General features: G+C 37.3%; 53 protein-coding genes and 1 riboswitch (2 of these 54 cut by a window edge). Of the genes, 26 read left to right on the forward strand and 27 right to left on the reverse strand.

The features are described 5' to 3' along the window. From ACLI50_RS12805 to ACLI50_RS12815, 3 genes are all read right to left on the reverse strand, one after another. Window positions 1–272, reverse strand: the 5' portion of a protein-coding gene (locus ACLI50_RS12805) for a 1-acyl-sn-glycerol-3-phosphate acyltransferase (RefSeq protein ID WP_110010128.1). It extends 325 nt beyond the left edge of the window; the window shows 272 of its 597 coding nt (coding positions 1–272); its start codon is at window positions 270–272; its stop codon lies off the left edge, out of view. 315 nt (window positions 273–587) lie between these two features. Continuing rightward, window positions 588–2309: a PspC domain-containing protein gene (locus ACLI50_RS12810; RefSeq protein ID WP_411413933.1), complete on the reverse strand. Its 1722-nt coding sequence runs from the start codon at window positions 2307–2309 to the stop codon at window positions 588–590. 11 nt (window positions 2310–2320) lie between these two features. Then, window positions 2321–2650, reverse strand: coding sequence for a PadR family transcriptional regulator (locus ACLI50_RS12815; RefSeq protein ID WP_002977573.1), 330 nt, complete (start codon window positions 2648–2650; stop codon window positions 2321–2323). A 529-nt stretch (window positions 2651–3179) separates the two neighbouring features. Between ACLI50_RS12815 and ACLI50_RS12820 the strand changes: the two genes are divergently transcribed. Both ACLI50_RS12820 and ACLI50_RS12825 read left to right on the forward strand, forming a co-directional pair. Then, entirely contained in the window at window positions 3180–3878 is a 699-nt protein-coding gene (locus ACLI50_RS12820; protein ID WP_227942926.1) for an XAC2610-related protein, read from the forward strand. Between the two features lies 1 nt (window position 3879). Continuing rightward, a complete protein-coding gene (locus tag ACLI50_RS12825; RefSeq protein ID WP_137905730.1) occupies window positions 3880–4470 on the forward strand; it encodes an HD domain-containing protein in 591 nt (196 codons plus the stop codon). 57 nt (window positions 4471–4527) lie between these two features. Here the strand turns inward: ACLI50_RS12825 and ACLI50_RS12830 are convergent, their stop codons facing one another. From ACLI50_RS12830 to ACLI50_RS12840, 3 genes are all read right to left on the reverse strand, one after another. After that, window positions 4528–4911 (reverse strand): acyl-CoA thioesterase, encoded by a 384-nt coding sequence (locus ACLI50_RS12830; RefSeq protein ID WP_002977578.1) that lies wholly within the window; start codon window positions 4909–4911, stop codon window positions 4528–4530. Window positions 4912–5027: 116 nt separating this feature from the next. Next, window positions 5028–5208, reverse strand: a riboswitch (cobalamin riboswitch). Between the two features lie 34 nt (window positions 5209–5242). Continuing rightward, window positions 5243–6043: a hypothetical protein gene (locus ACLI50_RS12835; protein ID WP_411413934.1), complete on the reverse strand. Its 801-nt coding sequence runs from the start codon at window positions 6041–6043 to the stop codon at window positions 5243–5245. Window positions 6044–6073: 30 nt separating this feature from the next. Next, window positions 6074–6736 (reverse strand): ATP-binding cassette domain-containing protein, encoded by a 663-nt coding sequence (locus ACLI50_RS12840; protein WP_411413935.1) that lies wholly within the window; start codon window positions 6734–6736, stop codon window positions 6074–6076. A 412-nt stretch (window positions 6737–7148) separates the two neighbouring features. Between ACLI50_RS12840 and ACLI50_RS12845 the strand changes: the two genes are divergently transcribed. Beyond that, entirely contained in the window at window positions 7149–8237 is a 1089-nt protein-coding gene (locus tag ACLI50_RS12845; protein ID WP_411413936.1) for a GEVED domain-containing protein, read from the forward strand. A 68-nt stretch (window positions 8238–8305) separates the two neighbouring features. Here the strand turns inward: ACLI50_RS12845 and ACLI50_RS12850 are convergent, their stop codons facing one another. Then, window positions 8306–10453 (reverse strand): endonuclease MutS2, encoded by a 2148-nt coding sequence (locus ACLI50_RS12850; protein WP_227942922.1) that lies wholly within the window; start codon window positions 10451–10453, stop codon window positions 8306–8308. Window positions 10454–10579: 126 nt separating this feature from the next. Between ACLI50_RS12850 and ACLI50_RS12855 the strand changes: the two genes are divergently transcribed. From ACLI50_RS12855 to ACLI50_RS12865, 3 genes are read left to right on the forward strand one after another with little or no spacing between them, the layout of a single operon-like run. Continuing rightward, a complete protein-coding gene (locus ACLI50_RS12855) occupies window positions 10580–11107 on the forward strand; it encodes a GNAT family N-acetyltransferase (protein WP_411413937.1) in 528 nt (175 codons plus the stop codon). 39 nt (window positions 11108–11146) lie between these two features. Beyond that, on the forward strand, window positions 11147–12151 hold the full coding sequence (locus ACLI50_RS12860; RefSeq protein ID WP_411413938.1) for an acyltransferase family protein: 1005 nt from the start codon (window positions 11147–11149) through the stop codon (window positions 12149–12151). Between the two features lie 36 nt (window positions 12152–12187). Next, window positions 12188–12829 carry a uracil-DNA glycosylase gene (locus ACLI50_RS12865; RefSeq protein WP_227942919.1) on the forward strand — a complete coding sequence of 214 codons (642 nt, stop codon included), beginning with the start codon at window positions 12188–12190 and terminating at the stop codon, window positions 12827–12829. On the opposite strand, the gene ACLI50_RS12870 is transcribed toward ACLI50_RS12865, so the two are convergent. From ACLI50_RS12870 to ACLI50_RS12880, 3 genes are all read right to left on the reverse strand, one after another. Beyond that, entirely contained in the window at window positions 12816–13325 is a 510-nt protein-coding gene (locus ACLI50_RS12870; protein ID WP_411413939.1) for a hypothetical protein, read from the reverse strand. The two genes, ACLI50_RS12865 and ACLI50_RS12870, sit on opposite strands and share 14 nt — an antisense overlap. Window positions 13326–13341: 16 nt before the next feature. Then, the gene (locus ACLI50_RS12875) at window positions 13342–13833 is read right to left on the reverse strand and encodes a DUF456 domain-containing protein (RefSeq protein ID WP_110010116.1); all 492 of its coding nucleotides are present in this window, start codon (window positions 13831–13833) and stop codon (window positions 13342–13344) included. Window positions 13834–13912: 79 nt separating this feature from the next. Next, a complete protein-coding gene (locus ACLI50_RS12880) occupies window positions 13913–15100 on the reverse strand; it encodes a carboxypeptidase-like regulatory domain-containing protein (protein ID WP_411413940.1) in 1188 nt (395 codons plus the stop codon). Between the two features lie 248 nt (window positions 15101–15348). On the opposite strand from ACLI50_RS12880, the gene ACLI50_RS12885 reads away from it, so the two are divergent. The 10 genes from ACLI50_RS12885 (at window position 15349) to ACLI50_RS12930 (ending at window position 25286) form a co-directional block, all read left to right on the forward strand. Further along, window positions 15349–16617, forward strand: coding sequence for a mechanosensitive ion channel family protein (locus ACLI50_RS12885; RefSeq protein ID WP_343640114.1), 1269 nt, complete (start codon window positions 15349–15351; stop codon window positions 16615–16617). Between the two features lie 175 nt (window positions 16618–16792). Further along, entirely contained in the window at window positions 16793–17512 is a 720-nt protein-coding gene (locus tag ACLI50_RS12890) for a pyridoxine 5'-phosphate synthase (protein WP_202844327.1), read from the forward strand. Between the two features lie 123 nt (window positions 17513–17635). Beyond that, window positions 17636–18415, forward strand: coding sequence for an alpha/beta fold hydrolase (locus ACLI50_RS12895; RefSeq protein ID WP_411413941.1), 780 nt, complete (start codon window positions 17636–17638; stop codon window positions 18413–18415). Between the two features lie 116 nt (window positions 18416–18531). Next, window positions 18532–18768, forward strand: coding sequence for a microviridin/marinostatin family tricyclic proteinase inhibitor (locus tag ACLI50_RS12900; RefSeq protein WP_202838953.1), 237 nt, complete (start codon window positions 18532–18534; stop codon window positions 18766–18768). A 49-nt stretch (window positions 18769–18817) separates the two neighbouring features. Further along, window positions 18818–19042, forward strand: a complete 225-nt coding sequence (locus ACLI50_RS12905) for a microviridin/marinostatin family tricyclic proteinase inhibitor (protein WP_110010111.1) — start codon at window positions 18818–18820, stop codon at window positions 19040–19042. A gap of 72 nt (window positions 19043–19114) precedes the next feature. Continuing rightward, window positions 19115–20071: an MvdC family ATP-grasp ribosomal peptide maturase gene (locus ACLI50_RS12910; protein ID WP_411413942.1), complete on the forward strand. Its 957-nt coding sequence runs from the start codon at window positions 19115–19117 to the stop codon at window positions 20069–20071. Next, the gene (locus tag ACLI50_RS12915; protein WP_411413943.1) at window positions 20064–21068 is read left to right on the forward strand and encodes an MvdD family ATP-grasp ribosomal peptide maturase; all 1005 of its coding nucleotides are present in this window, start codon (window positions 20064–20066) and stop codon (window positions 21066–21068) included. The genes ACLI50_RS12910 and ACLI50_RS12915 overlap by 8 nt, the downstream gene beginning before the upstream one ends. A gap of 258 nt (window positions 21069–21326) precedes the next feature. Then, a complete protein-coding gene (locus tag ACLI50_RS12920; RefSeq protein ID WP_411413944.1) occupies window positions 21327–22340 on the forward strand; it encodes an NAD-dependent epimerase/dehydratase family protein in 1014 nt (337 codons plus the stop codon). Further along, window positions 22337–24103, forward strand: coding sequence for an AMP-dependent synthetase/ligase (locus ACLI50_RS12925; RefSeq protein ID WP_411413945.1), 1767 nt, complete (start codon window positions 22337–22339; stop codon window positions 24101–24103). The genes ACLI50_RS12920 and ACLI50_RS12925 overlap by 4 nt, the downstream gene beginning before the upstream one ends. Before the next feature lie 124 nt (window positions 24104–24227). Continuing rightward, a complete protein-coding gene (locus tag ACLI50_RS12930; RefSeq protein WP_411413946.1) occupies window positions 24228–25286 on the forward strand; it encodes a diphosphomevalonate decarboxylase in 1059 nt (352 codons plus the stop codon). Between the two features lie 41 nt (window positions 25287–25327). Here ACLI50_RS12930 and ACLI50_RS12935 read toward each other — a convergent pair whose 3' ends face one another. Further along, a complete protein-coding gene (locus ACLI50_RS12935; RefSeq protein WP_411413947.1) occupies window positions 25328–26368 on the reverse strand; it encodes an endonuclease/exonuclease/phosphatase family protein in 1041 nt (346 codons plus the stop codon). Between the two features lie 150 nt (window positions 26369–26518). Between ACLI50_RS12935 and ACLI50_RS12940 the strand changes: the two genes are divergently transcribed. Both ACLI50_RS12940 and gloA2 read left to right on the forward strand, forming a co-directional pair. Beyond that, entirely contained in the window at window positions 26519–26959 is a 441-nt protein-coding gene (locus ACLI50_RS12940) for a nuclear transport factor 2 family protein (protein WP_411413948.1), read from the forward strand. A gap of 33 nt (window positions 26960–26992) precedes the next feature. Further along, window positions 26993–27370: an SMU1112c/YaeR family gloxylase I-like metalloprotein gene (gene gloA2, locus ACLI50_RS12945; protein ID WP_120231915.1), complete on the forward strand. Its 378-nt coding sequence runs from the start codon at window positions 26993–26995 to the stop codon at window positions 27368–27370. A 3-nt stretch (window positions 27371–27373) separates the two neighbouring features. On the opposite strand, the gene ACLI50_RS12950 is transcribed toward gloA2, so the two are convergent. Both ACLI50_RS12950 and ACLI50_RS12955 read right to left on the reverse strand, forming a co-directional pair. Continuing rightward, complete coding sequence (locus tag ACLI50_RS12950) at window positions 27374–27757, reverse strand: DUF1634 domain-containing protein (RefSeq protein ID WP_034699869.1); 384 nt, start codon at window positions 27755–27757, stop codon at window positions 27374–27376. Further along, window positions 27757–28587, reverse strand: a complete 831-nt coding sequence (locus ACLI50_RS12955) for a sulfite exporter TauE/SafE family protein (RefSeq protein WP_076597404.1) — start codon at window positions 28585–28587, stop codon at window positions 27757–27759. The genes ACLI50_RS12950 and ACLI50_RS12955 overlap by 1 nt, the downstream gene beginning before the upstream one ends. A 97-nt stretch (window positions 28588–28684) precedes the next feature. Here ACLI50_RS12955 and ACLI50_RS12960 point away from each other — a divergent pair, with 97 nt between their 5' ends. Together ACLI50_RS12960 and ACLI50_RS12965 are read left to right on the forward strand one after the other, a co-directional pair. Continuing rightward, a complete protein-coding gene (locus ACLI50_RS12960) occupies window positions 28685–29236 on the forward strand; it encodes a DUF1543 domain-containing protein (RefSeq protein WP_411413949.1) in 552 nt (183 codons plus the stop codon). A 24-nt stretch (window positions 29237–29260) separates the two neighbouring features. After that, window positions 29261–30373: a 5-(carboxyamino)imidazole ribonucleotide synthase gene (locus ACLI50_RS12965; protein ID WP_123279428.1), complete on the forward strand. Its 1113-nt coding sequence runs from the start codon at window positions 29261–29263 to the stop codon at window positions 30371–30373. A gap of 227 nt (window positions 30374–30600) precedes the next feature. Here the strand turns inward: ACLI50_RS12965 and ACLI50_RS12970 are convergent, their stop codons facing one another. From ACLI50_RS12970 to ACLI50_RS12985, 4 genes are all read right to left on the reverse strand, one after another. Next, window positions 30601–31413 (reverse strand): hypothetical protein, encoded by an 813-nt coding sequence (locus ACLI50_RS12970; RefSeq protein WP_202838962.1) that lies wholly within the window; start codon window positions 31411–31413, stop codon window positions 30601–30603. Between the two features lie 233 nt (window positions 31414–31646). After that, the gene (locus tag ACLI50_RS12975) at window positions 31647–33770 is read right to left on the reverse strand and encodes a cation:proton antiporter (protein ID WP_062674491.1); all 2124 of its coding nucleotides are present in this window, start codon (window positions 33768–33770) and stop codon (window positions 31647–31649) included. A 6-nt stretch (window positions 33771–33776) separates the two neighbouring features. Then, window positions 33777–34343: a hypothetical protein gene (locus tag ACLI50_RS12980; protein WP_202838963.1), complete on the reverse strand. Its 567-nt coding sequence runs from the start codon at window positions 34341–34343 to the stop codon at window positions 33777–33779. A gap of 141 nt (window positions 34344–34484) precedes the next feature. After that, window positions 34485–35393, reverse strand: coding sequence for a DMT family transporter (locus ACLI50_RS12985; protein WP_343640086.1), 909 nt, complete (start codon window positions 35391–35393; stop codon window positions 34485–34487). Between the two features lie 256 nt (window positions 35394–35649). Between ACLI50_RS12985 and purE the strand changes: the two genes are divergently transcribed. After that, on the forward strand, window positions 35650–36153 hold the full coding sequence (gene purE, locus ACLI50_RS12990) for a 5-(carboxyamino)imidazole ribonucleotide mutase (protein ID WP_123279431.1): 504 nt from the start codon (window positions 35650–35652) through the stop codon (window positions 36151–36153). Window positions 36154–36205: 52 nt separating this feature from the next. On the opposite strand, the gene ACLI50_RS12995 is transcribed toward purE, so the two are convergent. The 6 genes from ACLI50_RS12995 to ahcY form a co-directional block, all read right to left on the reverse strand. Further along, on the reverse strand, window positions 36206–37765 hold the full coding sequence (locus tag ACLI50_RS12995; protein ID WP_343640081.1) for a BspA family leucine-rich repeat surface protein: 1560 nt from the start codon (window positions 37763–37765) through the stop codon (window positions 36206–36208). A 16-nt stretch (window positions 37766–37781) separates the two neighbouring features. Continuing rightward, the gene (locus ACLI50_RS13000) at window positions 37782–39341 is read right to left on the reverse strand and encodes a BspA family leucine-rich repeat surface protein (RefSeq protein WP_343640079.1); all 1560 of its coding nucleotides are present in this window, start codon (window positions 39339–39341) and stop codon (window positions 37782–37784) included. A gap of 333 nt (window positions 39342–39674) precedes the next feature. After that, window positions 39675–40067: an inner membrane protein YiaA gene (gene yiaA, locus ACLI50_RS13005; RefSeq protein ID WP_089790546.1), complete on the reverse strand. Its 393-nt coding sequence runs from the start codon at window positions 40065–40067 to the stop codon at window positions 39675–39677. Between the two features lie 369 nt (window positions 40068–40436). Further along, the gene (locus ACLI50_RS13010; protein WP_202838967.1) at window positions 40437–41234 is read right to left on the reverse strand and encodes a hypothetical protein; all 798 of its coding nucleotides are present in this window, start codon (window positions 41232–41234) and stop codon (window positions 40437–40439) included. Between the two features lie 120 nt (window positions 41235–41354). Next, entirely contained in the window at window positions 41355–42152 is a 798-nt protein-coding gene (locus tag ACLI50_RS13015; RefSeq protein ID WP_202838968.1) for a hypothetical protein, read from the reverse strand. 103 nt (window positions 42153–42255) lie between these two features. Beyond that, on the reverse strand, window positions 42256–43569 hold the full coding sequence (ahcY, locus tag ACLI50_RS13020) for an adenosylhomocysteinase (RefSeq protein WP_123843016.1): 1314 nt from the start codon (window positions 43567–43569) through the stop codon (window positions 42256–42258). A gap of 167 nt (window positions 43570–43736) precedes the next feature. Here ahcY and ACLI50_RS13025 point away from each other — a divergent pair, with 167 nt between their 5' ends. Then, complete coding sequence (locus tag ACLI50_RS13025) at window positions 43737–44255, forward strand: pyridoxamine 5'-phosphate oxidase family protein (protein ID WP_216444136.1); 519 nt, start codon at window positions 43737–43739, stop codon at window positions 44253–44255. 179 nt (window positions 44256–44434) lie between these two features. Further along, window positions 44435–45049, forward strand: coding sequence for a 4'-phosphopantetheinyl transferase family protein (locus ACLI50_RS13030; RefSeq protein ID WP_110011775.1), 615 nt, complete (start codon window positions 44435–44437; stop codon window positions 45047–45049). On the opposite strand, the gene ACLI50_RS13035 is transcribed toward ACLI50_RS13030, so the two are convergent. Next, window positions 45030–47294, reverse strand: coding sequence for an FUSC family protein (locus tag ACLI50_RS13035; protein WP_411413950.1), 2265 nt, complete (start codon window positions 47292–47294; stop codon window positions 45030–45032). The two genes, ACLI50_RS13030 and ACLI50_RS13035, sit on opposite strands and share 20 nt — an antisense overlap. 230 nt (window positions 47295–47524) lie before the next feature. On the opposite strand from ACLI50_RS13035, the gene blaCHM reads away from it, so the two are divergent. Beyond that, on the forward strand, window positions 47525–48283 hold the full coding sequence (gene blaCHM / locus ACLI50_RS13040; protein WP_202838972.1) for a CHM family subclass B1 metallo-beta-lactamase: 759 nt from the start codon (window positions 47525–47527) through the stop codon (window positions 48281–48283). 411 nt (window positions 48284–48694) lie between these two features. On the opposite strand, the gene porV is transcribed toward blaCHM, so the two are convergent. Both porV and porU read right to left on the reverse strand, forming a co-directional pair. After that, window positions 48695–49858, reverse strand: a complete 1164-nt coding sequence (gene porV, locus ACLI50_RS13045; RefSeq protein ID WP_062674515.1) for a type IX secretion system outer membrane channel protein PorV — start codon at window positions 49856–49858, stop codon at window positions 48695–48697. Window positions 49859–49918: 60 nt separating this feature from the next. After that, window positions 49919–53821, reverse strand: coding sequence for a type IX secretion system sortase PorU (gene porU / locus ACLI50_RS13050; RefSeq protein ID WP_202838973.1), 3903 nt, complete (start codon window positions 53819–53821; stop codon window positions 49919–49921). Between the two features lie 164 nt (window positions 53822–53985). Between porU and gldJ the strand changes: the two genes are divergently transcribed. Then, the gene (gene gldJ, locus ACLI50_RS13055) at window positions 53986–55587 is read left to right on the forward strand and encodes a gliding motility lipoprotein GldJ (RefSeq protein ID WP_110011788.1); all 1602 of its coding nucleotides are present in this window, start codon (window positions 53986–53988) and stop codon (window positions 55585–55587) included. A 152-nt stretch (window positions 55588–55739) separates the two neighbouring features. Next, window positions 55740–57011 (forward strand): UDP-N-acetylmuramoyl-tripeptide--D-alanyl-D-alanine ligase, encoded by a 1272-nt coding sequence (locus ACLI50_RS13060; RefSeq protein WP_411413951.1) that lies wholly within the window; start codon window positions 55740–55742, stop codon window positions 57009–57011. A 165-nt stretch (window positions 57012–57176) separates the two neighbouring features. On the opposite strand, the gene ACLI50_RS13065 is transcribed toward ACLI50_RS13060, so the two are convergent. Next, window positions 57177–57671 carry the 3' portion of an NUDIX hydrolase gene (locus ACLI50_RS13065; protein WP_202838975.1) on the reverse strand. 114 nt of this gene lie beyond the right edge of the window, so the window shows 495 of its 609 coding nt (coding positions 115–609); its start codon lies beyond the right edge, outside the window — the gene reads right to left on this strand; its stop codon occupies window positions 57177–57179.

A 57671-nucleotide genomic window follows, 5' to 3' on the forward strand; every position in this document is an offset into this window, starting at 1 on the left:
TTCACAAGGTCATTTTTCTGGCTTCTGTCGATTCCTATACCTCCAAGTCCTTTTACGATACTTCCATACCAGGCTTTGGTGTGTGCATCTTTGATGATAATTTTTAAAGGTTTTTCCAAGGACCAGTAGGCGAAATTTCCTAAAATGTACTCCATATTATGAGTATGTGGTGCAACCACAAGGATACACCTGTTCAGGTTGTTGACATCGCCCTGCAGGACGACCTTCCAACCTAATAATTTTAACATTGCTTTGCCTAATAGCTTTTTCATAGATTTCCCGGATTAAAAACAAAAAAGTATAACCAAACTTTGGTTATACTTTACAAATATATTGAAATATTATCGCTCTTAAAACAAACCGCTAATTAAATCTACGATTTTCATTACGAATTCCATTGCAAATTGTATCATGATAAGGCTGCGTTTTTGATTGGTTGGTTATTAAATTTTAGCTTTACGAAATTAAAACTTTTTTTTCACATAAGAAACTAAATGGAGCTTTATTTTCACTTTTCTGAGAGAAGAAGGGTGTGAATTTCAAACGGTTGCCATCCACCCACACCTTCTACCACTCTCTGAAGTTAATTATTTAGTTTGTATGGAAATTTCATTTTTCCCGTCTTTGATTTTGATGTCCATATCTTTATTTGATTTTTTAATATTGGACACTGCAGAATCAATTACTTTCTTTGCCTGGTTGTTCGGAACTTTTTTACCGTTTACAATGATGCTGTCTTTGTTATCAGAGTTGTACTCAATGCTGGAGCCGTTTACTGTGATTTTATTTTTTTCGATTCTGACACCGTTGTTGTCTTCATCACTGTCCTGATCATTATCATTGATTCCGTCTCCGTCTAAATCTCCATCCATGTTGATACGGTCTTTTTTCATCGATATAATCACCATTTTCTGAGGAACTACAAGTTCATAATCAAGTCTGTAATCTCTGAATCTGTGCTCATATGGATACTTGATGTAGTTTGGAAGTAATACTTTATTGTTGACCACTTCTACAGGAACTGTAAGCTGGATAGGGAAGTTATATCCTTTTCCTTCTTTTTTGATGATCAGATACGGTGTTTTGATGTCCGGTTTTCTGGTTACATCTACAGAAATATAATCTTCTTCATACACTGATTTTTTATCAGAATAAATATCATTGTCATACGCTTTGAAGCTCTGAGGAATGTTGATCTGTTTTACATCCACATAAACAGTATCTGAAGTAGTATTGATGGCAACATTTTCTACATCTTCCTTACTTCCTCTGTAGATCATATCTTTCTTAGCCATGCTGATACCGAAGTAAGTTCCAAGTCCGATCAGAAGAAGGAATAAACCTCCTACAACCCATCCGATATTTCTCAGTTTTGTTTTCGGAGAGAATATTTTGATGCTTAACAAGCTGAAAAGGATTGCCGGAATTAAACTTCCGATCACCATCATCGCAGCCAGTACTTTATCCAATCCCTGATCATCCATATAGAATCTGATCTCATTAGCTCCCGGGAAGTCTGTGTCCATTGCGAAAAGGGCAAATAATACAAACACTCCGATAATGCTGCTTACAGCCATCAATACGAAGAATCCTCCTACAATATACTTAAATACATTCCAGATTCCGCTTCCTGCATTGTTGATGTATGGCTTGTTTTCGTTATAGATTTCTCCGACCCTCTGAGTAGATTCATTGGCAAACTGTACCAATTTATTAGACTCATTCTTAAGATTGTCGAAGTTCATAGGCTTTCCCTGCATTTTCAGGAAATCTGCTGCTGTTTCAGCTTTTGGAAGTACGATCCAAAGGATTACATATAGAAGACCTATTAATGAAGAAGAAATGGCTGCTGTAAAAATTCCTAATACGAAGATTCCCAGCCAGATTGCTCTCATGGTAGTAATATCCATTCCTACGTACTGAGCTAAGCCTGCGCAGACTCCGGCAACTTTTTGTTTTTCCGGATCACGGAAAAGCTGCTTTTTATCGGTATAATGAGTTCCTGAATTATAGTTTCTGGCAGATGTTTTTTCAGAATAATAAGCTTCTTCCTGCTCTTCGATTTTTTCAGGGCTTCCGATCTGTGCGATTACCCTTTCTACATCGGTATCGTTGATCACTTCACGTTTTCCTAAAGAATCTTTGAAAATTTCCACCATTCTTATTTCTATGTCATGCATTACTTCATCAGCCTCAGAAGCATCCAGAGAGCTTCTCAGTGCGTTCAGGTAATCGCTGAGCTTTATATATGCGTGTTCTTCTATGGTAAAAGAAAAACCTGCGAGTCCTATTGAGAGTGTCTTGTTCATAGCTTTGTTTTTTAATTTTGTTGGGTGATTTGGTTTACTGAGGCTGTCAGTTCATTCCATGTATTGAGAAGTTCATCCAGGAAAAGTTTTCCTTTTTCTGTGATCTGATAATATTTTCTGGGTGGTCCTCCGGTAGATTCTTCCCATCTGTAAGAGAGAAATTCTCCATTTTTAAGTCTTGTAAGAAGAGGGTAGAGGGTCCCTTCCACTACATCCAGTTTTCCTTTTTTCAGTTCATCAATAAGATCAGAAACATACATTTCTCGGTTATTGATGAGACTTAGAATACAGAATTCCAGAATTCCTTTTCGCATTTGCGCTTTGGTATTTTCGGTATTCATCTTTGATAAGTTTTGTTAATTAGTTATATTTTTAGAAAAATGCCCCTAGCTAGCTGAGCCTATTCTAATTTTACATTACAAAGATATGTAAATAAAATGGTATTATGCAATACAAAGTAGTGAAATTTTTAAAATAAATAATTTAAAACATTGATAATCAGGTAAATAATTTTTATCATGATTTTTAAGTAAAATGAATTTTGGTTGAAAATGCCTGAAAAAATTAATTTTTTTTAATGAGATTGAGAGAAATCAAGAGAAAAAAATGAACTTTTATTAATTATTATTACTCATTACCCATTACTGATTACTCATATCATAGCCCCGATAGCAGCGGTTACCCCACAGCAGCCACGGCTTTAGGCAGGCGCGAGGAGTATGAGCGGATAGCGGGAGAAAGCTTCTTATCTGTAAATACTGTTTTATGGAAAGGGAAATTCTGACAGATAATGAGACATGGATTTTGAGATCGGTATTATGATTCGTATTTTTGTTAGAAATAAAAAACACCCAAATCATTACTATTACCATGAATATTTTAAATAAGTACAGGCACTTATCAGTATTTCTTTTGGGACCGCTCTGTTTCGGGCAATATCAGTTTGAAATTAAAAATGTATCAAAGAACTATGATGCAGTCATTCAGACAGAAAACTGTTACGATGACCGATGTGGAGGAAAAGGAACGGTGGAACTGTTTGACCATAAAAACAGCAAAGTACAGACTTTTGTTTCTGATGATCTTGTTGTATATGCGGAACAAGGCCAAAAACTGGTTCGCGGGAAATTGATTCCGCTTTCAAAGGATCAGCGTAGTGTAATTGTAGATGATTTTAATTTTGACGGCACCGAAGATGTAGCGATAAGAAACGGAAATATGGGAAATTACAGTTCGGCTTCTTATGATGTTTATGTATTCAATACTACAAGAATGGCATTTGTAAAAAGTGAAGAACTTACAGACCTGGGCTCAAACGGTTTTGATTTTTTTGAAACAGATGCTAAACGAAAGCGTCTTATTTCCTACGGTAAGTCCGGTTGTTGCAGGATTTTTACAACAGAATATGCCGTTATTCCGAACAAAGGGCTGGAGAGAGTGCTGGAAAAAGAGGAGGATATGACCAATGAGGATCAGGTAAAGGTCATAACGAAAGAAAAGATCAATAATAAATGGATTACCAGAACAAAGGTATATCCGTCAGATCAATATAACAGAAATAAAAAGTAAGATGAAAATTCAGAAAGAGATAGATTTTATTCTGGCAGTAGATGCGCTTAAAAATGTACAACGAAGAAATTATAATGCAGACGATTCCCGAAGAGAGAATACGGCTGAACATTCCTGGCAGATCATTATTCTTGCCCAGATCCTTTATCCATATGCTAAAAACCGAGCTGATATTGATTTGCTAAGAGTGATAAGAATGCTTTCCATTCATGATCTTGTGGAAATAGAAGCCGGAGACACTTTTATTTTTGATGAAAAAGCTATGGTCGGAAAGTTTGAAAGAGAGAAAGCTTCAGCCCAAAAGATCTTTGGAATTCTGGATGAGCCTTTACGTACAGAATTTTTTAACCTGTGGCTGGAGTTTGAGGAAGAGAAAACACCGGATGCTATTTTTGCCTGTGGAATCGATAGAATTATGCCGTTTATTTTAAATTCCCATACTACAGGAAAGAGCTGGACAGAAGCCGGAGTGACGGAAAGACAGATCCGGAATATGCTTGAAAATGCAATCAGCAGAGCATCAGACGAAATGGGAGAGGCTTTTGAACTTTTATTGAACAGAAGTCTGGAAACAGAAAAGGTATTGAAATAATGTCAATGAAAATATTTAAAGCTTCGGGCGGCCAAAGGCCGCCCGAAGCTTTATAATTTATAGTATCTGGATTGGTTTCTTGAATTCGTCGATGGCTACAAAAGTAAAATCACCTACAATAGCTTTTTCTCTTTCATAGGAGTACATCTGTTCAGTGTAAATTTCAACATTCACCTTCATACTGGTTTTTCCCACGTAGGAAACTTTGCCGATCAGTTCCACAATAGTTCCGGCAGGAATAGGTTTTTTGAAATCGATTTTATCACTGCTCACGGTTACCACTCTTTTTCTGGCAAAACGGGTTGCGGTGATAAAAGCTACTTCGTCCATCAGCTGCATGGCAGTACCTCCAAAAAGGGTATCGTAATGATTGGTTGTGTTTGGGAAAACCGCTTTAAAGATTCTGGTTTCGGATGCTTCAATTCTTTCTTCTGTAGTCATATATCATTATTAATTAAAGCGAAATGAAAGGATACTAAAACAACAGAATAATGACAGGAACTTATAGAATTCCTGAAACAATCCATCAGATCAATACAACTTCAAATCGCGAAAGTTACATGTTTAAGAAAAAGGCAGGTCTCCTGACTTGTAACATCATTTATCTCCTTCCCATGCCTCGCACAGTGGATCTTTGATAAAGACTTCAGTTACTTTACAGTTGCGCGACAGTCCGTGATTTTCACACGGTTCCCTTTTAATCTGCAGTGATGCAGAACCAATTTCTGTGATGAATAAGCGTAAAAACTTTTCGAATGCAAAAATAATGAATTTATTCCGGATTATGATAAATAATCTGGCTGATTACTCTTCCCTTCTTAATTGTCCAGAGTGTTGTATATCTGTTTTCCCCTGAACCATTGATCATATAAAGGAAAATATTATCATTGTCGAGAGAAGTTACTCCAATGTTCTCAAAATCCATGGTAGGCTGGAACATGTTTTTGATGGCTTCCCTTACAAAAACAGAGCCTCTTCCGGGCTGCTGCACTCTGATGGATTTGATTTCGGTCATTCCTTCCGGAAGGTCATTACCAATTCCCCATGGTTTTACTTTATCAATCGTAAGAATTTTTCCATCTGCATCTTTTTCCTTTTTACGGTAACCTGCATTGGAAGGGTAAATATCAATCACTACTTTGCTTCTTTGGGCAGTAGGGATTTTAGGATCGGAATTGTCGGTAAAAATCAAAGATCTTCCGTTTTTAGATTTGGATGGAGTATAGGCGGGAAGCTGGTCTACATAGGCAATACGTCCTTTATTCACCATTCCTTCTTTATCCAGAGTTTCATAACGCACAAAAGGTTTGTCGTCATCCTGTTTTTCGGGATATTTGATCCAGATCCATTCCGTTTCTCCCGGAGCCGGCTTTACATAAACAAATACATCACCTTTGCGCATACGGATCTTATCTACAATTTTTCGGTAGTCGTCTTTATGTACGCGTACGTTGGCATATCCTTCCTCAGCTTTTACCACTCCAAAAGGAACTTTAGTCTGTCCTTTTACAAAAGCAATAGATAAAATACTGAAAGCGGATAAATAGAATGCTTTATTTATGAAAGTCATCATGAAAATTTTTTAATCCCTCAAATATATAAATTAAATGCTTTTCGGAAGATAATTATACCGCTGCAGTTCTTTTAAATCTTGTATTTGTTTCAGGTAGCCTTCACGCAGAAGAAATATTTGGTGTGAAATATCAAGAACTTCCTGATAATTATGATCAGAAATAATGAATCCCTTATACGCAGACTGTTCAATGATTGCAGCTTTCAATGCTGCAGAAATTTTCGGAGAAAGACTATGGAAAGGTTCGTCCAGTAAAACAAAATCAGCTTCAGAATAAATTATCATTAAAGCTTCAATGATTCTCTGCTCACCTCTGGAAAGATTTTTAGGTTTTTCTGACAAAAAAGGACGGATCAGATCTGAAGTCAATAATAGATCTGTACTTTTCTTATTGCAAAAAAGAGGAATGAAGGTTTTAATGGTATTGTACTTCGGTAAGAAAATATCCTGTGGCAGGTAAGCAATTCTGTTTTTTCTATCGGAAATGCTTTTCAGAACTTTGTCATTGTATCTTATAAACTGGGTATCACTGCTGACAGTTCCAAAAATAATTTTTAATAATGTTGATTTTCCGGCACCATTTCTGCCCAGAATTCCAATAATCTTTCCGGTTTCACATCCTAAATAAATATCCCGCAGGATATTATTATCTTTAAAAGACTTGGTTATGCTGTCAATATGAAGCTTACTCATAAAATTCCTGTTATTATTTTGACAATCACACAGACAGATACTGTGAATCCCCAAAGGAAACTTCTGGAAAACCCTAAATTGGCATAAAAGTAATATTCGTTTTTAAACCTGAGTTCATATATAAAATAATGAAGGACAGGAGATATTAAAAGAAAACTCAATCCAAAGTTCTCAATATTGAAAGAGGATAAACAAGAAGCTAATAAAGAAAATATCAAGGTGGGAATTATTATTTTTTTATAAAAAATCCAGAGAGTAGAAATACTTTTGAACATATATTAAAGCATAGAGTTTCTGTGTGTTTTACACTTTATTGTCAAAAATATTAAAAAATACAATGCTATATGGAGAAAGTATAAGCTATATTTGAAAAAATACCCTATTTTTCAAGGAAATTTTAAAACTGATAAACATGACCAAAAAACTACTTTTTGTATTCTCTTTTATGTTGGGAATTTCAAGCCTTCAGGCAACCCACAAAATAGAAGAAGAACCTCAATCTTTATTGTACTGTGATACCAATGCTCCAACAGGAGTTCAGATGTCGAATATAACACTTACTTCTGGAACAGTTACCTGGACTGCAGATCCTAATAGTCCGGATAATATGATAAGATATAGAATACCAGGAACAACTTTCTGGATGACGGGTACACCCGTATCGGGTCAAAACTCTTTCACAATTACAGGTTTGCAACCTTGTACAACGTATGAAGTACAGGTAGTGAAAGTCTGTACAACACAGGGATTATGGTCTAATCCTATATTTTTTACCACTACCATTAATTATTGTGCAAGTGCTTCTACAGATACCACGATGATGCATATTTCCAATGTGACCGTAAATTCTACAGGAGTTAACACACCAATGGTAAGTGACTCCGGACCTTCTAATTATATAGATTACAGAAGTGATCTGAGTCGTAGAGTTAAGTTTTTTATAGGAACTACAGGAAATAAGCTTTCAGTAACCAATACGTGGATGGGGACACCCGGGACAACAACAGTAACGGCGTGGATTGATCTTAATGCCAACGGAATTTTTGAATCCAACGAAAGAGTGATGGTGGCCAATAATGTTACTCAGGCTGCTCCGGCTGTATCTGTGTTTACGATTCCAAGTCTGGCAGCAGTGACACTATGTGGCGTTACCATGAGGGTTATTTCCAGTCAAACAATACCTTTAGATGCCTGCAGTACATTTACCTATGGGGAAGTTGAAGATTATGGAGTAGATTTAATCAATCTCACCCTTGGATTGGAAGAATCAGGAAGGTCTGTAAAAACTGAAATTTATCCTAATCCCACATCTGATATTTTAAATATCTCCGGAATTTCAGAAGCTGCCGATTATGAAATTTATAATATAGCAGGACAGAAAATTGACGAAGGAAAAGTTTCAAATCACCATGTAAACCTTAACCATTTATCAAAAGGAGTTTATTTTATCCAGCTGAAAGATAAAGAAAAGGTAACCCGATTAAAATTCATTAAGAAGTAAAAATAAAAAAGAGAGAGTACCTTTGGGTGCTCTCTCTTTGTATTTGCGCTAATTTAATTTCTTATTTATTAAATTCTTTCAAGTTCATCTGCATCAATGGTTGTCTTGAAAGTTCCGTAATTGACAATCACTTTGTTTCTGGAAATTTTCTCAATGGTTCCTACACTGGTACTTCCTGTAATACGGACACGTTGTCCGATTTTCATCCATACGGCACGATCGGTTTTACGCTTTTCCTCAAGTTTTTCATTGGTTTCAGCAATTTTTTCAATCACTTCTTCTTTTTTCAGCTGTTGAGTGATTTTTCTCTTAACAACCTGAAGGCGCTTGGATTCATCCTTGTCTGTCCCCAGTTTTCGGAATTTTTCCTGTTCAAGAAGCTTTACAAAATCTTTTACCACATCCTTTCTGGATTTTCCTTTGGTATAGCTGTCGATGAATGCTTCAATCTTATTTCCGAACTGAAGTTTGCGGTGTTCCTCTTCATACAGTTTCTGGAAATTGAAAAGTTTCTGCTGAAGCTGGTCATTCAGTTTCTGAAGGTTATCACGTTTATCTTCTACGGATTCTTTTCTTTCGGCAAGATCGGATTTCAGTTTCTCAACCTCAAATTTTTCCTGCTGCAGTTTTACAATCGTCTTATCAAGATTCACAATATCATGCTCTACCTTTTTCTTGGCCGAATGGATGATAAATCTTGGAATTTTATTCTTTTCTGCAACTTCAAAAGTAAATGAACTTCCTGCCTGCCCCACTTCAAGCTTATACATCGGCTCCAGTGTTTCTTCATTGAAAAGCATGGCTGCATTCTGGGCGTTGGGAAGCTGTTCTATCACCAGTTTAATATTGGTATAGTGCGTTGTGATAATGGCAAAACTCTTTTTATCATAGAAAAACTCCATGAAACTTTCTGCCAGCGCACCTCCAAGCTCCGGATCAGAACCTGTACCGAACTCATCAATAAGCAATAGCGTATTGGCGTCTGCTTCACGGATGATTCCTGACATTTTCTTCAACCTCGATGAATAGGTTGATAAGTGGTTTTCAATAGATTGGTTATCACCAATATCCGTCATAATTTTCTCAAAGAAAAACATTTCAGATTTTGGATGAACCGGAACCAGAATACCACTCTGAATCATCAGCTGTAATAATCCTACCGTTTTCAGGGTAATTGACTTTCCACCGGCATTCGGACCGGAAATACAGATGATCCTGTTATGTTCTGTTAAGGTAAGTGTCTGAGGGTGAATGGTTTTGTTCTCGACTTTGTTTCTTAACCATAAAAGAGGATGATAAGCATCTTTTAATCTCAACGTTTTATGATGATTGATTTTTGGAAGAACTCCGTTAATCAGTTCACCAAATTTCGCTTTAGCTCTCGTAAGATCAAGGTCAAAAATATACACCTGATATCTCCACAGCTGAGGCTGAAATTCTGCCAGTTCTGCTGTAAGCTTACGGAGAACTTTATCAATTTCTTTTTTCTCTTCCTCTTCATTCTCACGGAGTTTGAAATAGTGCTTTACAACACTGTCCGGCTGAATATATGTGATGGAACCTGTTTTGGAAATTCCTAATGTTCTTCCGGCAACCCTTTTTTTGAATCCTGACTTTACTGCCAGAACCCTCTGGTCGTCAATAATCGTTTCCCGGATATCATCCAGAAAGTCACTCTGTCCGTACGTGGTAAGAGCGCGGTTGAAATTTTCCTGGATTGCTTTTTTAGCAAGCTGAATTTCGGTTCTTATCCCTTTCAGAGCTGGGGAAGCTTCGTTTTTTACTTCACCAAAACGGTTAAAAACCTTATCCACCTTCTCAATGATCTCTTTTCTGAATTCCAGTACAGAAACTTCTTCCAATAAAGTAGGAAACGTTTCCGGCATGGTTGGGAAGAATTTCTGAAGTCTTCCGATCTGTTCCGTGATGGTTTTTATTTTGATGAAAGCAGCATTTTCCAGACGGTAGTTCTCGATCAGCATCAATTTCAGCTCACTTTCAATATCTTCATACTCATCAAACGGAATCGCATTTGAACTTTCAAAACTCGACAGATATTCTGAGGTTTTTTTTAATGAAAGTTCCGCCTCGTCAATTTCCATCGGACGAAGTTGAAGAATTTTTTCTCTTGTTTTCGGAGAATACGCAAATGGGGAGATTTCCGCGAGCAATTGCGGAAACTCTAATTCGTCTAAATCTTCTTTATCTATATACACAGTGCAAATTTAGTGAGAATTTTGATTATTACGTATATCTGAGAGATTTACAGAATAAATTAACCGGGATTTAAAGTTTTAACACTAAAAAATAAACCAATGATATTCTTTTATTAAATTTGAAATATGAAACTGGAAACCCAAAGATTATTACTGAGAGATATCAACGAAAGTCATGTTGATGATATTTTGCGAATCCGAAGCAATGAGGTGATCAATCGGTTCGTTATAAGGAAATCTCCTGAAAATAACTACGATGCGCTCCAGTTTATTCTGACGATTAAAGAAAAAACTAAAAATAACCAAACCATCTATCTGGGAATTTCTTTAAAAGATCAGCCGAACCTTATCGGAACCATCTGTCTCTGGAATTTTTCTGAAGACCGTAAAACAGCGGAAGTCGGTTATGAATTACTGCCCGAATACCACAGGCAGGGAATCATGTCTGAAGCTTTGAAGTCCGTTCTGGATTTTGGATTTAACGAATTGCATTTACAGGAAATTGTGGCTGTTACCAACAAATTCAATGAAAGCTCAAAAGGACTTCTTTTAAAACATCATTTCATTTTGCAGGAAGGAAAGCAGGATGAAGGTTTTCCGGATAATATTATTTTCAGACTGCAAAAAGCCTCTCGCAGCCCTTATGAGATCTAGCAGGTTTTTCTCTATCTTTATTGCCGATTGAAAGTATATATGAAAAATGAAGTAAAATCTTTAACGGGGCTTAGAGGAGTTGTTGCATTATGGGTAGCTTTTTTTCATTTTAGTTTTTTCAGGAACGAATTTATTCAGGATATAGTAGGAAAGGGGTATGTAGCGGTTGATATCTTTTTTGTATTAAGCGCTTTTTTACTGACGGTTTCCTATTCCGGAAAGTTGAAAGATCTGAATTATAAAGGACTTGAGGTTTTTTATAAAAAAAGAATCAACAGGATTTATCCTGTGTATATTGTATCAGTTATTTTTATTGCATTGTTTTTAGTGAAGACTTCTGTAGCAGGATTTCTCATTAATGCTGCCTTATTACAATGCTTTTTTAATCCGGATTATCTGTTGAATGTTGTCTACTGGTCGCTGAGTACAGAATGGATTTGCTATCTGATATTCCCCTTTATGTTATGGTTTGTCCTGCAGTATAAAATACGCAGCGAGATTTTAATTATTACCAGTTTGGTTTTGAGGTTTGTGCTTCCGTACTTACCCGGCCATTTATATATAGGTTCTGAGCATCCCATGGAAGTAGGGGAATCACCAAGATACCTTGATCTTCCATACGGCCTTGTTTCTCTTCTGAGGACAATTTCTTCTTATTTTCTTGGTATTGGAGCTGCCCTTTTACCACAATTTAAAATGAAAAGAGAAAATCTGATCATGTATATCATTCTCATATTATTTGCATCCATGTTGTTTGTGGAAAAAGGATTATTGTTTATTCCTTTACTATCAGCATTGATGATCAAATACCTTTATGAAGGAAAGTCAAATCACCTAAAAGCATTTTTAGAAACCAAAGTCATCTATTTATTGGGAAATATCTCTTACTCATTATATATTATCCATTATATGGTGAAGAAACAGGATTTTGTTATTGTGAATAATTATCATCTTAATAATTTGTTGTTAATCTCTTTTTCATTATTGCTGTCTTACTTTTCCTATATGCTGATTGAAAGAAAAGTAAAGATATTTAAGGTATAATGTAAGCCCTTATTTTAATATTATTATTTTTGCACTATGACCTGGACAGAAATTTTAGCCCCGATAAAAAGTACGGAATACTTTACAACCCTTTGGGAGAAAGTGAAGAATGAATATGCAACAACCAAAGTTTTTCCACCAAAAAATCAGATCTTCAGAGCATTGGAACTTACTGCTTTTGATGATGTTGAAGTTGTGATTATTGGGCAGGATCCTTACCATAATGATTATCAGGCGAATGGTTTATGCTTTTCTGTTTCCGAACAGGTTGCCGCACCGCCATCCCTTAAAAATATTTTTATTGAGTTAAAAGATGATCTGGGCGTAGTAAGAACTTCCAAAGAACTTGATGATTGGGGAAGACAGGGCGTTTTACTGTTGAATGCTACCTTAACGGTTCGTGCTCATTCACCCAATTCCCATAAAGACCTTGGCTGGGAAAAATTCACCAACTTTATTATTAAGGAGATTTCAGATAAAAAAGAGAATGTAGTGTTTGTATTGTGGGGCGCTTTTGCACAAAAAAAAGCCGAACTCATAGATCCGGCTAAACATTTTATTCTGAAATCGGCACACCCTTCACCCTTTTCTGTGCACAGAGGTTTTTTTGGAAGCAAGCCTTTCTCAAAAATTAATGAATATCTTGTTTCCAAAGGGAAGAAGCCTATTTCGTGGTAGAATCAGCTGATGGTTCAGCTTTTTTTATTGTAATTCCGATTTTATATTTTCCGGCTAGTGCTTTTGTTCCGTCCTGTGATTTCGGATACGGAGCAATATCCTGTAATGTAATAGTGTAACCATTAAATTCTGTCGACTGGTGGTAATTTCTTGCCGGAAAATCTCCGCTGGCAAGGTTCAGAATCATCGGCCGGGTAGAAGTTCCCATGACCTCCACCTGAGCAAGAGCAACGCCCGCCCAGATACAATTGACTCCTTCAGGACAACGGCTGTCTTCAGAAACCCCTTTGAATGTCACATTCATCTGGTATTCTCTTAAAAACTTATTCTCTCCTTCACTCAGGTAGATAATACCATCTTTCTGATTATCAGGGCTTGTTGATTTTGTGCCTGCAGACATTTCAGGGGATTTTGTATTAATTCTGGATTTCTTTTGGGCATCGCATCCTGTTAATGCAAATATTCCCAGACTGAGTATGATAATTTTATGGAACATAGTTTCTTATATTTAATTAAATGACGTTGAACATATCAAGTAATACTACCAAAAACATTGCCACTCCTACCACAAAGCTGAATCCTGTTCCGTAAATGAATCCAATCAGTGCTCCTTTGGTAGATTGTAAAGCCTTATTCATATCCTTACTGTCGTGAAGTAATTCACCAATAAATACCCCTGCAAACATTCCTATCAGAAAACCTAATGGAATCGGAATAAATATTCCCACAATGGTTCCGATAACAGAACCAATACTTCCCCAACGAGTGCCCCCGTATTTTCTGTTGGTCTTTGCCGGAATCACATAGCTTAACACTACAGAAGCTGCCGTAAGAATTCCGAAGGCCCATATATAAATCATCGGAAGATCCGCATCTGTCCCGAATTTATAGATCAACAGTCCGCAGATACTCAGTAAAAGACCAGGTAATACAGGAAGAAAAGTTCCCAATATTCCTATAAATAATAAAATAAGGCAGAAAATATTAATAATCGTTGTATCCATTCTTTAAAAAAATATACATGCAATATAAAAAAAGTGGCCTTATAAAAAGCCACTTTGAGAACTGAGTTATAAAATTTTATTACAAATTTAAGATTACGTATTCCAGAATCGGTCCTGCTTTACCGATATTTCCGCTTGCGTGGTTATGGAAAGTGGTATAATAGATATTTCCGCTGGTAGAGTTTCCTGTGCAGGATCCCATGGTATCTCCATGTGCCTGATGGGCGTTCCAGGCATTCTGGTTGATGGTAATGGTGATGTTATTTCCACTGGCTGTGTGATGACAGATGGTGATGTGGTTGTTGTTTAAAGAAGTTCCTACAGGAGTTTGTGGGGCTGAGGGATTGGTATAATGTGCTGTTCTTATCATCAACGGTTCATTGCCTTTCTTTACGAGAACATCCCAGAATGAAGGATCATAGTTTTGAATTTTTTCCCATGCGCCCATATCATATTGAATGTCCAGGGTATTAAATCCTAATGCAGTTGCCAAAGCCGTGTTTGAAACGTTACAGCCCATATAAGTAGTGGCAGTGCCTGTATCCTGCAGACAAAGAAGGTTATCATTGATAAAACCTCCCGGTGCATTACAGTTTTCGGTATTAGTATTTCCTCCTACCAGATAAGCCGAAGCCCAGTCTGAGCTGTAAAGACTTCCGCCATTGGTTACAAAAGTGGAAAGATTGGTATAAACATTAACGTCATTGCTCGGCATTGAAGTTCCTGTTTGGGCGTAGGTACGGGATCCGCAGTTCAGAAAGATAATGTCATACTGGGAAATGGTGTTGATATTTTTTAAATCCTGATACGTAATTTCAGTGGCAGTATATCCGAGAGAGGTTATAATGGCTTCAATTTCATCATAGCTTCCTTTTATATAAGCCATTTTTGCTATCTGATCCAATTTTGAATCTGTGGCAGCTACAGTAACTGTTTCATTCTTCTTAATGGTAAGAGGAAGTTCTGTTCTGAAGTTTTTACCATCACCTGTCTGAATGTGAAGGGTTGTCTTGCCTTCAGGAGCTGTTAAGCTGAAACTTCCGTCAGCATTGGAATAGGTATGGTAAACATTGCTCTGGTCGTCAGTAGTAAATACAAGAGCCCCTCCAATCGGTTTGGTCCCGTTTTTTGCCAATACTCTGCCTTCCACTGTTCCTGTGGATATTACTTTAGTGGGGTTTTCTTCGGGAGTAACAGAGTCGTCTCCTTTACAATTAGCTAAGAGCAGAAGGCTGCATAGCGTGATCAACAGGTAGTTTTGTTTCATATTTAATTGATTTTGATGGGTTTAGTTTTAATCAAATTTAATAAAATTTTAATATTAATACATTAAAATTGAAATTTGTTTTAATTTTTTTTATTTAAATGTATTGTTTGTGGTTTATTTTTCAATTGTAATGGTGGACTGTAGAAGATTTATAATTTTTATTAAATATTTTCTGATGAATACCTTTTGGGATGAAAATTGATTGCAAATAATAAAATGATGATTCTTAATTTCATAAATTTGCTGTAATGAATGACCAGTTACAAGAAACCAAAAACTTTATACAGGAGCTGAGCGAGCAGCTTTACATCTATATCACCCGGATTTCACCAGCCGGGCTCGACTGGGTTTTTCATATCATTGTAAAACTGAGCTTACTTCTTGTCCTGTTTTTAATCACTGATTTTATTTTTAAATTCATTATCAATTCAGTATTCAGGTTATTTCATAATGAACAGAAGTTCCCGATCGTAAAATCTATTTATCAGTCGAAAATCACCAATTCTGTAGCCCATTTTGCTGCTTTGATTGCGGTTGCCGGGATCCAGGGATCTATATTTCCTGAAAATGCACTGCCCAAAACCACCATTTTTATCATAAGATGTATCAATCTTGGATTGGTATTGATAGTAGCGGGAATGCTCTACAGATCACTGACCGCTTTCAGAAATTATTTCAGTATTAAACAGGATTTCTACAAAATAATGGCACTTAATGCCATTTCAGAAACTGTAAAGATTTTAGGACTCTTCATATTTACAGTAGTAGGACTTTGTGTGATTTTCGGGATCAAAGGAACCACTATCGTAGGAAGTCTGGGGGCTATTACAGCTGTTCTGGTATTGGTTTTCAGAGATACTATTTTAGGATTTGTTACAGGTCTTCACGTGGCTACTTCTAAAAACTTAAAAGTAGGGGATTGGGTAAGTATTCCCAAATATAGTATTGAAGGGAATATCACGGAGATCAACCTTTTGACGACTAAAATCACCAATTTTGATAAAACGGTTTCCACAATTCCAACCTATGATCTGATGACCACTGAGATCAAGAATATGCAGGTGATGTCTGAATCCAATACAAGAAGAATAAAAAAATCAATCTACTTTAATATCAATTCTTTTAAGTTTCTGACGGATGAAGATGTTGAGCGGTTAAAGGAGATTAATCTGATCTCAGATTATCTTGAAGAAAGAACTTCAGAAATTAAAAAAGAAAAGGAAAGTCTTGAGCATAAAGATAAAATTGTGAATGGAAGACAGCTTACCAATATCGGTGTATTCCGCTATTATGCACAGAAATATATTGAAAATGATCCTGATATTGATAAAAACGGAACCCGGATGGTCCGCCAGCTGGAGATCACCCCACAAGGGCTTCCGCTTGAAGTATACTGTTTTGCCAATGATTCCAAATGGGAACGTTTTGAGCAGATACAGGCCGATATTTTTGACCATTTACTGGTGGCTTCAAAAGAATTTGAACTTCAGGTGATGCAGGTAAGCGTGAAAGTGTAGAAGCAGGAAGATTGAAAAGGGAAGTGGATATTTCCAGTCTCTTTTAACCCAAATTTTAAATTAAATTTTTAAATGATCATAAATGTGGAAGACCAATAAAAGTACGAAGTCTGGATTTACTTCCAACTCCATGCTTCCAGCTTCCAACATCTTATATCTAACATCTAAAATAACAATGACAAAACTAAGCGTAAACATTAATAAAATTGCGACGTTAAGAAATGCAAGAGGAGGTGAAACTCCAAGTGTTACAGAAGCTGCTGTAAAAATTCAGGAATTCGGAGGACAGGGGATTACCATCCATCCAAGACCTGATGAAAGGCATATCACAAGAAAAGATGTCTATGATCTGAAGCCGTTGGTTACGACTGAGTTTAATATTGAAGGAAATCCTCATCAGGATTTTATTGATATGGTATTGGAAGTGAAACCTGAACAGGTGACTCTTGTACCGGATGCTGATGATGCCATTACATCCAATGCCGGCTGGGATACCAAAAAACATCTCGATTACCTTACAGAGATCATTGCAGAATTTAAAAAAGTGGGAATCCGTACTTCTGTTTTCCTTGATCCTTTACCGGAGCTTGTAGAATATGCGGCCAAAACAGGAGCAGACAGAATAGAGCTGTACACTGAAGCTTATGCAAAAAACTATCTTACCAATAAAGAACAGGCTATAAAACCTTATTACGACACTGCTGTTGAAGCGACAAAGTTCGGGTTGGGAATTAATGCAGGACATGATCTGAGCTTAGAAAACCTGAAGTATTTCTCAGATACCATTCCGAACCTTCTGGAAGTATCTATCGGACATGCTTTGATTTCTGAAGCACTTTATATGGGATTGGAAAATACAGTTCAGGCTTATCTGAAGAGACTGGCAAAATGGTAATTAATAAGAAATCAGAAGTTAGAGATGAGAAGTTAGTACAACTTCAATTATATTAAAAATAGCATAAACAGATGATGCATAATTTATCTAACTTCTAGTTTCTCACATCTAACTTCTAAAAATATGGAAATTTTAAACTCAAAAATATTCGGCGAAAATGTAACGAATACGCCGCTTCTTGTATTTCACGGACTATTCGGAATGCTCGACAATTGGGGAAGTTTCGGAAAGGATCTGGGAGAATATCTTCCGGTACACCTGATCGATCTTCGAAACCACGGAAGAAGTTTTCACTCAGACAGCATGTCGCATGATGACCTGGCCGATGATATTGCCCGTTATATGGATCATTACGGAATTCAAAAAGCGCATGTTTTAGGGCATTCTTTAGGCGGAAAAGCAGTGATGCAGTTTGCCATAAAATATCCTGAACGTGTTGAAAAACTGATTGTTGTAGATATTTCACCTAAGGCATATCCGCCGCATCATCAGGGAATTATCAAAGCACTGGAAACCGTTGATTTCAATACGGTTACTTCAAGAAACGAGGTGGAAGCTGTCCTGAACCAATATATTCCCGAAAGATCTACCGTGCAGTTTCTGACGAAAAATCTGTATTGGGATGACAATAAAAAACTGGGCTGGAGGTTCAACCTTAAAACATTATCTGAAAAATATACTGAGTTTGTTTCCAATGCCATCAAATTCGGAGTTTTTGAAGGTGAAACCTTGTTTATAGCAGGGGCAAAATCCAATTACATCCTTCCACAGGATGAATTCGGTATCAGGCAGCAGTTTCCTAAAGCTAAAATAGTGACGGTGAAAAATGCAGGACACTGGGTGCAGGCAGAAAATCCGGTTGATTTTGCAAATGTTGTTAAGGAATTTCTTGGTTTAAATTAATTTTATACTTTGATTTTTAATATTATGTTAAAATTTTATTAAAAACATATATTATTTCTCCATGAGTTGAAATTTTTGTACTTTGGATTTTCAAAAAACAATAAAAATATTAACTTATGGAAAACAAAAATTCAAAAAAGAAGCCGTTTTTTGCATCATTCTTAGAAAAACAGGTTAAAGATCCTGAAACAGTAAAAGGTGGAGGTATTACTTCCGTATTGGCAGATCAGATCACTACAGCCCTGCAGGATCAGATCACGACTCCTCTTAAGGATAATGTTACCAAGCCTGATAATGATAATGTAACCATGAAATATCCTTCTGACGGTGATGAGGATGTTTTAGAAGTATGATAATGTACAAGCATAAGCTAAATTATAATCCAACCAAAACTAAAACATTATGAAAAGCAACAACTCAAAGAAGAAGCCGTTTTTCGCATCATTCCTGGAAAAACAGGTGAAGGATCCCGAAACTGTAAAAGGAGGAAGTGACATCACACTTGCTGAAACAGATTTGATTACAAAGCCGACAATAGATACGGTAACCTCTCCAAAAGATGATATGATGCACACGCTGAAATATCCATCAGACGGTGATGATGATACAATCACTATTCCACTATAATAAGTAGAATATTCAATAGAATAATAGGGAAACTTAAATAGTAAGTTTCCCTTTTTAATAAAAAACCGGCAAATGATTCTCTGCATCACCCACTCACAGGATTTTTATAATATTGATCTCTTTTTCGAATATCTTACCTCTAAAAATATTCCCTTTTTCAGACTGAATTCTGACCGCCTGAACCATCTTCAGAAAATCAGTATTCATGAAGATTCATTTGAATTGACTGACGAATCAGGAAATACCATTCATTCTGATGATATCAAAGGCGTATGGCACAGAAAAGCCTGGAGGATCAGTGCACCCGAAGAGCTGGATCAGGATTACGAAAAAATCTTTCTCAACGAATATGGCAGCCTGAGGTATAACCTGATAACGGCTTTAGAACATATTCCCTGGATCAACCCTTATGAAAACGAAAAAAAAATCGACGGTAATAAGATCTTTCAGCTGAAAATTGCACAAAGAAATAATTTAACCATTCCCAAAACCATTTTTTCTAATGATGAAGAAAAAATAACCACATTTTTCCATCAGTACTGCCAGGGAAAAGCCATTGCGAAGCTTCACGGAGTTACCGCAAAAACAATGTCAGGGGAAAATATGATTTCCACTACAGTTATTGAGGAAGAATCCCTGGAACACCTTTCAGATATTGCATACTGTCCGATGATTTTTCAACCCTATATTGAAAAACAATATGAATTACGAATCGTGTATGTAGATGGTGAGTTTTTCACAGGAAAAATCAATAACAGTGAAAATGCAGACTGGAGAGTTGCCCGCGAAGGATATTTCTGGGAAGCCTACGAATTACCTGATGCTATTAAAGCCAATCTCACTTACATGATGAAAGAAATGGGACTTTATATAGGAGCGATCGATATGATCAAAGGAAGAGACGGGGCGTATTATTTCCTTGAAGTCAATCCTCAGGGAGAATGGGGAATGCTTCAGAAAGAACTGGGATTTCCCATTGCAGAAAAAATTGCCGATAACCTTATCAAAAGAATTAATTTCCATGAATAAAATTTTAATAATTACCCATACCGCAGATAATTTTTCCATTGAGAAAGTAACAGAATACATTGAAAAAAATAATTGTGAAGTCATTCGCTTTGATGTAGACGTTTATCCATTACAAAACAAACTGTCCACTATTTTCCAGGATGGAGAATGGGTAAGTTACCTTGAAACGCCTGAAACAAAACATCGTTTGGATGATATTTCTGCCATATGGTACAGAAGAGCTTACAATATCGGAAAAGGATTAAAGGAAGAAATGGACTCTAAATTTTACGGTGCGGCTATGGGGGAAATCAGAAATACCCTTTTTGGTTTCTTCGAATCTGTGGATGCTTATTCTCTGGGAAAACCAAGTGTTTACAGAAGACTCGACAGCAAGGAAGAACAATTGAAAATTGCAGATAAATTAGGTCTCACCATTCCGGCAACCTGTCTTACCAATAATCCTGATGAAGCAAGGAAATTTATTGTAAAACATCAGAATGTAGTGGCTAAAATGCAGACCGGTTTTGCCATTTATGAAGATGGAATAGAAAATGTAGTGTTTACGAACGTTGTTGGCGAAGATAAACTGGAAGAACTGGATTCATTGCTGTATTGTCCGATGCAGTTTCAGCAGATGATTCAGAAGAAAAAAGAACTTCGTATTACCATTGTGGGAAGAGACGTTTACGCATTCGAAATAGATTCCCAGCAGTCTGAAGATGCCAAAATAGACTGGAGAAAAGACGGGGTTAATTTGATTGATAAATGGAGCAGAACAGAACTTCCGGCAGATGTAGAAGCAAAACTGCTTGAACTGCTTGATACTTATAATGTAGATTATGGAGCCATAGATATGATTGTTTCCCCTGAAGACGAATATTATTTTATTGAGATCAATGCGGCAGGAGAGTTCTTCTGGCTGGATAATCTTACAGAAGGAAACCTTATTTCCAAAAGCATTGCAGATGTTCTCTGCGATAAAGCGCCAAGAAGAAATAATGAGGTAATGGCGTAAGCAATAAAGAATTTTAAATATAAAAAGTCCTGAAAGTTGTCAATTCTTTCAGGACTTTTCAGTTGGATACCCTTTTGTGATTTAAATTTTCAGGTTTGTGGTATTCGGAATGATAATATTGGTTAAATTAAGTTGAATTATGCTTTAAAAATCGCAAATTTGCAAAAACGGTTTTTCCAAATAATTTTTACCGATCCGGAAGCATTGCCGGATAGAAAATATTGTTATATTTTAGTCAGCAATCAAGTAAAATAATTAATGATTTTTGTAACGGGGGCTACCGGAATTCTGGGAAGAATAATTGTACTGGAACTTCTTAAAAGAGGGAAAAATGTACGTGCTTCCAAACGGCCGGGCAGCAATTTAAACGAAGTAAAGCATTCATACAGCTTTTATACGGAGAATCCTGACGATTTTTTCAATAAAATTGAATGGGTAAACGTAGATTTTGATGATCTCGATTCTTTAAAAACTGCACTGCAAGGCGTAGATGAGGTGTATCACTGTGCTGCCAAAGTAAGTTTTCATCCGAAAGATGAAAAAGAAATGTATCATACCAATATTAAAGGTACAGAAAATCTTTTGTTTGCCTGTGAAGGATCCGACGTTAAAAAATTTCTCCATGTAAGTTCTGTCGCCGTTCTTGATAATTTTAATGAAAAAGGAGAACTGGATGAAGATTCTGACTTTAATCCAAAACTGGAACATTCTGCCTACGCCATCTCTAAGCATTTATCCGAAATGGAAGTATGGAGAGCGTCCGCAGAAGGACTGAACGTGGTGATCATTAATCCCGGCATGATCGTAGGAAGCGGAAACTGGAACCAAAGCAGCGGTGAGCTTTTCTCAACCTTTGAAGACAATAGCTTTACCTTTTCAGGAGGTTCTGCGTATGTTGATGTAAGGGATGTAGCCAATACGGCTATAGGATTAATGGAAAATAACCTTTTCGGAGAACGTTTTATTATTGTTGCTGAAAATAACAGATATGCAGACCTTGCCAAACAGGTAAGAACCCGCCTGGGACTTAAAGATGCGAGAATTCTTTCACAATCTGTACTCAATATCGGAAGAATAGCCAACACCCTTTTCGGATGGCTGATTCCAAAACTAAGGATGGTGACCAAATCAAATATTGAGGCCATCTCTTCATTCAACACCATTTCCAATCACAAAGTCAAAGAAAAACTGAACTATCAGTTTATTCCCGTAAAAGAAAGCATAGACTTTCACCTGAACAATTATATTAACGACAAAAAGCTGAAGAAATGAATCTTGCAGAGGCAATTATCCTTAAAAATGTAGAAAAATATCCTATAAAAGCGGCCATCGGATTTAAAAAGAAAGATGCCTGGAAAGAGCTGAGCTGGAAAAAATTCAGTGAAATTATTTTTAAAACAGCCAATGCTTTAAAAGAATCCGGTGTTCAGGAGAATGACAGAGTCGCGATTTATTCAGACAACTCATCAGAATGGATGATCATGGATCTGGCTTCTCTGGCTATCGGGGCAGTTACAGTACCCATTTATTCCACGAATAATGCTGAGCAGGCAGAACATATCATCAACGATTCCGGTGCTAAAGCCGTTTTGGTAGGAAACCAGATGCAGTACGATGCCTGTCTTGAGTTTTTACATAAAGAAGAAAACAATCTTGAAACCATTATTGTTTCTAAAAAAGCAGTGTGGATCAAGAAAGAGTTCAATAGTTTTTATCTTGAAGATTTTATCGCAAAAGCCTCGCCGGAGCTGGAGATCTGTAAGAAAGAAAATGATGATACCGCTACATTAATCTATACTTCCGGAACTACCGGAATTCCAAAAGGAGTAATGCTTACCCATGGAAATTTCATCAAAGCATTCGACTCACACTTTGAATTTTTTAAGTTTAAAAACTTTGAAGAAGAACTTTCACTGGCATTCTTACCTTTAAGCCATGTATTTGAAAGAAGCTGGAGTTTACTTTGTTTGTACGGTGGTGCCCGTGTGTATTTCCTTGAAGATCCGAAAAATGTTGCCAAAGCATTGGAAGAAGTAAAACCTACTGCCATGTGTGCCGTACCAAGATTTTTCCAGAAAGTATATGCCGGAGTTCTTGAAAAAGCGGAAGAAGGTTCAGTTCTGAAAAAGAAAATCTTTGACTGGGCCCTTAAAACCGGATGGGAAACCGCAGAATTAAGAAGAAATGAAAGGCCGGTTCCTTTTGGATTAAAATTCAAAGAATCTGTAGCTGATATGCTGGTTTTCAGTAAAATTAAAAATAAAATGGGAGGGAGATTATGGTTTTTACCTTGCGGTGGAGCTTCATTATCACCCGAAGTTACCCGTTTCTTTGAGTCAGTGGGCATTCACGTAACTGTTGGATACGGATTAACGGAAACCACCGCAACATTGACCCTTTTCCCTTTAACTCACTTTGAGCATGGAACCAGTGGAAAGCCTCTTCCGGGAGTAGAAATGCGTATCGGAGAAAATGATGAGATTCAGGCCAAAGGGAACGGAATCATGAAAGGATACTACAATAAACCTGAAGAAACCCAGAAAGTATTCACAGAAGACGGATGGTTCAAAACCGGTGATGCCGGAAAGTTTGATGAGAAAGGAAACCTGATCATCACAGACAGAATTAAAGACCTGATGAAAACTTCCAACGGAAAATATATTGCTCCGCAACAGATCGAAAACCTACTGACCAATAATAATTTTATCCAGCAGATTATGCTGATTGCGGAAGGAAGACAGTTTGTTTCAGCACTGATCGTTCCTAATTTCGAATTTTTACAGGACTATATTAAGAAAAATAATATTCCTTTTACCAATTGGGAAGATGCTGTAAAAAATGAGAAAGTAATCGATCTTTACAAAGAAAAAATCAAAGAACTACAGAGCCATCTGGCAGATTATGAAAAAGTGAAGAAATTCACGTTAATGCCGGCAGAATTTGACATCAATACAGGAGAAATTACTCCTACCCTGAAGGTCAAAAGAAATGTGGTGATCAAAAAATATGCGGATATTATAGAGAAGATGTATTAAAAATTTTAACCTCCCTTTTCATGTCAATTACAATTGAAGACTTGAAAATTCCCCTCTCTTGCAGGGTGGGGGAAATTCAAAGAATTTTTGACGGGTGGTTCAAAATAATGACTTAAAGTAAACTATGACAACACAGGATTTTATAGGAAAAGAAAATTTCACCATTCATACCCAAACGGTTTCGGAAAGCTGTCCGTCTAATATTGCCCTGATCAAATACTGGGGAAAATATGCTGATCAGATTCCTGCTAACCCAAGCATCAGCTACACGTTAAACCATTGTAAGACCAATACTTCAATGGAATTTACTGCGAATGAGACTTTTTCAGTACAGACTTTTCTGGCGGGAAATGAAGAAGTGAAGTTTGCCGAAAAAATTGAAAAATATTTCAGAAATATAGAACAGTATCTTCCATGGATTCTGAAAGGAAAATATATCATCAGAACAGAGAATACATTCCCGCATAGTTCCGGGATTGCAAGTTCAGCTTCAGGGTTTGGGGCCATTGCAAAATGTCTGATGGCGTTGGATGCTTCATTTACAGGAAAAACTTCTGAGGAAGAATCTTTGAGAAAAGCTTCATTCTTAGCAAGATTAGGAAGTGGAAGCGCATGCCGGAGCTTGTATAACGGACTTGTGGTGTGGGGTGAAACCGATGAGGTAGAAGGAAGTTCAGATTTGTTCGGAGTACAGTATCCCAATGCTGAAATTCATGAAGTATTCAAGAATTTTAATGATTGGGTTCTGTTAATTCATGAAGGGCAGAAAAGTGTTTCTTCAACAGTAGGTCACGGTCTGATGAAGACGAATCCTTATGCAGAGAGAAGATTTCAGGAAGCAAGGGAAAATTTTGTTCCCATGAAAGAAATCCTGAAAAAAGGAGATATGGAAAGCTTTATCAAATTGGTAGAACATGAAGCACTTACCCTGCATGCCATGATGATGATGAGCGATCCTGCCTTTATCCTGATGAAAACAGGAACACTGGAAGTCATCAACAAAATCTGGGACTTCAGAAGAGAAACAGGACTTCCATTATTCTTTACCCTGGATGCCGGAGCGAATGTTCATCTTCTGTTCCCGAGTAACGGATCTGAAGAACAGATTAAAACCTTCATTGAGGCTGAATTATTACAGCACACCCAGAAGAATGGAGTAGTGAAGGATGTGATGAAATTTTAAATTAAAAAAAAACAATAGGAGTGGGCTTTAGCCCACTTTTTTTAATCCTCAGTGACCACAGTTTCCCGTTCGCCATCTTCTTTCTTTCCTTCCTCGATCATGATTTCAGCCTCAGCTTTCTCTTCAGCAGTTGCTGTTTCTATCAGTTCTTCCTGTTCATCGTTGTGATGATCTATGAAAAACTCGCAGTATACCGGAAGGTGGTCTGATCCAAAATTCTCCAATGTCTTCAGCTGTTGGATAAAAATATCTTCACTGTGAAACATCAGATCAATAGGGAATCTTAAAAGACGGTATTTGGCATGGAAGGTAGAAACGAAAGAATGCCCGATTCTGGGATCTATCAGGTGGCTTGTTTTTCTGAACAAGACAGATGATCTCGACCAGGCAACATTATTGAAGTCTCCTACGACAATAACAGGCTTTTTAATATCTTTTACACGCTTGGCTGTACTTAGAAGATCGCCGTCTCTTTCCTTTGATGTTTCTTCTTCCGTAGGACTTGGTGGCGGCGGATGAACTCCAAAGAAAACAAAAGAAAAACCATCAGCGGTTTTCATATGGATCTCAATGCTCGGGATGTCATCAGCAACGAAATAATGGGTTTTTGCTTCCTTAATCTCCACTCTTGAATAAAAATGCATCCCATAGGTATTTTCAAGAGTCACTTTGTGCTGGTAGGAATATTCTTTTTCCAGGGGTCTCATTGCTTTTTCCCAGTCACTGTTGCTTTCCATCGTCATGAAAAAATCAGGATTGTGCTTTTTAACGAGTCCGATGAATTTCTCATGCTCTTTATTGAACTGATAGACATTGGCCGAAATAAAATGCAGTTTATCAGAAGATCTGTGAAGCTGTCTGTGTTTTTTTACAGGATAAAAGTGGGTGTATTTGATGAGTGTTTGACCATGATGAATAAACATGACCAGCAGAAGGCCCTGATAATACCAGAAATATTCTGTAGAATCTGTGAAAAAGCCTAATAAAAAAGTAAAGAATATAAGGTAGGTAACCTGTATTTTGGCAAATTCAGGAACTCTGAATATCCAGTGGGAATGCTGAATTTTCGGTAGTATTGTCATGACCATAAGAAGTATGGCCAGAATCAGATAAATAATCCACATATAATAGCTCTGAAATAATTGGATTACAATTTAAGGAAAATGAATTTTAAAATTTGTTAATCAATTTAAATTTTATTTTATCTATTTTTAATTATCTAAATCTATACTATGAATAAATTAATGGCATTTCTTGTTCTGATTAGTATTTCATGCTTCGGCCAGCAGAATACAGATATTGAAAAACCTATCCGAAACCTTTTCCTTGGTATGAAAAATGCAGATCCTGAGTTGGTAAAATCCGCTTTTGCAGAGAATGCAGTACTTCAAACCATCACCAAGGACGGTACTGTAAAAAGTGATAGTATTTCGGATTTCATCACTTCGGTTTCAAAATTTACAAAAGGAGATCTGGATGAAAGAATTATAGTGGAAGCCATTCATACGGATGGAAATCTTGCAACTGTGTTTACCCCTTATTCTTTTTATTTAAAAGGAAAATTATCACACTGCGGGGCAAATAGTTTTCAGCTGGTAAAACAGAATAATGAATGGAAGATCCAGTATATTATTGATACGAGAAGAAAGGATAACTGTAAAGAAATACAATAATAAAGTTCAATTGAAAATCAGGTTAAAATAAAAATGAAGATTCACCATATTGCCATCATCTGTTCAGATTATGCGGTTTCAAAAAAGTTTTATACGGAAATTTTAGATCTGAATATCATCCGTGAAGTATACCGCGAAGAAAGACAGTCTTATAAACTTGATCTTGCCATAGGAGATCATTATGTGATCGAACTGTTTTCCTTTCCCGATCCTCCCCAACGTCCGTCACGTCCCGAAGCATGTGGTTTAAGGCATCTCGCTTTCTCGGTAGAAAATGTTATGGAAAAGAGGAATGAACTGATCAGAAAAGGATTAAACTGTGAAGAAATTCGCATAGACGAATTCACAGGAAAAGAATTTTTCTTTACCCAGGATCCCGACCAGCTGCCGTTAGAGTTTTATGAAATGTAAAAATTAGTGCGCGTAACCTGCAAAGAAACTCACCGCCATAATGGCTAAAACAATAGAAGAAATCACTACATATACATAGTCTTTTTCTTTTAAATAACCTATTAAAGCGAAAACGATTCTCATCAGAGGAGTGAAGATCAGCAAAAGAATACCCAGCTGAATAATAGCTGTACCTTCTCCTTTACATAGAGAGTCCCAGAAATGTCCCCAGACCTTTTCAGAAGAAGTACCTACGACAAGGCTGGTATATTTTTCGGGCATTTTAAAGCCTTCAAAAAATAACTTGATAAAACCAATCAATGATGTAGCCACAGACAGAATAACACCCAGTCTCAGAAGATTTCCTACCGAACGGTTCAGATCTACATCTGTAAAATTCTTTTTCATTATCTGAAACTTTTGTTGATACCGTTATACATCATATAAATGGAAAGAATGGTAATCACAATGGCAAAAAATACTTTTAATTTTTTGGTCTTCGATACCATCAGCGTTTTTGAACCGATAAAACTTCCGATCACAACTCCGATCAGTACGGGAGCTACAATTACCGGAATGATTTCTCCTCTCTGGAAATAGATCAGGGCACTGGCCACTGCCGTTACTCCGATCATGAAATTACTGGTGGTTGTAGATACTTTGAAAGGAAGCTTCATCATATTGTCCATTGCCAATACTTTCAATGCACCGGAACCTATTCCCAGAAGTCCGGACATGGCTCCTGCAAACATCATCATCAAAAATCCGGGAACTGTATTTCTTGCAGAATAGCTTTTCAATACTCCTTTATCGGGAAATGTTCCGTACAGTTTCAGCTTTTCCTCCAGACTTCCCTTTACCAAAGGTTCCTGGTGATCAGGTTTCCCTTTAAGATTTAAAATAACGGTTAAAAGAAGGATACTTGCGAAAATAATTCCGATTGTATTTGGGTTAAGCATTCCTGAAACAAGGGCCCCAATAATAGCGCCTGCTGTGGTGGCTATTTCGAGAAACATTCCGATTCTCATATTGGTAAAGCCTTCTTTTACGAAAGCTACAGCCGCACCGGAAGAGGTCCCGATCACAGAAATAAGTGAAGCACCGATAGCGTAATGCATTGGAACGCCGAATCCCAGCGTTAATAAAGGAATGATGATAACTCCTCCTCCTAAACCCGTAAGTGAACCTAAAAGACCCGCTGAAATTGCGCCAAGGAAGAGTATGATGATTTCTGACATACTACAAATAATACTACAAATATAAAATTATTGTGATAGTCTGCCAAACATTTGAAAAAGATAAATTTAACGTATTTTTGTATGCATGAAAAATGTAATGAAATTATTTTATGTCATTCTCGGGGCAACGCCCAAAGGAAGAAATATTGAACAGCACGATGTTTTCTTCGGTATCGCGGAAAGTCTTAAGGATCTGGTTCCCGATATGAAAGACTTCTGGAAGGAAGCAGAAGGAAAAATTCACCTGGACTGTTACCAGGAAGTGAGATTTGCGGACGGGTATAAGGTGGAGATTGTAGAAAAGGGAGAGAAATCTTCAGAAGATCAGTTATTTTTTCTGAATTTAGGCGGCTACAAACCTGGTTTCTTTGAAGAATTTCATGAGCAGCACCTGATGGTAGGGCAGTCTATGGGTGAAATTGTGAAGAGAGCAAAAGCTACCGAATTCTATCAGACCATGGGGTTTGAAGGCGCTGTAAGCCATATTGATGATAAGCATGGAGTGGATATTGATGATATTTTCAATGTAAGTGATATCCTTCCTGCCTCTATGAAAGAAAAATATGCTATCGTTCTTCATAAGTCTGATGAAGAAAATCAGGAGAACCCAATGGGGCTTGGCTATTTAAAAATCGATAAAATTCAATAAGAGTAAATCTAATAAAATAAAAAAATGAAAATAGGAATTCTGGGAGGCGGACAGCTGGGAAGAATGTTGATACAAAGTGCACTGAAGTATGATGATGAGTTTTATACTCTGGATCCGGCCTCTGATGCACCATGTCATAATATCTCGTATTTTACACAGGGAAATTTCAATGACTATGAAACAGTTTTGAATTTCGGAAAAGATAAAGATGTTGTAACCATTGAAATAGAACACGTAAATGCTGATGCACTGGCAGAACTTGAAAAGCAGGGAATAAAAGTGGTTCCTAATGCCAATATCATCAAAACAATTCAGCAAAAAATCCTTCAGAAAGAATTTTATAAAGCTCATGATATTCCAAGCCCGGAATTTCAGGTAGTATGGAACAGTGATGAGAAAATCATCATGCCATTGCCGTTTGTTCAGAAGATGAATACCGGAGGCTATGATGGAAAAGGAGTACAGGTGATCAAAACGGAAGAAGACTATCAGCAACTATGGACTGAACCTTCTGTCATTGAAAGTCTTGTTGATATTGAAAAAGAACTTTCTGTCATTGTAGCAAGAAACGAAAAAGGAGAAACCAATATTTTCCCGGTAACGGAAATGGTTGCCGATCCAAAACTGAATCTATTGGATTTCAATGTATGTCCGGTTCTGCTGACGGAAGATGTTCAGAACCAGATTGATTCCATTACTGAAAAATTTCTGGCTGCAGTGAACTCTCCGGGGTTGTTTGCCATCGAATTATTCCTTGATAAAGAAGGAAAAGTATGGGTAAATGAAACTGCTCCAAGGCTTCACAATTCAGGACATCAGAGTCAGGAAGGAAATACTAATTCCCAATTTGAGCAAATGTACCGCGTGGTTAAAAATTTACCATTAGCGGATACTGACGCCATCACTTACAGCGGAATGCTGAATCTTGTAGGAGCAGAAGGATATTCCGGAAAAGTAGTCTATGAAGGAATGGAAGATGTTCTTAAGCTTCCCGAAACATACATCCACTTATACGGAAAAACTGAAACCAAGCCGGGAAGAAAAATGGGACATATCAACGTTCTTGCAGATTCCAGAGAAGAGCTTATGGAAAAGCTTGTACAGGTAAAAGGAATGGTAAGAGTAATTGCTGAGTAATATCGATTTAAGATAGATAAAAGGGAGCTGTTTTAACTTTAAAAACAGCTCCCTTTTATTTTTGAACTCATTCAATAGGAACGGGCTTTAGCCCGTTTAAAAATAATTGTCAACTCAATTGGCTTTAGCCGAAGCTTAATTTTAGGTTTTCGGCTAAAGCCAATTTTATTTTGATTGTTCACATCGGGCTAAAGCCCGATCCTATTGATAATGTAATGCTTTCATGATTAAGGATTTTTAACCACCTCAATATTATCCTTTTTATAATTGTATTTAATATAACTTCCTAAAGCGGTTGATAAAACAGAAAATTCTTCCAGCGTTGTAAGCGGTGCATAGAGTTTAAACGTACAAATGTCCGTTGCAGAAATAAAAGGATTGGTTACTAAATGGCTGTGGGTAGACATAGTTACCGTTCCTCCATTTTCTAAGGCTGTAGAGGTTGGAATAAGTCTTGAGTGAAATTTTTTATGGGAAATAATATTCCCTTTTTTATCCGAAACAAAAAGATAATCATTTCCGAAAGGAATTATACCAGACTGGACAGTACCAGGTATCAAATACACCTTATAGTTTTCATTAAACGGAATAATAATCATATTAAGACTATATCCCTGTGGTACCGTTACCGAATACTTTGGGTCGGATAACTGTGGAATAATGGCAGAACGGATATTTTTTAAAATACTTTCAGTTTCATTAAGTCCCCTTTCTTTAAAATTTTCTTTGACAGGTTTTGTCTGGTTATTTTTGAAAGACAGTTCTGCAATAATCATATTACCTGCTTTATTAAGAAAGGAAGTTTTGATGGTATCGTTTTTCTGGTACGTGACATAGCTTCCTGTATTTTCAGCAAGTCTTTTATTGCTGCCTACAAGATCTCCCGCATGCCATGATGCATTTTCGTAAGAATAGAGTAGGTTTCCTTCAGTTTTGATAGAATCCAGTTTTTGTTTCAGTTCTTTATCCGAAAGGGTAAGGTTTTGTGCAGAAAGAATGATGGACACAAAAAAGAAGAGAAATCCGATAATTTGTTTCATAGGTTATTTTTTTGCCAAAATACAAAATTCAATAGGAACGGGCTTTAGCCCGTTTAAAAATAATTGTCAACTCAATTGGCTTTAGCCGAAAACTTAAAATTAAGTTCGGTTAAAGCCAATTTTATTCCTATGGAGCCCGACGCTATTGATGATTTAATTGTTTAATCATAACGAAGAATTAATTATTCGCAGAGAAGAAACTTCCGGCACCCTTCTTCCTTCTTCCAGCCTTTTTATTTAAAAATCTTCTGAATCACATTTCCAATCTCCACAAAATCCCCGTGATTTCCTACAGAACGTATTTCCGGGCTGTTTTTGTCATACTCCGAGAAAGGGAAAATCAGAAGGTAATTATTGTCTTTCAGATTCCTGTTCAGCAGTTCAGGGATCAGTCTCATTCTTGGAATATATGACTTCATACCGCGCTTGGCCATCAGAATAATCAAGGCTTCATCATCTTTCAGCTGTGCAGCGGTTCTTTCACCATCCTGCCATGTGCTCATGATAATGAATTCAGCTTCTATATTGGCTTTCTTTATGATTTTCTGAAGAATATCAATAATGTTTTCAGGAGCATAAAAAACAACTGTAGCTCCGGAATTTCTGGCAATGTTCCATACCCTCAGCAATGCATGGAAGAATCCCGCTTCCTGATGAGCATTCTCGGGAATCATCACCGCATATTTCTTAATGGTGGAAAGCGGTTGTGCAGCATGGTAAACCAGTACATTCACATCATCATTCTGAAGATAACCGTTATAAAGATTATATACAAAAGAAGGGGAGAATCCTTTTTCGTCTTCCAATCCGATGATAAGATCTGTAATTTTCTGTTCTTTAATCACATTATTGACCCCGTTGATGACATCATTGTCATACCTTTTTAAAGCCTGTAATTTCACATCTGCCGCAGCGGCTGCATCTGCTGCCTGGTGTAGAAGTTTCTCCGCATTCTTTACCGAAGATTCATTTTTGTCTTCGTTGATGACATTCAAAGCAAAAAGATCTTCTGTATTGGAATGTGCTTTGATCAGAATTCCCAGATTCACCATTCTCTCAACAGTGGCTTCATGGTTGATGGCTAAGAGAATATTTTCTTCTTCGTGGGTATTTCCGGAAACAGTATCTTCGTTATCACTCTCAGCAATTTTCTGAGCGCTCGCCATGGAAATAAATGAAGAGATGGTACATGAAATCAGGATCAGGAGAATACTTCCGTTCAGTACATGTTCGTTTAATAATCTTACAGGTTCTCCGGTTTCGGTTTCAGAAAGGATGATGTTATATCCAACCATTACGGAAGCCAGTGTTGCTGCTGCCGAAGCAGAGCTTAATCCGAAGATCAGTTTTCCTTCCTCTTTGGTCAGCCTGAATGTTTTCTGAGTGGCAACCGCAGAAAGATATTTTCCTCCGATAGAGGCAACCAGCATAATTCCGGCAACTTCAAGTGTTTCCCAGCTTTTAAAGAAAACTTTAAAATCAATCAGCATTCCTACACTGATCAAAAAGAACGGGATAAATATGGCATTTCCTACAAACTCAACCCTGTTCATCAAAGAAGAAGTGTGAGGGATAAGTCTGTTTAACGCCAGTCCGGCAAAGAATGCTCCGATGATAGCTTCTACACCAGCCAGTTCAGCAAGCATAGCAGCCAGATAAATCATAACCAGTACAAAAATATACTGCGAAATTTTATCATCCACTCTTTTGAAAAACCATCGTCCTATAATAGGGAATACAATAAGTACAATAAGGGCAAAAACGACAAAAGAGACCGATAATTTAACCCAGAATTCTGTTCCCACATCGCCTTGAGACATTCCCACAATCACAGCAAGTACCAATAAAGCAAGAATATCTGTGATCATCGTACCGCCAACGGTGATGTTAACTGCTTTATTTTTCGCAATTCCCAACTTACTCACCAATGGATAAGCGATAAGCGTGTGAGATGAAAAAAGACTGGCAAACAGAATGGAAGTCAGCATTGAAAAGTGAAGAAGGTAATATCCACCCAGATATCCTAATACAAAAGGAACTGTAAAGGTATAGATACCAAAGGTGAGACTTTTCCATTTGTTCTTTTTAAAGTCGCCCATATCGATCTCAAGCCCGGCCAGAAACATAATGTAAAGAAGTCCGGTGGTTCCGGTTACTACAATACTGCTGTCTCTGGACAATACATTGAATCCGTTCGGACCAATGATGGCCCCGGCAATAATAAGTCCCAAAAGGTGGGGAACTTTAATTTTATTAAGCAGCAATGGTGCTGCAAGGATGATGACCAGTACTAACAGGAATTTCAGTACCGGATCTTCTATGGGAAGACTCAGGTTGTGTATACTCAGTAAAATCATATGTGTTTATTTTGTGGAACGTACTAATTCAACAGAGAACTTGGCGGTACAGCCATCAGAGGTAATGGTTCTGGTTCCTTTGATCTTGTTGTCCGAAATATCATTAAGAAGAACGCTCATTTCTACATTCTTTTTGGCCGTAGAATCGGTTTTGAAGGACAGTCTGATCTCATTGTTTTCAAACTTGCCTGTATAAAGCCTTACCAGATTATTATTGTTGATGATTTTGGTAATAGGCTGGGTAGAATCATTATCAAATTCCCAGATATCGGTACGCTGGTCGCCTACAGCATATTCGCTGCAGTTGGATTCTGTACAGATTACTTTACCGTTCCATGGTCCGGAAATTTCTGCAGGCCATGCAGCGGTGATCACTACAGAATCTTTTTTCGCAAAAATACTGTCTCTCATTTTCAGCAGAGACTGATATTCGGATTCTTTTTTTGCGAATACTTTTTCTTTCTCTAATAATTGTTTTTCCCTGTCTGTCAGGTTCTTTTCCTTCTCTTTGTAATCACAGCTTACCAATAGAAAAGTGGCAGCCAGCAATAAAAAAAATGTGTTTTTCAGCATATTGTATCGGTTGGAGTATACAATATAAGAAAAAATGAAGGAAATAGAAAATCCCCATATAACGGATCTGCTTTTAATTCTATTTAATACATTAAAAAGCAGCGGAATAGATGGGTTGAAATAATGAATATTATTTTCTGATTACGACTCGATTCTTTGTTTTTTAAACATGGCCGGATTATAATTGATCACAAAAACCCCAACAATAATAAGTATGGCAGCAATGATGAATTTGGCAGAAATTTTTTCGTCAAGAATCAACCAGCTTAAAAAAATGGAAATTACCGTATTGATGTAAGCCAATATGGATACCTGAACCGGAGAAACCTTGGTCAATGCATAATGAAAAGCAAAAAATGCAGCTACAGAGCCGAAGCACGATAAATAAAGCATCGCAGAAATACTTTTCAGGCTCCAGTTTCCGAAGTTGTAGGTTTCTGAAAAAAGGAAGGCAAAAATAATCTGGATAATTCCCGCAAAGGCAAACTGGTAAAAGAGGTTCAGTGAGATATTTCCGCTTTGAATGTTCAGTTTTTTGGTGAAAATAGTTCCTGAAGCCCATCCTGCAATGGCAATGAATAAAAATAATATACCCAGCGCATAATCCGGGTTCTTTAAATCATTGATACCGTCCCAGAAAATAAAAAGAATGCCGCTGAAGCACAGAATAACTCCTGTAAAAGCCCGCCAGCTGAATTTCTGCAGACCTAAAGCCATACTTCCGAAAAATACCAGGATAGGAGAGCAGGCACTTATCAGTGAAGTAAGGCTGCTGGTGACTTCCTCTTCCGCCACTGTAGTCATTCCGTTTGCAATCACAAGCATTAATAAAGAGAAGATCAACTGATACTTCAGACTTGTCCAGCCTATCCATTTGAATTCTTTTCTATAGGTAAGAATAAGGAACATGATAATCGCTGCAAGAAATTGACGTATTCCTGCGACAAACCAGGCGGGTATTGTTTCTACCGCAACCCTTATCGATAAAAACGTAGTACCCCAGACAATAGCAACGGTACATACAGCCAGTGTAAGTTTATAATCTTTCAATTTAATGTGGTGTAACAACAAATATATCTATTTTCCCAGGAATTGTTATGGATACAGATGCTGTAATTTATAGGAGTACAGATGAAAAATCTGAGCCAACAAGATCTTTATTTATTCTTTACATTTTAAATGGAAGATCTATTGAAAGATTAAATTATTTTTAGGAATTATAATCATAAATCGTTTCCCGGATTTTTTGTAATTATTCCTCTTTACATTTTTATTTTTTATCTTTGAACATCTAATAAAATTGAAGATGGTAGGAATTATTATGGGCAGTCAGAGTGATCTGCCGATTATGGAACAGGCTGCAAATTTTCTTAAAAGCCTTGATATCCCTTATGAATTGACAGTAGTTTCAGCGCACAGAACTCCGGAAAGAATGTTCGATTATGCAAAAACTGCTAAGGAAAGAGGGCTGAAGGTCATTGTAGCCGGAGCAGGTGGAGCAGCACATCTTCCGGGGATGGTGGCGAGTTGTACTACACTTCCGGTAATCGGGGTTCCTATTTTGTCCAGTAATTCTATAGACGGATGGGACTCTGTTTTATCTATCCTTCAGATGCCCGGTGGGATTCCGGTAGCTACCGTAGCTTTGAACGGAGCTTTGAATGCCGGGATTTTAGCTGCAAAAATTTTAGGAAGCGGTAATGAAGAAGTCGCTGCAAAACTTCAGAAATATCAGGATTCTTTAAAAGATAAAGTACTGGGAACGGTAGATGATATCAAAGCCCAGCATCCTAATTATTTTGACCAATAGATTATTTTTCAACTCAAAATAAAAGCCTCACTTTTCAGCGAGGCTTTTTACTTTATTTTTTAATGAATTTTGAAGAGATGGTCTGATTTTTCAAAATGAGCTGTAAAATATAATTTCCTTTCGGTAATGATCCTACATTGATCATTTCTTTATTAGGATTTCCTTCCAGTACAAGCCTTCCACTTGCATCAAAAATTCTGTACTTTTTAATGTCACTTAGTCCTTCAATATGAATATCATCCACAGCGGGATTGGGATATAGTGAAAGTTTTTTATTCAGCCTGACTTCTGATGAGGACAGTAAACAGTTTCCTACCGTATCACCCGACATCGTCCATCCTTTGCTGATGAGAATATTTCTTTTATCTGCGGCATTGGAAGCATAAGTCAAAGGGGTTACAATATCTAAATCAACATTATTGGCAGTATCAGGATTATCTGCCCATGCTGCAAGTGTTTTACTGAAATTTTCACAATCTATTCCTGTCTGCATCAAAGCCTGGGCTCCGTTATTAACGCTGGCAAGATTCCAGCTTGCAAGGGAATGATTAAAATTGGGCGTTTCCTTAAGAATCTGGTCTATTCTGGTAACCTTGGTCATATCCCAGTTTTCCAGGGAATGACTATAGGCCGTGCAGCCATGAATAGCATGGGCCATATTGGTAATTTTAGACGTATTCCAATTATTTAAGGATTGATTGAAACTGGAATCAAAATGGAACATAAAACGGATGTCTTCAAGGCTTGAGGTATCCCAGTTATCCATAGGCTGATTATAGTTTGGACAAAGAGCAAACATCCATTTCATATCCGTTACGCTCGAAACGTTCCAGTTGTTTAAGGTCTGGTTAAAATGTGCTCTTCCCGCAAACATAAAACTGAGATCAGTTGCAGAGGACATGTCCCAAGTATTAAAATAAGGAGGATTGAACTGATCAGAAACTGAGCTGATAACGGTGTCAAAGATCAAAGCAAACATAAATCTGAAATGCTTAACCTTAGAAGTATCCCAGTTTTGCATGGAGCTTGCGCCTGTAAAGCTTTTTGTACCATAAAACATATAAGAAGCATCTTCAACATTACTTAGATCGGGAATGTCTGTAGCAGTGATCTGAACAAGTTTACATTGGCTGAAGGCATTGTTCATCGATGTCCACACAATGTTTCCCCATTGTTCTATTTCCAGTATCTTATCAGCGCTTCCGTTGACCTGCCAGATCGGGAAAATCTGATCTGGAAGCTGAGTTTCCTGTACATCTCCGAATTTTATTTGTTGAAAAACGCCATTTCCGTTACTTACTTTTACTCTGTACTTGGCATCATTTTTTTCTGCGATCGACGTACCGAAGTCGATAAGAACCTGTTTTGTGGAGGTTACGCCGAGGAGGGAACCGTTGTGTTGTGGATATCCTACTTCTTCCCAATAGATATCATAGTTTTCACCAATTCCTGGAAACCATATTTGTTGGGAACTTGCCTGATAGGGAGCACTTACAGTAATTGGCTGTGTTATCGTGGAAGCGGGTTTCCAGATCGTGATAAATTCATTCTGGGCTTTTGCTATGAAAATCAGTATCAGAAAAAAGAGTGTTGAGATTTTTTTTGATAGCATATAGGGAAAATTATGGTTATTTTTTAATGAATTTTGAAGAAACCGTTTTTTCTTTCATGACAAGTTGTATCATATAATTTCCTTTTGGCAGAGTGCTTACATTGATGATATCATTATTAGGATTTCCTTCTTTTACAAGTCTTCCGCTGGCATCATAAATTTTATATGCCTTAATATCAGCTATTCCATCAATGTGAATATCATCCACTGCAGGGTTAGGATAAAGCAGAGGCTTTTTGTTCAGCTTTATATCCGATAAAGATAATAAGCAGCTTCCTGGAGTATCACCTACAAATGACCACCCTTTATTGATCAGAATATCTCTTTTGTCTGATACATTGGGAGCATATTTTAGTACTGTTAAGGAACCTAATGAGATATTGTTCGCTGTATTCGGATTGTCTGCCCATCCGATGAGTGTTTTGCTGTAATTTTCACAATTAAGTCCTGACAGTGTTAAAGAGCCTGCACCATTAATAAGTGAAACCAAATTCCAGTTTCCTAATGGCTGATTGTAATTCGTTGCACCATTCAGTATATCATCGATTCTCTTTACTTTAGTCATGTCCCAATTTTCTAAAGACTGATTAAAGGATGTACAGCCATGAAATATATGCGCCATATTGGTCACTTTGGAAGTATTCCAGTTTAATGGCTGATTGAAAACAGGAATCATGTGAAGCATAAAGTGCATATCTTCAAGATTTGAGGTATCCCAGTTATCCAGACGTTGATTGAAACTTAAACACTGGCCAAACATCCAGCTCATATCGGTCACCTTGGAAACATCCCAGCTATTAAGAGACTGGTTGAAGACAGTTCTGTTTCCAAACATATAGCTGAGGTTGGTAGCAGAAGACATATTCCAGCTGTCAAGATAAGGCGGGTTGAATTGCTCAGTCAGCCCGGCTGCTGGGGGCGTATCAAATAAAAGTGAAAACATAAAGCTGAAATTCTTAATTTTCGATGTATCCCAGTTTTGCATAGAACTGGCACCCTTAAAGCTGGTTGTGCCATAAAACATGAAAGAAGCATCTTCCACATTATTAAGATTGGGGGTATCGGTTGCTGTAAGCTCCATAAGCCTGCACAGACTGAAGGCTCCGTTCATAGTAGTCCATGAAATATTACCCCATTGTTCTATTTCCAGTATTTTATCTGAACTTCCGTTGATCTGCCAGATAGGAATGATTTGCTCAGGACCAGGAAACAATTGAGCAGTTCCGAATTTTATCTGCCTGAACATTCCGTTACCATTCGTAACTTTTACCCTGTATTTGGCATCATTTTTTTCTGCGATCGACGTACCGAAGTCGATAAGAACCTGTTTTGTGGATGTTACGTCGATGAGTGAGCCGTTGTGTTGCGGATAGCCTACTTCCTCCCAGTAAATATCATAATTATCACCAATTCCGGGAAACCATATTTGCTGTGTAGTTGCCTGATAGGGAGCATCTACATTTACCGCCGGTAATACAGTAGAGGCCGGCTTCCAGATAGTAATAAATTCATCCTGAGCCTTCACAAAGAAGACCAGCATAAAAAAAAATAATGTTGGAATTTTTTTTAAAGTCATGTTTATCATTTTATGGGTATTAGTTGTTGTCTTTGGCTATTGTTTAATAATGGGGAGGAGAGATTCTCTTATCCGTCTTAACTTGTTGCTGAACGATATGGAATTATGATCATGTTCCTATATGACTTTACCGGATGTGTTTTTTGTGAAATGAAATGATAATATATGGGAAAAAAGTGAAAGTTTTCGTGCATGTCATTAGTTTGTGAAATAAGCAATGCTAAAATAATAAAAACTTAATATATTTTCAACTTAAATGTAAAATTTATAGTATTTTATAAATTTTAATGAATTTGTGTAAATAAAAAAACTCTCCGTTTTGGAGAGTTTGCTTTATTCCTGAATCATATTATCACGGGTGTTTTTCTGCACTGCGATGGCTCCGAAGAGAGCCAGTAAAAAGGCAAAGGCATAAAAACCTTTTTCACTTGGAAGGATGGTGGCATTCCAAAGTCCGATGGCCAGTAGTACAATCGATGATAATGTTGCAAACCAGCAGATTCCATAATAAATATCGGTTACCTGAATGTTTTCTAATCTGTCACGTACTGCTTTCTGTAACGAAACCACAGCAAATAAGCCATAAAGAAGGATGGTGAAATAATATCCTTTCTCATTCAGCAGCATTTCTGCTCTTGCAAGACCGACAATAAAGCCTATCATTCCTGCTCCCAATGCTACCCACGACGCAGCCACAAATGCATTCGATACTCTTTGTTTTTTCATAGTTTAATGTTTTATTTAAGAGGGCTAAGATATTCATTTTTTATAAATAGAGCTGTGACAAAGGAAAAATATGGGAAAAATACTGGATAGAAGGATGAAGTAGGTGTATGTTTCAGGCTCCCTTCGTCTAAACTCAGGATATCACCCGTTACTATTGAATAATATAAATCTATTCATCATTCATCACTCATCACTCATCATTTATCAATTATAATTCATCATCTTCTCCTAGCCCCGATAGCAGCGTTTACCCCGAAGCATGAGTGGGAGAGTTGGTGGGTAAGAGGCTGGGGCAGGTTGGAGCGAGGAGTATGAGCGGATAGCGGGAATCAGCTCATAAAAAAACTCTCCAAAATGGAGAGCCTTGTTTTACAGAGTGATATATTCGTAAGTATATTTTGCATAATCATTATTATCCAGTTTTACCATGACCTGAGTTGGCAGTTGATTACTATTATATTCTATCTGATAGGTAAAATTCATAATTTGACTCCAGTTTCCAGTGCCATCTTTGCCACTTATTTTTACTGTGGTATAATTATTTTGACTTAAAAACTCTGCTCCTCCCATAATCATTCTAAAATATTTGCCCATCAAAGAATAGGGATTTACCTTATTATCATATGAAAATTCTTTTTTATTAGTATGTGGACCGCCGATACCATCACTAACCGAAATTTCTTCCGAAACATTATCACCACTATAAGTATATGACATGGTAGACGGAATGGGACAACTGGAAGACTCACAAGTAGAAGTAGCAGTAACTTTACCATAAGTATAAGTCATTGTTGTATTATAGTGAGTATCTGGATCTATTTTCTTGATCATCGTAAGCTGATCACCATTATAAGTAAAGGTTTTATAATAAGCTACGGTACCATCTGCTTTCTGGTAAGTGATTTTTGAAGGTTTTCCGGCACCATCATATTCCAGAACGGAGGTTGTAGTTTCTGATGTAATTTTAAGTAATTGTTTCTGACTGTTATAATCTAATTTTGTAATACTGGTGTGCGGCCCGGAGGGACTTGTATAATAAACTGTAGTGACTTTACTTAATAATATTTGAGAATCAGAAGGATTGGGTTCATTATTTTCGTCATTATTGCTACTGCAGTTGAGGAATAAAAATGAGCTCATCAACCCGATAAATAATTGGTTTTTCATGTATTTAAAAGTTTTATTAAATAAGGATTAAATATATTCATTATTTATAAAAACAGGCTTAATTGATGACGAATATATCAGATAAAAAAACTCTCCAAATTTTGAAGAGTTAAAGCCTTATTATTGAGTGATATATTCGTAAGTATACTTCGCTGAAAGATTTCCGTTGGCTTCTTTTGAAATCACCTCAGTAGGATAACCAGCGCTGTTGTATTGAATGGTGGAAGTTCGGGTTTGATTTTGTGTCCAGACTCCATTACTTTTATAGCTGATTTTTTCCGACAGATAATTGTTTTGACTTACAGCGTAGGCTCTTCCCATCATAATTTTTAAATATTTGTTGATATTGATGTATGGGTTCTGTTTATCATCATATGAGTAAACAATTTTTGTGCTGTAGCTGGATCCTCCACCTTCTGAAATTTCTGTTGAAATATTGTTTCCATCATAAGTATAAGTATCCACGATGGGGTTGGAACAGGCTGGTGACTGGCAAAGAGATGAAGAAATTACCTGTCCGTTGGTATTATAATTATAAGTAATGGTTCTGTTATAATCCGGATTAGTAGTATAAATGGCTTTAACCGTCGTAAGCAGATCTCCATTGTAACTATATGCTGAGTAATAGTCTACCGTACCATCTGGTTTATAATATGTGGTTTTAGTTGGTTTTCCGTTACTGTATTCAAACTTGGAAGTTCCTAAAGCTGACGATGTTTTGATAAGTTCACCCTGATTATTGTATTCCAGAGTTTGTATGCTTGTCTGCGGCTGCAATGGATTGTCATAATAAACTATTGTGACTTTGCTTAATAATACTTTAGAAGAGGTATTGTTTCCCTCATTATCATCATTACTGCTGCAGCTGTTAAAGAAGATTACAGAGCCCGCGAGCCCCAGAAATAAGAATTTTTTCATGTTATTTTTTTAGGGGACAAAAATAACGAATGCTTTATTTCTCCGCATAAAAAAATCCCACTATCTTACCAATAGCGGGATCATATCATGTTTTATTAAGATCTTAGTATCTGTAGTATTCAGGCTTGAATGGCCCTTTTACGTCTACACCGATATACTCAGCCTGCTCAGGAGAAAGAGTTTCAAGCTCCACGCTTAATTTCTTAAGGTGTAAAGCAGCAACTTTTTCATCCAGGTGCTTAGGAAGCATGTATACTTCGTTTTTGTAAGCTGCAGAGTTATTCCATAGTTCGATCTGAGCTAACGTCTGGTTGGAGAAAGAGTTAGACATAACGAAGCTTGGGTGGCCTGTAGCACATCCTAAGTTAACCAATCTACCTTCTGCAAGGATGATTACTTCTTTTCCTTCGATTGTATAGATATCCACCTGAGGCTTCACTTCAGATTTAGTATGACCATAGTTTTTGTTCAACCATGCCATATCGATTTCATTATCGAAGTGACCGATATTACAAACGATCGCTTTATCTTTCATTTTAAGGAAGTGCTCTCCTCTTACGATATTGAAGTTACCTGTTGTAGTGATGATGATATCAGCATTGTCTACCACAGTATCTAATCTTTTTACTTCGTAACCGTCCATAGCAGCCTGAAGTGCACAGATCGGGTCGATTTCCGTAACAGTAACGATAGAACCAGCACCTCTGAATGAAGCAGCAGTACCTTTACCTACGTCCCCGTATCCGCAAACTACCACTCTTTTTCCAGCAAGCATTACGTCTGTAGCTCTTCTTACTGCATCTACAGCAGATTCTTTACATCCGTATTTGTTGTCGAATTTAGATTTAGTAACCGAATCATTTACGTTGATGGCAGGCATTACTAAAGTTCCGTTCTTCATTCTTTCGTAAAGTCTGTGAACACCTGTAGTGGTTTCTTCAGAAAGACCTTTGATATCCTTTGTGAACTCAGGGTATTTATCAAAAACCATGTTTGTTAAATCTCCACCATCATCCAGAATCATGTTTAATGGCTTTCTGTCTTCACCGAAGAATAAAGTCTGCTCAATACACCAGTCAAATTCCTCTTCATTTAATCCTTTCCACGCATACACCGGAATTCCAGCAGCAGCAATAGCAGCAGCAGCGTGATCCTGTGTAGAGAAAATATTACAAGATGACCATGTAACTTCAGCTCCTAAAGCTACAAGAGTCTCGATAAGCACAGCCGTTTGGATGGTCATGTGAAGACATCCTGCGATTCTTGCTCCTTTCAGCGGCTGAGATGGTCCGTATTCTTCACGGATAGCCATCAGACCTGGCATTTCTGCTTCTGCAAGGGTAATTTCTTTTCTACCCCATTCTGCAAGGGAGATATCCTTAACTTTATAAGGAACGTATTGTGTTGTAGTACTCATATGTAATGAATAGTTTTTAAAATTCAATTGATAACGAAAGGCAAAATTACGATTTATAATTAAGATATAAAAACGGCAAACCAAGTTCAGTTTTATGAGATTAAACATAGCTTAATATTATTTAGTCTTAATATAAATAATTAATTTAGCTGATAAACAAATATATTATGAACCAAACCCATACAGAAAAGAAAATAAAACCTGTTGCTCCCAAAGTACAGGAACTGATCAATGCTTCAAAAAGTGTAATTCTTGCTACTGTTGATGCTGAAGGAAATCCTAATTCAAGCTATGCACCTTTTGTACAGGTTGATCAGACATTCTATATTCTGGTATCTTTCATGGCAAAACATACTAAAAACCTTGCAGACGGAAGAAAAACATCCATTATGTTTATTGAAGATGAATCTGCCACCAAACAGATCTATGCCCGCGAACGTCTGACCATTGAAGCAGCCACTTCTCAGATTGAAAGAGATTCTGAAGTATGGAATGCTGTTGTTGGGAAACTTAGAGAAACTCATGGCAAAGTAGTAGAGGTAATTTCCGAAATGGGAGATTTTATTTTAATTGCATTGCAGCCTGTAAAAGGCTCTTATGTAAATGGTTTCGGAAGTGCTTATTTTGTAAATTCAAAACTTGAAATTATAGAGCACAGAAATGATGTGAATCATCAGTCTAAATAATTAGCTGGAAGATGGAAGAATGATGCTGGAAGTTATAAAGATTAAGGAAACAAAGAGTTTGTTTTTTCCTCAACGGAAAATTATTTTTACGATGAATAGTAACTTCCATCTTCCGGCATCCATCTTCTATTCCTTTCAACTTCCGCATCTTTTCACTATTTTTGCCTAATAAAAAAATAATGCCCCTCTACAGAGATTTTTCAGATGACAATGCCACGATTCTGGTTTGGAAGTATGATGAAAGTGAAGAACTTGATATCAATGAACTTCTTGAACCGGAAAATGCGGAAAAGGTAAAAGATTATCATCCTAAAAAATTGCTGGAAGTTCTGATGGTGCGCAAGCTTCTGAAAGGATTAAAGCCTAATTCTAAAATTTTATATAAAGAAAGAGAGCCTTTTCTTTCTCCCTACGATGCGGAAATATCTATTACGCATTCTTTTCCTTTTGCAGCGATTGCTGTTTCTAAAAATAAAATAGGAATTGATATTGAGAAATTCAATCCTAAGATTTTAAGAGTGATTGATAAATTTACCTATGAGAATGAGCGTGGATTTATTCCGGAAGACAAAGCGGATACTTTCTATACCATTATATGGAGTGTAAAAGAAAGTATGTACAAAATTCATCACTCAAAATATTGGTCTTTAAAAAAGAATTATGAAGTAAAGCCTTTTGAGCTGAAGCACCTTCATAAAATCAGTTGCCGTGTTTACGATGATCAGTTTTCAGATGAATTCAAAGCCAGGGTGGAATTCTTTGACGATTACTGCTTTACGATTGTGGAGGAGTAGGCTCAGTTTCGTTTTTATATTTTTCGATCACTTTTCTCTGCTCTTTTGCGACATCATAGATCAGCTCAAGAATATCGTGGATATTTTTAAGCTCGGTTAAATGTGAAATTTTATCAGGATCTCTTCGGTCAACAATTTCATTTTCTTCAATCTCTGTTTTTCTTTTCAGGAGCATATATTCAATGGAGGAATCTTCCGGCTCAAGGCGGCTTTCCATTTTCAGTGTTTCGTTAATATCATTTCCGTTGAGAAGGGTAGAGGTTTGCTGCATTTCGGCCTCAATCTTTCTGCTCCAGCTTTCAGCATCTATTTCAGGATACTGCTCATTACTTTTTGCATATTGGGATAGGGAAGCCGTATAGGCAGTAATCAGGTGAGATGTTGCCACAAACTGGTGAACCACTTCCAGTTTTTTCTGCTGATTTTTAGGATCAGAAATCATTCTCTGGAAATTATCGGAAAGGTTAGCCAAAGAAATAATGGCATTTTTTCGCTTTACCTTATAATCTTCGAGATCGAAATTTCCCTGTAGGAATTTGGAAATCACGCTCTGGAAGTAGATAAGGTTGTCCGCGGCAGACTTCTTCATTAGATCCAGGTTTTGCGTATGTTCCCAAACCGGCAGTACAATATATGACACGGCAAAGGCAATGATCCCGGCAATAGCAGTATCCAGGATTCTGTCTTTAAAAATAACATTGACTTTCCCTGGGTTTAAGAAATTAAAGCTGAGGAATACATAGATTGTCATAAATAATACCGCCCAGAAATATCTTCCTTTCAGAAAGCTGAAACACATGATCATGCTGATCAGAAGGATCGCAAATAAAACGCCATTAATATGGACAAAATGGAGAATGGCATAAGCTATACTTGCTCCGGCAATGGTTCCATAGAGACGGAGAAGGTTTCTCTGTTTAGTGATGGAATATGCGGGTTTTAAGATCGCTGTAATGGTAATTAATATCCAATACGTGTGTCCAAGTCCCAGAAAATCGAACATAGAAAAAACGTATCCCAATAGCAGAGCTGTTGTAATTCTTATAGCATGGCGAAAATGGGAAGATGATAAGGAAATATTATTTCTCAGAACCTTAGCATTCAGTTTAGGTTCATTGGGCATAAATTTCTTAAGATCCAACCCTGTAGATAAACTTTTCGCCAGCTTGATATCCTGTGAAAATACTTTATATATTTCGTTGATTTCTTTCGTGATTTCATAGATACGCATCAGGATCTGGCGCAGGATCATGAAATTTTCCAGATTGTCGGGAGAAAGCTGTTTATTTCTGAGTTCGAAATAATTATAATTTAAGTTTTTTAATTCCTCTTCCAGATTAAACATCGGCTTGGCTCTGGTACCACTTTGCAGGGCGATTCCGATATTGGTGATCTCTTCCGCCAGAAGGTTAAGATAATCATGGATATTCACCAGGATCATACTGTCTTCAAAGCTCTGCTGTAACTTTTGATAGTCACTTTCCGAGGTCATCAGTTTTTCATGAAGGTCCATCGAATTAAGAAACATCAGCATTAATAAGCGGCTGGTGGTCGTAGATTCATTGACAATAGTTCTGGTTTTGAAAACGGTTTCTCTGGTATCTTCCTGAAGGTTTTTTATTTCAATCTGCTTGGCAATAACCTGAGTGGTCAGCTTATTAAAATCCGGATTTTTCTGATAATAATTGGCTTTGATCTTTAAAAACTCAGCCAGCTGAAGATAGTTTTCGCCAATCATCTGACTTGCCAGTTTATAAGGACGGATGGTAGTTACAATAAGGAATATCAACAGAAACCATATACAGCCGGAAGCAAATATCAGCAGACTTTTAAAGATATTGCTTCCTGTAAGATGCCCGTCAATAAAGATAGCGAGTACCACAAGGGATAATGAGCCTACAGCAGCCAATCTCTGGCCATAAACGCCGATCAGGGAGAAAAACATCCCGAAGACAATGACTTCCAGAATGACCAGCACTTTAATATTCATCACAAGACTGGCAATAAGTGCTACAAAGACAAAACAGCAGATCGCAAAAGTAAGGGCATTTCTTCTTCGGATAAATGGACCTGGCTGGTCGGTAAGGGCTACAAAGCTGGTTCCTAGTGGGAAAAGGAAGTATTCTTTCAAAATCCCGAAGTGGGCGAGGACTAAACAAGGCAGAACAGTAGCTAATGTAATTCTGATCGCAGAATATACATACTGACTGGTTACAAATTTTTTTAGTTCCGCCGAATAGTTCATATTACAAAAATAGCTATTGAATTTAAGAAAATCGCCATAAATAAGAGACTTTTATTAACTTAAATATTATATTTTTTTTAATTAAGATGTAGTATTATTTAAAATAAATTGACAGATGAAACATATGAATGAGTCGCCACTTACAATTCGTCATTTTTTAACACAACAGCTAACAAATCCTGTTCCACGAATTCCTATCTTAGCTTATCTCAAGCGTAAATTATCATTTTATGAATTTCATCAGTAAAAATATAGTGGCCATTTTGTTTCCTTTGATCATGTTAAGCTGTAGCTCACAGAGCAAAAACAGTTTTAAAGCAAAGAAAATATATGAATCAAAAACCCTGATCATTACTCAGATTTCAGAGAATTCTTTTATTCATACCTCCTTTAAACAGACCAATGATTTCGGGAATGTACCCTGTAATGGATTGATTGTAAAAGATCATCACGAAACCGTTGTTTTTGATACACCTACCAATGATAAAAGTTCAGAAGAGCTGATACAATGGATTAATGAAAAGCTTGATTCGAAAATTAAGGCCATTATTCCAACCCATTTTCATGATGATAGCTTAGGAGGATTAATGGCTTTCCATAAAAAGAATATTCCCTCTTATGCATATGCTAAAACCATCGAATTAGCAAAAGAAAATAATTTTGTTATTCCTGAAAACAGTTTTAATGATTCTGTTATTTTAAAAGTCGGGGATAAAGATGTCATTGCAAAATTTTTCGGTGAAGGGCATACAAAAGACAATGCTGTGGGATATTTTCCAGGCGAGAATATTTTATTTGGAGGCTGTTTATTAAAAGAGCTGGAGGCGGGGAAAGGGTATCTGGGAGATGCCAATCTTTCTGCCTGGTCCAATACCGTTGAAAAAGTAAAAAAAGAATATCCGGATGTGAAAATTGTTGTTCCCGGACATGGCGACTACGGTGATGGAAAACTTCTTGACTATACGATTACATTATTTAAAGGTCAATAGTGAATTTTTGCTTCGCAAAGTGAATAGTGAATGTTTGCAGCATAAAAAAATTGACAAGCGAAGCGGATTGACGATTGACTATTCACGAATCAAAAGTGAATGGTGAATGATTGCAGCATAAAAAAATTGACAAGCGAAACGGATTGACGATTGACTATTCACGAATCAAAAGTGAATTTTTGCTTCGCAAAGTGAATGGTGAATGCTTGCAGCATAAAAAAATTGACAAGCGAAACGGATTGACGATTGACTATTCACGAATCAAAAGTGAATTTTTACTTTGCAAAGTGAATGGTGAATGATTGCAGCATAAAAAAATTGACAAGCGAAGCGAATTCACCATTGACAATTGACATAAAAAAAGCCTCCATACAAAAATGTATGAGGCTTTTTATATCGCTTTTTCTTTTATTAACGATCGTTGTTGGATGTTTCTTCTCCAATGTTCCAGGTTAGACCGAAACGAAGCGTGTTATCCAAAGCACTGTTGATCTTAGACATATTGATCAGGTAAGAAAGATCAAGTCCGAAAGAACGGTATCTTAGCCCAACCCCTGCTGTTGCAAACTGTCTTGCTCCCTGCTCTTCACTTTCATGGAAGTAACCTCCTCTTACAGAAAATGCATTGTCATAAGAATATTCCAGAGCACCACTGTACATGATACTGTTTTTATTTTTGAAAGATTTTCCGATACCAGCCATTGGTCCTACATTCGGGATCTGGTAGATAGGCTGTCTTGTATTCGGGTCTATTCCTGCATACTCAGATCCAGGAACTAATAGTTTTGAACCTTCCACAGAAATTCCAACTCTGTTCATATCATCCAGGTACATATCGTATCCAACCCCTAATCTTGCCATAGTAGGAAGATAAGATCTTGATTCTTCATTCCCTGTATAATCCAGTTTTGGACCTAAGTTCTGAATAGCTAAACCTGCATTGATTTTACCATCATATCCGCCAATACTGGAGAATCTTGGAGAGGTATAGTATCCTGAAACGTCTACTGCAAAACTGTTCGCAGCCTTAAGTGTTGTATCTGTGTTGAATCCTCCGGCTAAGTCTGAACGGATAAATCTACCGGTAACAGCTCCGGAGAATGAATCAGAAAGTTTCAAAGCGTAGGCAACGTCAATGGAGAATTCGTTTGGTTTTGATGTACCCATTGAAGCAATTTCTGTACCCACCAATTGAGTCAGGTCTACCTGTCCCATATTGAAATAATAGATACTCGCGGAGATTGTAGATCTTTCTTCCTGTCCTAAAAACTTATGGAACGAAGCATATAATAAGAATACATCATTGGTAAGTTTTCCCATGTAAGGCGTATAGTTAAGACCTACGGAAGAACTTGTCCTGCTGAAAGGGTATTTAGCCGCATTCCAGAATTGTGAAAATGCATCCGGAGAGGTTACCACCCCCTGATCTCCCATACCTCCCGATCTTGCATCAGGTGCAATTCTTAAGAAAGGAGCTCCGGTAAGAACTGGGTTTACTTTACCTAAATCTTGCGAATAGCCTAAAAAACCAGCACTCAAACCAAATCCTAATAGCAGTTTAGTAGTTAAATTCATATGTTGTCTTTTATATATTATCAGTTTTTTATTAATATTATTGTCTATTGTTCTGTTTTATTATTTCAAAAGTACCATTTTTTCTACAGCTGTAGCACTTCCTTTGCATTTTTCTTGATTTTGACTTTTTGCAAATATCTTAAAAATATACGTACCTTTTGCTACAGTAGCTCCAAAATCATCTCTTCCGTCCCATTCTATGGCCTGACGAGGGGTTCTGAAGCCCTGTAGGAACGGTTCTGCAACCACCGGCTGCGACAAAGTTCTTACCAATCTTCCTGTTATTGTATAAATTTGTACGTTCACATCCAGAATATCATCACAATTGTGTTCAAACTGAATATAGGTTTTGTTGGTAAATGGATTTGGCCAGTTCAGCGGACGGTTTATTGTCAGATGCTGGTCAGACTCATCTTTAACTTCAAAATTTAACGTAGCAGTTGTAGAATTATTGTTTATATCCCAAACTTTAAATGTTAATTGATGCTGTCCTATTGCAAGATTTCTGAAAGGGTAGGTTACATTTCCTTTCTGGTATTCAGCAAGACTAGGATTTAAACATCCGTTTCCTTCTCCCGGAGCATAAAAATCATTTAAAACAACAGTATTGATAATCTGCCCGTCAAGATATACTGTAATATCATGCCCTACACCGGATCCTGTTGAATTGATTCCTGTATCATCGGTAAGACAGGCAAGAAGCATTGGATTCTGATTGGTAATTCCACCATCTGCAAAGTTGGTGTTGTTCATATACAGTTTTACTTTTGGAGGCTGATTATCATTGATTCCGTTTGGATTAATATCGCCTACCTGTACTGCCTGATTGTTGAAAACATCCGTTGACTTATTATCTGCATAGGCTAGTATTCTTCCCTGGCCTACAGCATAGTTAATGTCTTTAGGTACATAGAATTCAGCAGTGAAAACCCCATTTACAGCAGTTCCTGCAGATTTTACAATAGCACTTCCTTCCTCAGTATACTCTAAAACCGGAGATAAAACGCCACTGTTATTTAATGTTTTTTTATTTAATCTCTTATCAAAAATATTGATGCTGACCTTTCCGTTGAAGGTATTGTTCAGTGTTCCGTTTGGATTATTGATGTGTCCTTTGATTTTTACAAAATCCAGCCCTCTGATCAGTCCCGGAACAGGTGTTTCAATATTATCAATAACCAGGAGTCTTTGTGGTCTGCTTAATTTCATGGCAGGATCACCCAGTAAGTTTACTTTTAAGTGGTTACTGTTTGGTCCTTTTTGTTTTTTGGCAATTAAGTGGGCATTCCCCAGCGTATTAAAGTCGTCATTGGTTAACTTAAAAATATTCTGAGTAAAGGTATTGGTAAAATCACGTCCATAATCAACCCCGATAGCACGGCTGGAAGTAATCATGGTAGAAACACCTCCCTGTTTCATCTTAATAAACTGTTCTCCTACAGAGTTGGTTGAAGGTTCGTCCCATAATGTAAACTCACAGGTAATGGTAGATACAAACGGGAATCTGCTGTATACATTAGAGAAATTGTTGGCATTCTGAACTTCTGTGCTGGTAAGTACTCTTTCCTGTGCCCAGCCATTGATTCCTCCGTGTCCGAAATAAAACAGATATAAGCTGTTTCCGATAGCATTGGAAATGGCCTGGTTTACCTGCGGATATCTTCGTCCCCCGGAAGTACTCTGGGCGGTAAAGGCATCCATGTATAATTTTTTAACATTATACTCTTTAAGTTCCTGCTGGCCAGGCTGTTCAAATATGCCGGCAAGGGAGTTGTTCATGACATTGTGGAAAGGGCTTCCCCCTTCGTTGTTATCATCCACTACAAAGTCAAGTCGCATACGCCAGTCTCCAAACGGGCTCGACTGTCCCTGAAGGGAATTATAGTAAGCCAGTGTTTTATTGATCATATCTCCGGCTTCACTGGCATTGGCTGCCGGAATTCTGCCAACCGGAAGATCCGGAAGGTTGTTTTCAATTAATAATGTATTCTGCGGCTTGGTCATTACGATATAGTCATCCGTCACAAAAGAGGATACATAATCGGAAGACTGCTCACTCTGATAGCTGGCAACAACGTTTGAATTATTCGGAACCCTGTTTTTATAATCGTATGAAGCATCCCCAAGGATAAATACATATTGAAGTCTTCCCAGTGGAGTATTGAGTTTACTTACGAAATCTCTTATCGCGGTAAGATCTTTACTTCCGCTGCCATATTCCTCGTAGATTTTATTGATGTCAACAATTTCTACCTTATAGTTATTCTTGGTTTGATGGTAGTTGGCAATTCTCTGAGCCTGGCCCATCATTTCAGGAACGGTAAGGATCAGATAATCTACGTTTTGTATTGCGGAAAGATTCTGATTCGAGATTCTTCCCACAAACTGCGGACTGAAAGCCGCATCAGCACGGAAAGCTACAAACTCATTGTTGAAATTCTGATCAGCAGCTGTGTACGCAAAGCTGAAAGAACCGGCTCCTGCCTTATTCACTCTTCTATTGGCGTTTGTAATATCCGTTACATCCCATACCTGTTCTATAGCAGCAGCATTACTGATACTGAAACCATAGTCTGTATTGCTTCCACTTACAATTGAGTAATCCCTGAAGTTCATTTGTGAACCATTGAATGCAAGGTTTTCCTTATACTGAACCTCTACATAATCAAAATAGAAAGTTCCATTCGGATTCTTGGAGATATCAGGATTATAAACCAGTGTAAACTGATTTCCGGTAAGATTGGTTAATGTTCCAGTATAAGTTACCGGATAGAAAGTATACTGATACGAAGAGGTGTCTGTAGGAATTACCTGCAGCGGGTGCGGATTTAAATTGTTGATTTTAAAATCTATCGTATTCTGCTGGGAATTGTACGCTACCACCTGGGTTCTGTATCGTATTACATCATTCGCCTGTATCGGGGAATTGGTAGTAAATGTTACTGTTTTTTCATTGGTGAAAGGAATATCTTCTACCCATGTTCTTCCTACTTTTAACAGGTTTTTCTGATCTTTGTTGATCACCTGGTAACTGTCATACCTTGTAATCAGCTGGGCTGGAAGGTTTCCGTCTACAGTCGCAACCCTTTTTCCCGCACCTTTATCAAAGTTGATATAATAATAGGAGAAATCCTCATAGATGTTTTTGACATTATTGCTTCTTTCACTGAACCGGGTATCGTGTCTTTTAAAGCCGTTCCCGTTGGAAGTATCATAAAGGTTGTATCCGTCGGGACCCTGTGCATAGAAAAGAGCGTAGTCATTGTCATTCCATACCCCGTCATCTTCACCTACCACCTGAATGGCATTTTCCTGTAAAGCACCGTATCTTGGATCCTGGTTGTATTCGGGAAGCATGATTCCCCCGTTTCCATAAATTCTGAAATTTTTAGGATTTACAGAACCCGGATTGATTCCGTTGTCTTTTAAAAACTGCGAAGTGATTTTGAATACTCCGGACTTGTCTACCTTTATTTTATAAAAATTTCCACTTGATAAAGGATTGCCGGTGGTTCCTATTTTATTAACAGTTCCTGTTGTATTGATAAAAGAAGAAGCTTCCGAAACATTAAACGAAGATAATCTCTGAACACGGCCTTTTACATTTTTAAATAAAGCAATACTAATGCTGGCATAGCTTTCACCATCTAAAGTATAATAGGAAACATCTGCTACATCATAATCAGGAAGTCTGCCCTTATCCAGCTCAAACAAATCCTGATTTGAAACGCTTTCCCAGACAAGGTCTGAGATTTTTAATTGCTTTTCTCCGATTTTTTGCTTGCTTACGATAAAAACATTATTTTGGCTGTAAGAAAAACCTTCATTTTTAAAATTAGGAAGATTTAATTTTGTGTCACCAAAATCCTGGATTTTAGAACCATTCCATTCTATGGTGTTTCTTTGAGCGTAAAGTGTTGATGCAAAAGCGATTAAAGATAAAATCGTAATTTTTCGTTTCATGTTTACTATTGAAATTGCTAAATTACAAAATAAATGAAAATTTTAGAATTAAATTGTGATACAATAAAATTAATTTGTTAACGTTTTTCAAAAAAATCAAATGTTTACTTGATTTATTGAATAATTTATTTTTTCTTTGTACTTTGAAAATATTTATATCGACTATGAAAAAACTAAAGTTGTTTTCATTAATAGCATTAAGTTCTACACTTGCATTAACCAGCTGTGGCGGATCAGGAACCAGCAAAGGTGGCGGTACCAAAAAATTTGTCAGCAAAACAGGTTGGAAACCAAACGAAAAACAGGGTTGGTTTTTTGCAGGAAAGCAACAGAAGCAGAAGGGTTGGCCTGGGATGGTATATGTAGAAGGTGGAACTTTTACAATGGGATTAGTGAAAGATGATGTTATGCACGATTGGAATAACACACCTCGCAGAATGCAGGTAAGTTCATTCTTTATCGGAGAAACTGAAATTACTAACTACGAATACCGCGAATACCTTACATGGTTGAAGTATGTATTCCCACCAAGTGACCCGAGTTTTAAGGAGATCTATAACGGTGCTTTGCCGGATACCTTATTATGGGACAACAAATTAGCAAGAAACGATTATAACGAAACGTATCTGCGTTCTCCGGAATTTGATTACTATCCGGTAGTAGGAGTTTCCTGGACTCAGGCAAACAGATACTGTGAATGGCTGTCTGACAGAGCCAATGAAAAAGCTTTGATGCAGGCTGGTATTATTGCCAAAGATTTGTATATCAACGAATCCAACAACCAGGGAGGAACTGCTTTCAATATGGATAAATTCAAATCGAATGATCCTGAAATGCAGGGATATATCAATGAGAAAAGAATGCAGCAGAAAACTGGTATGAAAACGACAAACCAGAGATTGCTTGCAGCTAACAGAGCTCCGAATTCTGCAATGGTACAGAAGTTTAGACTTCCTACTGAAGTAGAATGGGAATATGCAGCTCTGGGTATGGCTAAAAACAGAGAATATAACCAATATCTGGGTAAAAAACCTCAAATTGAAAGATTAAGAGGTTCCAAAGGAAGAGACAGAGGAATGTTCCTTGAAAACTTCAAAATGGGTAGAGGTGATTATTCTGGTATCGCAGGTTGGAAAAACGACGGATCAGCTCAGACTTCTGACGTAAGACAATATCCATCTAACGATTTAGGAATCTACGGTATGTACGGAAACGTTTCTGAATGGACGGCTGACGTTTACAGACCTATCATCGATGAAGATTACAACGATTTCAACTACTACAGAGGAAACATGCCTCAGGCGATCGTAAGAAACGGTGACGGAACTTATAAAATGATCGACGAAGGTACCATCAAGTATGATACGTTAGCGGATGGAAGATTAGTTTACAGAGGACTTCCTGGACAATTCGAAAGACAAACTATTGCTGACTACAGAAACTACAGAGATGGTGACAGACAGTCTTCTTTAGAATATTACAGAGCTTCTGATTCTGCTGCCGGATTCGATATGTACAACGCTCCTAAAACAAGCTTCGTTGTAGATGGAAGCGGTAGAGTGAAACTACAAAAAGATACCAAAGACAGAACTTCTGCAATCTCTAACGAGGTTAGAGTAGTAAAAGGAGGTTCATGGCAGGATACAGCATACTGGCTGGATCCGGGACAAAGAAGATATAAAAATCAAAACAGAGCTTATGGTTGGGTAGGTTTCCGTGTTGCACAGGATGCTAAAGCCAGCGATAAGAGTAGAACTAGAAGATAATATTTATCAAAAAATACTTACAAAAAACCTTCCGGACTTTCGGAAGGTTTTTTTATTTTTGAACCATGAAACCGCTTGGGCTGAAAAGCCTGAAATACTCGTGTAGATTTGGCGGTTGCATGTCAATTCTTAAAAAAAATATATATTTCCACATGAATATAGAACAGTTTTATCCTTTATTTCTGCAGGCGGCAAAAGTAACCATTGACAGCAGAAAAATAGCAGAGAATGATATTTTCTTTGCCTTTTCCGGTGAGAATTTCAATGCAGCTACGCTGGCAGAAAAAGCCATTGATGACGGAGCTCTGGCAGTGATTGTTGAACTTCCGGAATTTGAAAACAGAGATAAAAACATTTTCTATGTTCCGTCTACGCTGGAATTTTTACAGCAATTGGCAATCTATCACAGAAGCCTGCTTCATATTCCTTTTATCGGGCTTACGGGAAGTAATGGAAAGACGACTACAAAAGAGCTTATCCATGCTGTTCTTTCGGAAAAATTTAACGTTCAGTATACATCGGGAAATCTGAACAACCATATCGGAGTTCCGTTGACAATCCTTTCCATTAAGCCGGAACATGAAATGGCTGTGATTGAAATGGGAGCGAATCATCAAAAGGAAATTGAATTCCTGTGTACCATTTCACAACCTGATTTGGGGTATATTACCAACTTTGGGAAAGCTCATCTGGAAGGCTTCGGAGGTTTTGAGGGAGTAATCAAAGGAAAGTCTGAGCTGTATGATTATCTTAAAAATAACAACAGAACAATTGTTGTGAATGAAAACGATCCGATCCAGGCTGAAAAGACTGAAAACTATTCACCTAAAATTACTTTTGGAAAAGAAACATCGGATTACAATTTTGAATCTTTTTCCGCTGAACATTTTGTAGGATTGACCTATCAGGGCGTAAAAGCCGTTTCAAAACTGACAGGAGAGTATAACTTTACCAATCTCTGTGCTGCTGCCAGTCTTGGCCTTCATTTCGGAATCAGCTTTGAAAAAATTAAGCATGCTCTGGAGCTGTATACCCCCACCAATATGAGATCTCAGGTGGTGAAAAAAGAGGGCAGGACTTTGGTGCTTGATACTTACAATGCCAATCCAAGCTCTATGACCGCTTCTTTAAATAACTTTATCAGTTTTGAAGGCAGCAAAACCATTATCATCGGAGATATGCTGGAATTGGGTGATGAAAGTGAGAAAGAGCATCAGAACATCTTAAAACTGGCTCAGGATCTTCATTTCGATGAGATCATTACTGTCGGAAAACATTTTAAAGCGGTTAATGATTCAGAGTTTGCTTTTGAAAATACGGCCGAATTAACAGAATACCTGAAACAGAATAGCATTCAGTCTGACAATATATTGTTGAAAGGTTCCAGAGGAATTGCTCTGGAGAAAGTGATCGACTTTATTTAAAGTAAGGAAGCTGGGCGCTGGGGGAGGAGTGTTCATGAAGGAAATTGAAGACCGTTCTCTTATTTCTTCAGCTTTATAAAATTTCATTGATCAATAAACACTTAAAGAAGTAATTGGCCGGATCGTAACTTCCGGCTTCATTCTTCCAGCTTCCAGCCTTCTTACTTATTTCTTCGAATCCCAGAATTCTTTTACGATTAGTTTGATATTTTTAAAAGTACTCGGGAACACTTCATTTTCAATTTCTGAGGTCGTTTTCCAGGCTACTTCGGTAATACCTTCTTCTATCTGCGGTTTGGAAGTATCTTCGCCGTCAAAGTTCATTTCAAACCAATGGGTGCATTTTAAGATTTTCTCCCCGTTTCTTTCTACATAGATATGATAAGTCGTGTTGATGAATTGTACAAGCTCAACATCACTCAACCCTGTTTCTTCCTCTATTTCCCGTACGGCAGACTCTTCTCTGGATTCTCCTTTTTCCATTTTACCCTTTGGAAGATCCCATTTGCCTAATCTTCTGATGAAAAGAATCTTACCTTCAGGATTATTAACAAGACCTCCTGCAGCCTCTATAATTCTGAAAAGCTTTTGAAACTCCTGCCAGATTTCATCCAAATTCTCTCCATACACATTAAGTTCCTGCACAGAAGTATTCTCCAG

The organism is Chryseobacterium cupriresistens (genome assembly GCF_046614675.1).
Classification (GTDB): Bacteria; Bacteroidota; Bacteroidia; order Flavobacteriales; family Weeksellaceae; genus Chryseobacterium; species Chryseobacterium cupriresistens.

Bases quoted from the DNA above. Each gene is read 5' to 3' on its own strand.
- ACLI50_RS12930 (WP_411413946.1), top strand. From the start codon at position 24,228: ATGACAACACAGGATTTTATAGGAAAAGAAAATTTCACCATTCATACC.
- ACLI50_RS12935 (WP_411413947.1), bottom strand. From the start codon at position 26,368: ATGACAATACTACCGAAAATTCAGCATTCCCACTGGATATTCAGAGTT.
- ACLI50_RS13060 (WP_411413951.1), top strand. From the start codon at position 55,740: ATGAATATAGAACAGTTTTATCCTTTATTTCTGCAGGCGGCAAAAGTA.
- ACLI50_RS12825 (WP_137905730.1), top strand. From the start codon at position 3,880: ATGAAAATTCAGAAAGAGATAGATTTTATTCTGGCAGTAGATGCGCTT.
- ACLI50_RS12860 (WP_411413938.1), top strand. From the start codon at position 11,147: ATGAAAAATGAAGTAAAATCTTTAACGGGGCTTAGAGGAGTTGTTGCA.
- ACLI50_RS12840 (WP_411413935.1), bottom strand. From the start codon at position 6,736: ATGAGTAAGCTTCATATTGACAGCATAACCAAGTCTTTTAAAGATAAT.
- ACLI50_RS12835 (WP_411413934.1), bottom strand. From the start codon at position 6,043: ATGATGACTTTCATAAATAAAGCATTCTATTTATCCGCTTTCAGTATT.
- ACLI50_RS13025 (WP_216444136.1), top strand. From the start codon at position 43,737: ATGAACCAAACCCATACAGAAAAGAAAATAAAACCTGTTGCTCCCAAA.
- ACLI50_RS12920 (WP_411413944.1), top strand. From the start codon at position 21,327: ATGATTTTTGTAACGGGGGCTACCGGAATTCTGGGAAGAATAATTGTA.
- ACLI50_RS12830 (WP_002977578.1), bottom strand. From the start codon at position 4,911: ATGACTACAGAAGAAAGAATTGAAGCATCCGAAACCAGAATCTTTAAA.
- ACLI50_RS12885 (WP_343640114.1), top strand. From the start codon at position 15,349: ATGAATGACCAGTTACAAGAAACCAAAAACTTTATACAGGAGCTGAGC.
- ACLI50_RS12900 (WP_202838953.1), top strand. From the start codon at position 18,532: ATGGAAAACAAAAATTCAAAAAAGAAGCCGTTTTTTGCATCATTCTTA.
- ahcY (WP_123843016.1), bottom strand. From the start codon at position 43,569: ATGAGTACTACAACACAATACGTTCCTTATAAAGTTAAGGATATCTCC.
- ACLI50_RS12940 (WP_411413948.1), top strand. From the start codon at position 26,519: ATGAATAAATTAATGGCATTTCTTGTTCTGATTAGTATTTCATGCTTC.
- ACLI50_RS12955 (WP_076597404.1), bottom strand. From the start codon at position 28,587: ATGTCAGAAATCATCATACTCTTCCTTGGCGCAATTTCAGCGGGTCTT.
- ACLI50_RS12870 (WP_411413939.1), bottom strand. From the start codon at position 13,325: ATGTTCCATAAAATTATCATACTCAGTCTGGGAATATTTGCATTAACA.
- gldJ (WP_110011788.1), top strand. From the start codon at position 53,986: ATGAAAAAACTAAAGTTGTTTTCATTAATAGCATTAAGTTCTACACTT.
- blaCHM (WP_202838972.1), top strand. From the start codon at position 47,525: ATGAATTTCATCAGTAAAAATATAGTGGCCATTTTGTTTCCTTTGATC.
- ACLI50_RS12895 (WP_411413941.1), top strand. From the start codon at position 17,636: ATGGAAATTTTAAACTCAAAAATATTCGGCGAAAATGTAACGAATACG.
- ACLI50_RS12810 (WP_411413933.1), bottom strand. From the start codon at position 2,309: ATGAACAAGACACTCTCAATAGGACTCGCAGGTTTTTCTTTTACCATA.
- ACLI50_RS12820 (WP_227942926.1), top strand. From the start codon at position 3,180: ATGAATATTTTAAATAAGTACAGGCACTTATCAGTATTTCTTTTGGGA.
- ACLI50_RS12905 (WP_110010111.1), top strand. From the start codon at position 18,818: ATGAAAAGCAACAACTCAAAGAAGAAGCCGTTTTTCGCATCATTCCTG.
- porU (WP_202838973.1), bottom strand. From the start codon at position 53,821: ATGAAACGAAAAATTACGATTTTATCTTTAATCGCTTTTGCATCAACA.
- ACLI50_RS12970 (WP_202838962.1), bottom strand. From the start codon at position 31,413: ATGAAACAAATTATCGGATTTCTCTTCTTTTTTGTGTCCATCATTCTT.
- ACLI50_RS13015 (WP_202838968.1), bottom strand. From the start codon at position 42,152: ATGAAAAAATTCTTATTTCTGGGGCTCGCGGGCTCTGTAATCTTCTTT.
- ACLI50_RS12910 (WP_411413942.1), top strand. From the start codon at position 19,115: ATGATTCTCTGCATCACCCACTCACAGGATTTTTATAATATTGATCTC.
- yiaA (WP_089790546.1), bottom strand. From the start codon at position 40,067: ATGAAAAAACAAAGAGTATCGAATGCATTTGTGGCTGCGTCGTGGGTA.
- ACLI50_RS12965 (WP_123279428.1), top strand. From the start codon at position 29,261: ATGAAAATAGGAATTCTGGGAGGCGGACAGCTGGGAAGAATGTTGATA.
- ACLI50_RS12915 (WP_411413943.1), top strand. From the start codon at position 20,064: ATGAATAAAATTTTAATAATTACCCATACCGCAGATAATTTTTCCATT.
- ACLI50_RS12880 (WP_411413940.1), bottom strand. From the start codon at position 15,100: ATGAAACAAAACTACCTGTTGATCACGCTATGCAGCCTTCTGCTCTTA.
- ACLI50_RS12975 (WP_062674491.1), bottom strand. From the start codon at position 33,770: ATGATTTTACTGAGTATACACAACCTGAGTCTTCCCATAGAAGATCCG.
- gloA2 (WP_120231915.1), top strand. From the start codon at position 26,993: ATGAAGATTCACCATATTGCCATCATCTGTTCAGATTATGCGGTTTCA.
- ACLI50_RS12855 (WP_411413937.1), top strand. From the start codon at position 10,580: ATGAAACTGGAAACCCAAAGATTATTACTGAGAGATATCAACGAAAGT.
- purE (WP_123279431.1), top strand. From the start codon at position 35,650: ATGGTAGGAATTATTATGGGCAGTCAGAGTGATCTGCCGATTATGGAA.
- ACLI50_RS13000 (WP_343640079.1), bottom strand. From the start codon at position 39,341: ATGACTTTAAAAAAAATTCCAACATTATTTTTTTTTATGCTGGTCTTC.
- ACLI50_RS12960 (WP_411413949.1), top strand. From the start codon at position 28,685: ATGAAATTATTTTATGTCATTCTCGGGGCAACGCCCAAAGGAAGAAAT.
- ACLI50_RS12815 (WP_002977573.1), bottom strand. From the start codon at position 2,650: ATGAATACCGAAAATACCAAAGCGCAAATGCGAAAAGGAATTCTGGAA.
- ACLI50_RS12980 (WP_202838963.1), bottom strand. From the start codon at position 34,343: ATGCTGAAAAACACATTTTTTTTATTGCTGGCTGCCACTTTTCTATTG.
- ACLI50_RS12995 (WP_343640081.1), bottom strand. From the start codon at position 37,765: ATGCTATCAAAAAAAATCTCAACACTCTTTTTTCTGATACTGATTTTC.
- ACLI50_RS12875 (WP_110010116.1), bottom strand. From the start codon at position 13,833: ATGGATACAACGATTATTAATATTTTCTGCCTTATTTTATTATTTATA.
- ACLI50_RS12865 (WP_227942919.1), top strand. From the start codon at position 12,188: ATGACCTGGACAGAAATTTTAGCCCCGATAAAAAGTACGGAATACTTT.
- ACLI50_RS12845 (WP_411413936.1), top strand. From the start codon at position 7,149: ATGACCAAAAAACTACTTTTTGTATTCTCTTTTATGTTGGGAATTTCA.
- ACLI50_RS12890 (WP_202844327.1), top strand. From the start codon at position 16,793: ATGACAAAACTAAGCGTAAACATTAATAAAATTGCGACGTTAAGAAAT.
- ACLI50_RS13030 (WP_110011775.1), top strand. From the start codon at position 44,435: ATGCCCCTCTACAGAGATTTTTCAGATGACAATGCCACGATTCTGGTT.
- porV (WP_062674515.1), bottom strand. From the start codon at position 49,858: ATGAATTTAACTACTAAACTGCTATTAGGATTTGGTTTGAGTGCTGGT.
- ACLI50_RS12925 (WP_411413945.1), top strand. From the start codon at position 22,337: ATGAATCTTGCAGAGGCAATTATCCTTAAAAATGTAGAAAAATATCCT.
- ACLI50_RS13010 (WP_202838967.1), bottom strand. From the start codon at position 41,234: ATGAAAAACCAATTATTTATCGGGTTGATGAGCTCATTTTTATTCCTC.
- ACLI50_RS12950 (WP_034699869.1), bottom strand. From the start codon at position 27,757: ATGAAAAAGAATTTTACAGATGTAGATCTGAACCGTTCGGTAGGAAAT.
- ACLI50_RS13035 (WP_411413950.1), bottom strand. From the start codon at position 47,294: ATGAACTATTCGGCGGAACTAAAAAAATTTGTAACCAGTCAGTATGTA.